The following is a 55909-nucleotide window of genomic DNA, read 5'->3' as shown; positions in this document are numbered from 1 at the left end:
AGCGCCGGCCCGCGGGCGGTACGCTAGAGGCAGATGCCAAGAGCGCTCCACCAGACTGCACCCGCACCCGACCGCGCCATCCTCGTCGCCGCCGACGTCCCCGGCGCCCTCCTGCCTGCCGACGAATCGCTCAATGAGCTCGCCGAGCTCGCCCGGACCGCCGGCGCCGAGGTCGTCGCCCGCTTCACCCAGCGGCTCGACCATCCCAACCCCGCAACCTACATCGGCAGCGGCAAGGTGCAGGAGATCGTCGAGGCCATCCGCGAACACGGCGCCAATGTGGTCATCTTCGACGACGAACTCTCGCCCTCGCAGCAGCGCAACCTCGAGAAGGCGCTCGGTGTCAAGGTCATCGACCGCACCGCCCTCATCCTCGACATCTTCGCCACCCGGGCGCAGACCCGCGAAGGCCGGCTGCAGGTCGAATTGGCCCAGCACCAGTACCTCCTGCCTCGCCTCGCGGGCCAGTGGTCCCACCTCGAACGCATGGAAGGCGCCATCGGCACCCGCGGCCCCGGCGAAACCCAAATCGAGACTGACCGCCGCCTCATCCGCAACCGCATCGCAAAGATACGCCGCGACCTCGAGGAGGTGCGCACCCAGCGCGAACTCTACCGGCGCCGCCGCGCCCGCAACAACGTTCCCGTCGTCGCGCTTGTCGGCTACACCAACGCCGGCAAGTCCACCCTCATGCGCGCTCTCAGCGGCGCCGACGTCCTCGCTGAGGATAAGCTCTTCGCCACGCTGGACCCGGTCACTCGCCGTATCTCCCTCCCTTCCGGCGAAATCGTCCTCCTGACCGATACCGTCGGGTTCATTCAGAAGCTGCCCACCCAGCTCGTCGCGGCCTTTCGCGCCACGCTCGAAGAGCTCGAAGACGCCGACCTCCTCCTCCACGTCGTCGATATCTCCCACCCCAACGCCTACCAGCACGTGCAAACCGTCGAGTCCACCCTCCGCGACCTCGGCGTCGACCGGAAACCACAGCTCCTCGCCCTCAACAAGGTTGACCTCCTCCGCCACGAGGATGGCCGCCCCGTCGCCGACTACGACGAAGCCCGCGCGATCATCCTCGGGGCCGGGGCACCCCCGCGCAACGTCGCCATCATCTCGGCCGCGAACCGCTGGGGCCTCGACCTCCTCCGCGAGCGGATCGAAGAAGGCCTCGAAAGCGGCTTCGAGCACATCGAGCTCGAACTCCCTGCCATGCTCTCCACCGCCGTTTGAACGCCGGCGCAGCACCCGGTAGAACTCGGCTATGAACCCAGAACGGCCGCCTGTTCCGCTCCCTCACCCGTCCGGGCCGCTCGCCGGGTACCGCGTCCTCGACCTCGCCGACGAAAAAGGCCAGCTCGGCGCCCGGCTCCTTGCCGAGCTCGGCGCCGACGTTATCAAGGTCGAGCCCCCGCGCGACGGCGACCCCGGCAGGCAGCACGCACCCTTCTTCCGCAATGAGGCCGGAACCGAAACCAGCCTCTTCTGGTGGACGATGAACGCCGGCAAACGCTCCATCACCCTCCAGCTCAAGCTGGAGGCCGGCCGCGAACTCTTCCACCGCCTCGTTGCCATCTCCGACATCGTCATCGAGACCACCATGCCCGGTGAGGCGGCTGCGCTTGGGCTCGATTACCCGACGATCGAACGCATCAACCCCTCCGCAATCCTCGTCTCCATCACCGGCTTCGGGCAGGATGGCCCCTACGCCCGCTGGCACGCCACCGATATCGTCGGCGCCGCCATGGGCGGCCTCATGTATCTCAATGGCGACCCCGAACGCGGCCCGGTCCGCACCACCGTCCCCCAGGCCTACACCCAGGTCAACGTCCAGGCGATGGTCGGCGCGCTCGTCGCGTTGTACGCCCGCGGCGTCAACGGGGGCATCGGCCAGCACGTCGATGTCTCGATGCAGGAGGCCGTCGCCAACGCAATGGACAATGCGCAGCAGACCTGGGATATCCGCCGCGTCAACGCGTCGGGTCCCGGCCTCTACCGAAACGCCGCCGGCGTCCGCACGGCCCGCTACCTGTTCGAGACCGCCGACGGCTGGGTCGCAGCCCTGCAGGCCGGCGGTCTCATCGGGCCGAACGCCAACGCGATTATCGACTGGCTCGCCGAGCATGGCGAAGCCCGCGGCCTTGATTCCCAGGAATGGCGCACCCGCCTCACCTCTGGCCAGCCGCTCTCGCCCGAAGACCGGAAATACGTTGAAGCCACCATGGCTGCCTTCTGCCGCACGCGAAAGAAAGAGGAGCTGGTCGAAGAAGCGCAGCGCCGGGGTGCCGGATGGGCGCCCGTCCTCAGCCCTCGCGAGATCGTCGAAAACAGGCAGCTCGCAGCCCGGGATTACTGGGTCCGCGTCGCCCACGAGGACATCGGCCAGTCGTTCACCTATCCCGGCCCACCCTTCCGCCTGTCTGCCACCCCTTGGCAGCAGCGCGGCCGCGCCCCGCACCTCGGTGAACATAACGATGAGGTGTACTGCGGGCTCCTCGGGCTCGAACCCCAGGAACTCCGCCGGCTCCGCCTCAGGATGGTGATCTGACCGTGCCCGAACATTCCCAGCCGCCGCTCAAGAAGCCGTTCGAAGGCATCCGCGTCGCCGATTTCGCCTGGGTCGGCGTCGGCCCGCTTGTCTCCAAGTACCTCGCCGACCACGGCGCCGAAGTTATCCGCATCGAAAGCTCCACCTACCCCGAGACCCTCCGGCGCGCCGGTCCCTTCGTCGATGATGTCCCCGACCTCGACGGCTCCGGCTACTTCGCGAACTTCAACAGCTCGAAGCTCGGCGTCACCATCAATTTCAAGCACCCCAGGGGCCCGGACCTTGTGCGGCGCCTGCTCGCCCACTGCGATGTCGTCACCGAGTCGTACACGCCCGGCACCATGGCCCGCTTCGGCTTCGACTACGAATCGGTCCGGCAAATCCGCCCTGACGTCATCATGATCTCCATGCCCCTCTACGGGCAGACCGGCCCGTGGGCGCACTATGCAGGCTACGGACACGTCCTCCAGGCAGCCGCCGGCTTCAACCACTTCACCGGCTGGGAAGATGGCCCGCCCATCGGCACCGGCGTCGCCTACACCGACTTCCTCGTCCCGCATTTCGCCGCCATCGCTCTCATCGCCGCGCTCGACTACCGCCGCCGCACCGGCCAGGGCCAGTACATCGACTTCTCACAGTTCGAAGCCGCCATCCACGGCCTCTGGACGGCCATCCTCGACTGGACTGTCAACGGCCACGAGCAAACCCGCCTGGGCAACCACGACCTCGAGGCGGCCCCCCACAACGCCTACCGCTGTCGCGACGGCCGCTGGGTCGTCATCGCCTGCGAGACCGAAAAGCACTGGGAGGGGCTCAAAGCCGCGCTCGGCCGCCCCGAGTGGTGCGACATGGAGCGCATGCGCCGCCGCTGGCAGCGCATCAACGAGCAGAAGGAAATCGACCGGCATCTCACCTTCTGGTTCGAGGACTTTACCCGGCTTCCCAGCGAGGCCGCCCTCCAGGTCGAAGAGGGCGTCGAAGGCCCGCCGGTCCGCAAGTACACCACGGAAGAAGTCGTCCAGCTCTTCCAGTCATTTGGGGTCCCCTGCGGCATCGTCCAGTCGCCTGAAGAGATGCACGCCGACCCGCAGCTCGCCCACCGCCACCACTACTGGAAGCTTGAGCACCCCCGGATGGGGCTTCGCACCTACGACTCGCCCGCCTTCAAGCTCTCGAAGACGCCCGCCGAACTGACCCGGCCCGCCCCGCTCCTCGGCGAGCACAACGAGTACGTCTTCAAGGAGATTGTCGGCCTCTCCGACGAGGAGTTCGTCGAGCTGATGACCGAAGGCGTCTTTGAGTGATCGTTTGCAGCTGCCGTCGTTCGGCCGAGCCTCGGGGAGGCCCGCGCGCCGGCTCGCAAGGGCGAAGCTGCCAGCAAAAAGAGAGGCCACCGCCCGACGGTGGCCTCTCAATGTTTGGCGCGTGGAAAGGAAACCGGGAGCGCCCTTTAGCCTTCCGGCGCTGGAGAAGCTTCCGGGGTGGCCGGCGGCTCGCCGGTGCCCACCGGGCCTCCCTCCACCACGCGGAAGATGCCGTCCATCTGGTCCGGGTGCAGGTCGCAGACAAAGTAGTACTCGCCGGGGCCTGGCGTAACAAACGTCACCTTCGTCTCCATGCCCCCGTCGATAATGGCGCCCTCGGCGCCGGGCGCCAGCGTTTGTCCGCCCTTCCGGTCATAGAAGTGAATGTTGTGCTTCGCGCGGCCGCGGTTGACCAGCGTAATCGTGATCTCCGCATTCGGACCGGCGACGATCTCTTTCTTGTCAAACTTATTGTCCGTCGCAATCACCCGGAACGGGTTGTCCACAGGGGTCGGGGCAGGCGCTCCACCGCCCGTGCCGGTCGATTCGCTCGCGAAGAGATTCAGGCCGGCGCCCACCATGAATCCGCCGAGCATCAGCCCGGCGATGACCGTGAACGCCGCACCGGTCCCGAACCGGAAGGTAACATCCTTGGTGTCCCGGATGACCTCCATGTCGAAGACCTGCACGGTCCCGGGGACCACTTCGTCCGTGTGCCGGGCGATGATGTCCAGCATCGTCTGGCGAGTCTCCTCGTAGGTTGCCAGACCTTCCCGGTCCGACCACGTCGTTTCGACCAGCACCTGCGACGGCCCCGTTGCCGCCGGCGAGACGATGATCCGGAGGTCCTGGAACCCGTCGAGGTCGCGCAGCTGGTTGTCGCTGCTTTCGAGGTCGTGGATGATGCCGGATTTCCGCGCCTGCTCCAGCTTCCCCTCGGCGAGTGCGAACGTCACGACCTGCGTGTACCGCGTCGGCGCAGCCTGCCCATGGCCGCCCATCGCCGCCTTCTTGCGCATCTGGCCGTCTTCGTATGCCCAGCCGAACACCGCAATGAGCGCCGACACGATGGCCGCGCCGAGCAGCGGACCGGCGAACGTTTTGTCATCGACGCGCGACCAGTAAATCAGCGCAGCGCCGAGGAAGAGCGCGGCGACCCCGACGACGAGTGGCCAGATGCTTGGGTCCGGCAGGTGGACGTCGTGGTGTTCGCCGTGTGCGTTCGCCTGGTGGTCCATTCGGTGCTATCCCCCCTGAATTTCGCGCCTGTCGTCCTAGGGAATGATGTAGAGCGTGGTGAACAGCGCGATCCACACCACGTCGACGAAGTGCCAGTAGAACGAGCACGCCTCGACGGCTTCGTGATTCGCCGCAGTGAACTGCCCGGCGAGCGAGCGCGCCAGGATGATGCCCATGAAGACCACGCCGCCCGCCACATGCAGGCCGTGGAAGCCGGTGAGGGTGTAGAACGTGGTCCCGTAAATCGTGTCGCCCACTCCGAAGTGGAGCTGGCTGTAGTCATACATCTGCATGATGAGGAACACGAGGCCGAGGACGATCGAGACGAACGTCCAGCGGATCAGGCCCGAGCGGTTCCCTCGCTGAATCGAGAAGACCGCGAGCTGGATGGTCACCGAGCTGGTCACAAGGAGAATGGTCGCGATGAACGGGAGCCAGAACTCCACTTCCAGCTTCACGCCGGCCGCCACCTGCTCCGGCGTCAGCAGATATTCCGGCGGCCACTCCCTCGCGTCGGCCCGGGCGATGAAGTAGGCGGCGAACAGCCCGCCGAAGAACATCACCTCCGACGCGAGGAAGAGGATGAAGCCGAGCATCCCATTGCTCAGGCCCTGCTTGTGCTGGGTGGCGACCGCATGCGCTGCCATCGAACTCCTCCAGTCTCCCCTGCTTTGCCCGTGTGAGCGATGGACCTTCGGCCCCGATTAATGGGCCGCCTTGCCGTGGCGCAGGTCCCAGAGCGGCCGCTCGGAGTGGACCTCGGGAAGGTCATCAAAGTTGTGCGCCGGCGGCGGCGAGCTGGTCCACCACTCCAGGGTGTTCGCCTGCCATGGGTCGTTCGGCTGATCTTTCGGCCGCATGAACGCCATCACCACGTTGATGATGAACGGGATCATGGCGACGCCGATGAGGAACGCGCCGATCGTCGAAATCAGGTTGAGCGTCTCCCAGCCGCTGCTCTCGGAGTAGGTCGCGATACGCCGCGGCATCCCGTCCAGGCCGAGCAGGTGCATCGGGAAGAACGCCAGGTTAAACCCGATGAACTGCAGCGCGAAATGGATCCGCGCCAGCCGCTCATCGAGCCGCCGGCCCCAGATCTTCGGGAACCAGTAGTACAGGCCCGCGAATACCGCGAACACCGCCCCGCCGAACAGCACGTAATGGATGTGCGCGACCACGAAATAGGTGTCGTGAATCGCGAAGTCGACCGGCACCGCTGCCGAGAAGGTCCCGTTGATGCCGCCGATGAGGAACATGCTCAGGAAGCCGAGCGCGAACAGCATCGGCGCCTCGAAGGTAATCGAGCCCCGCCAGAGCGTGCCCAGCCAGTTGAACATCTTCACGCCGGTGGGCACGCCGATCATGAAGGTCATGAACCCGAACCACGGCTTCAGCACCGCCCCGGTCGTGAACATGTGGTGCGCCCACACGCTGAAGCCCAGGCCGCCGATGCCCATCGTTGCGAACACGAACGCCTTGTAGCCGAAGAGGGGCTTCCGGGCGAAGACGGGCAGGATTTCCGAGATGATGCCCATGCCCGGCAGGATCATGATGTAAACGGCCGGGTGCGAGTAGAACCAGAAAATGTTCTGCCAGAGAACCGCGTTGCCGCCGCCGTTCGGGTCAAAGAACGAGCCGCCGAAGTTCCGGTCGATGTAGAGCATCGCCAGCGCCGAAGCCAGCACCGGCGTCGCCAGGAGCTGCAGAACAGCCGTCACCAGCATCGTCCAGCAGAAGATCGGCATCCGGAACATCGTCATGCCCGGCGCCCGCATCCGGAACATCGTCACCATGAAGTTCGCAGCGCCGATGGTGGACGAAACGCCGAGGATGATGACCGAGATGATCCAGAGGTCGAGCCCCACGCCGGACCCGCGCGCCAGCGGGCTGTAGGCCGTCCAGCCGGCGTCGGCGGCCCCGCCGAACAGGAAGCCGGCAAACATCAGCAGCCCTGCCGGGGGGATGAGCCAGAAGGAAAGCGCATTAATCCGCGGGAAGGCCATATCGGCCGCACCGATCTGCAGCGGGACGATGTAGTTCCCGAAGCCGGCCCACACCGGGATGATGAACAGGAACAGCATCGCCGACGCGTGCATCGTGAAGATCTGGTTGTACGCGTCGTTGTTCACGAACGTGTTGTCCGCCACGGCCAGCTGTGCGCGCACCAGCAGCGCAAGGATGCCGCCGACGGCGAAGAAGAACATCGTCGTGTAGAGGTACAGGATCCCCAGCTTCTTGTGGTCGACGGTCGTCAACCAGTCGAGGATCCAGGGCCGTTCGGCATACGCCGGTCGTGGGATTGCGATGCTGGTCATGCTTCCTCCCGGGCTTCAATGGCCTCGTCGAACTCTATCTGCCGGTCCTCATCCCGGCCCGCATGCTGGACGGTCACGGCTGGCGGACCGAAGGCCTGGCGCCTGCCTGTTCCGCCACCCACTTGTCGAATTCCTCCCGCTCAACCACCCGCACATGGAACCGCATGAGCGCGTGGTTCAGGCCGCACAGTTCAGCGCACTGGCCGGTGAATTCACCGGTCTCCTTCGCCGTAATGACGAATCGGTTATCGCGCCCGGGAATGACATCAAGCTTGTAGAGGAAATTCGGGATGTAGAACGCGTGGATGACGTCATTCGACTTGAGCCGGAACTCGACCGGTTCGCCAACAGGGATGACAAACGTCGGTTCGTTTGCGGCGGTGCCGATGATGGAGAACTGCCCCTCGGCGTTCGGTTGGGTGTTCTTCCCGAGGTCGTTCAGGTTGTACACGAACTCCCAGGAAAACTGGAATCCGGTCACATCGATAGTGAGCGCATCATCCGATGCCTTCTTCTCTACATCGCGCAGCACGATGAACGAATACGAGAACAGCGCGATGACAATCAGCACAGGGATTGCCGTCCAGACGATCTCGATGGCCGTGCTCCCGTGCGTTTGCTTCGGCAGCTCGTCGCTCTTCTTGCGGAAGCGGATGATGGCATACAGGAGCGCGCTCTCGACCGCGAAGAACACAGCGAGGGCGATGATCAACGTGAAGATCCAGAGGTCCTCAATCCGCTCGGCCTGGTCTGTAATCGGGTCCGGCATCCCCCAGCCGGCTAGTGCGGGGCTGATTGTTGCAATGGCCAGGAGCGCTGCGCTGACGAGGAAGTTGACCCGGCGGATGATTCGCAGTTTCCCGGTTGACGGCATGCTCCTGGCTCCCCCTCCCGACCCGTCGCGTTGGCCCGCGCGGGCACACTCCGCGCAGGAGTTTCGGTTGTGAACGGCGTCGCAAACTGGTTATAGACCCGGCCCCCTGCCCTGTCAAGGAACGGAAACGCGTCCCCCGAGAACGGCCCGAACGGCCATTGTCAGCACGTCGCGAATACCATTCGGAAACGTCGGCAGCTGGCCCGCGCGCCGGCTCCCGGGGCGTTGTCCCGGCCGCCAAACGCCTTCCGCAGCCCCGAAAGGGCCTCTAGAGCGCCGCGTCGACCCCCATCGCCACGAACAGCAGGGCAAGATAAAGCATCGAAATCTTGTAGACCCGAATTGGCGCAATCGATGAGGGGCGGCGCCACAACCGCCACGTCACCCACGCAAACCACGCCCCCAGGATGGCCGCCGCCGACGTGTAGACCCACCCGAGCCCCGCAGCCGGGGCCAGGAGCAGCGTCACCGGCACCAGCAGCACGGCGTACCGGAAAATCTCGACCCGTGTCCGCTCCGGGCCGTCCGTCACCGGCAGCATGGGAACGCCCGCTCGCGAATAGTCGCCTTCGAGCCGGAGGGAGAGCGCCCAGAAGTGCGGCGGCGTCCAGAAGAACACGATGGCGAACATCACCCACGCCGCCAGCGGAGCATCGCCCGTCACCGCGGCCCAGCCGACAACCGGTGGAAACGCGCCGGCGGCCCCGCCGATGACGATGTTCTGCGGCGTCCGCCGCTTCAGCCAGATGGTGTACACGAAGACGTAAAACAGCAGGGCCGTCAGCGCCAGCACGGCCGCCGCAAATGTCGTTGTGGCCCACAGGAAAAAGAACGCCCCCGCGCCGAGGGCGATCCCGAAGGCGAGCGCGTGACCGGGCGGGATGGCCCCCGTCACCGTGGGCCGCTCCCGCGTCCGCCGCATGATGGCGTCGATGTCCCGGTCGTACCAGCAGTTGATGACGTTCGCCCCGGCCGCCGACGTCGCTCCGCCAATCAGCGTCGCAAGCACCAGCCAGGTCCCCGGCCAGCCTCCAGCCGCAACCACCATCGCCGGCACGGTCGTGACCAGCAGCAGCGAAATGACGCGCGGCTTGGTCAGCGTGATGTAGTTGCGGACCGTTGTCGCCACTGACGCCCGCGCCGGGAACACCAGCTCAGCCGTCATGCCGGCGCCTCAGCACGCGGCAGCGGACGGACAGCCGTTGCCCGGTACGGCTGATAGAAACCGAGTGCCGCCCCTGCGGAAAGCACGCCCCAGATGCCGGCCGCAATCGCGGTATGCGCCACCGTCAGCGGGTCCGGGAACGTGTACCAGACGTTCAGCGCCCCGACCAGCACCTGCATCGCGTACAGCCCCCCGAGCGCAACAACGTACGGACGCGCCCACGGGAGCTGCTCCCGTCGCCGCCACGCCGTAACGAGGGCCGGCACCACGAAGAAGACGAACGCCCCCGCGAGGTACCGGTGCAGCATGTGGGTAATCTCCTGGTCGTCTGCGCCCGGCAGCACCCCGCCGTTGCAAAGCGGCCAGCCCGAGCAGGCCGTGCTCGCACCGCTCTCGGCCATGTACCCGCCGACCCAGAACGTTACCGCCAGCCAGCCGAGCCCGGCCAGCGCCCAGGCGCCCGGCACTCTCGCTGCGTCCCGGAACCGGGCGACCGACTCCCGGTGCCGCTCATCCTCCATCCACATCGCCACGGCGACCAGCGTGATGCATGACAGCACCACCATCGCCGTCACCAGGTGCGTCGCGACGATCTCCGGTGGCAGCTCGCGCACCACTGTGATCGCCCCAAGGAGACCCTGGAATCCCACCAGCGGGACGGTCGCGGTCGCCACCCACACGATCAGCGGCACGTGCCGGTAGTACTTCCACGCCGCCGCTGCGACGGCGATAACCAGCAGTCCGACGATCGATGCGATGAACCGGTGCGAGAACTCGATCCAGGCCTCCTTTTCCCCGGGGGGCACGGCCTGCCCGTGGCAGAGCGGCCAGTCGGGGCAACCCAGGCCCGAGCCCGTAGCCCGGACAAAGGCACCAACGGCGATGAGAACCAGCGTGAGAACTGCAGTGAGAATGGCGAGGCGCTGCGCGAGAATCATGCCCTGTCGTCGTGCCTTTCTGGCGGTATCGCCGGCCCCGTGCTCTGCTCCAGCAGGCGGTCCCGCGCCTGCGTTCCCCTTGCCATCAGCGTGCCATCCGCCTCACCGTCCCGCAAGCGTACATCCCACACTACGGTCGTTCGGTCCGCCCAGGGATGGCCGTTCGCCGGACCTAAAACCCCTGTGTCCCGTCCAGCCACCGCAGCCCATCCACCAGCACTCCCGCTACGCTCAGCTCCCAGTGGAGGTGAGGACCGCTCGACAGCCCTGTCGAGCCCACCCGCCCGACGACGTCCCCGCGGCGTACCGTCTGCCCAACTGCAACAGTGCGCTCCGAAAGATGCCCGTAGCACGACAGAATCCCGCCGCCGTGGTCCACCACCACGAGGTTCCCCCGCACCAGCGTCAGCTCCGACATCACGACCGTGCCATGGTTGGTGGTCCGGGCTGGTGTCCCGGGCGGCGCGGCAATGTCCGTCCCGCCGTGGTGGCCGACGCGCGGCCCGCCGTTAAACGACCGCTGCTCGCCAAAATACCCGCTCACCCAGACCTCGCCGCCCAGTTCAATCGGGATGATGAACGGCAGCGTCCACTGCCGCGGGGTGACGGTGGCATAGAGCGCATCGAGCCGCGGCTGCTCCGGCTCCAGCGGCGGCTCCTCCGGCGGCGGCGTGTTCGGGTCCGGCGGCGGCAGCCAGATGTCGTCGGAGGTCCACTGCGTCGCCCGGACGGTAATCGGTTCAACGAACCGGAAGCTGCCCCCGGCGGCGTCTGTGACGATGACCTCCATCGAGGCAGGCCCCGGGGGGTCCAGCACGCCGATCCCGACGAACCCTTCGAGCCCGCCCGGCCCCGGGCTGAGCGGCGACGTTCGCCCGAAAATCCGCGCGCTCCCGGAAACCGCATGCCGGACCTCCAGGTAGATCGCCCCGCCCTGGTACGGCGTTCGGAAGGAGAGCCGAACCTCTGGCCGCGGGCCATCAGTGCCCACCAGGGGCAGCACAACACGATGCGGCAGCGCCGACTGCCGTTCTGCGGCGATGCCGGGCGTCCGCTCGCCGCGCGCAAGCCGGGCCATGGCCGGCAGCGGCAGCGCCAGCCCGACCCCCAGCGCTGCGAGGACCTGCCGTCGGGTTGTCATGCCGAGAGGCTACCTGTCACGCCGCCCCGCGTCATCTTGCTGCGGCAAGCCGGGCGTCAGCGGACCGCATCCGCGGACCCCAGCGAGCGCCGCGCTGCATCCCGCGCCCCGTCCACTACCGCCAGTAATCGCGCCGGCTGCGGAATCCCCGAAAGAACAAAGTTCTGGACTACTCCTGCCGTTTGGCATTGCACGTCGCCAAAGTCGAACACCGTCTCCAGGACACCGTGTCGCTCCACGCGGAGGTCCTCGACGTCGACAAGGTCGGTCGAGGCCATCTGGTGGTGGAACCAGTGCCGCTTCAGCGAATCGACCAGCCGCTGGTTCGTCACCACCCAGATGTCGTTCTGGTACCGGTACCACGTGAAGTAGGCGCGCACTGCCCAGTAGACCGCCCATACAGCGATGACCGCCCCGGCGATACGCCCCGGCAGGCCGTCGAAGCCGAGGGTCATGGCAACGGCGGCGATGCCCAGCGCAGCGCCCCCCAGCCCGGCCAGCACGACACCGGCGATCCGCAGCGAAAAGTACAGCCAGTGCCGCCGAACGAGAGCAAGCACCTGTTCGCCCGGCTGTAGCGTGAACGGGAGCTTCTTCGGGTTCGGCGCGGCGGCCATGCCGCCCGCCATCCTACCCGCTCGCCGGGCGCTTCGGAACCATCACCTTCCGGCGGAAGTAGCACACCTCTTCGCCGCGCTGGTTGAACCCCCGCGTCTCGACCGTCACAATCCCGCGCGTCCCGTCCGAGGTCTCCCGTTTGTCCAGCACGGTCGTCTCCGCCCGGATCGTGTCGCCGTGGAACGTCGGCTTCAGGTGCTTCAGGCTCTCGATCTCGAGGTTCGCGATCGCCTTGCCCGAGACATCGGGCACGCTCATCCCCAGCACCAGCGAGTACACGAGGTTCCCCACCACCACGTTCTGCTTGAACTGCGTCTCCTCCTCCGCATACCACCGGTCGCTGTGCAGCGGGTGGTGGTTCATCGTGATGTCGCAGAAGAGGTGGTCCATCGCCTCCGTGATGGTCTTGCCGGGCCAGTGCTTGTACACGTCCCCGACTTCGAAATCCTCGTAGTAGCGGCCGAACTTGTCCCTGCCATCGTAGACAGTCATTGCACACGCTCCCTCTTGGTCGTCGATACAGCTCATCATCCGGTCTGCAGGTGGGCTAGACCGGGTATTCCTTCACGATGTTCCGGGCGATGACGATCTTCTGGATATCGCTCGTCCCCTCCGCGATCACCATAAGCGGCGCGTCGCGGTAGAACCGCTCCAGCGGAAGCTCCTTGCTGTAGCCCACGCCGCCATGGATGCGCATCGCATCGAGTACGCACTCCTGCGCAATCTCCGTCGCGAACAGCTTCGCCATGCCGGCATCGAGGTCGCTCCGTGCGCCGGAGTCCTTCTTCCGCGCGGCATCCAGCGTCAGCAGCCGCGCCGCCCGGATTTTGGTGATCATCTCCGCCAGCCGCAGCTGCTGCGCCTGGTGCTCGAAGATCGGCTTCCCGAACGCCTCCCGTTTCTGCGCATACCGGATCGCCTCGTCGAAGGCCGCCTGCGCTACCCCGACGCCGCGGGCCGCAACGTTGATGCGCCCGACCTCGAGTGCGCTCATGACGTGCTGGAACCCCTGCCCCTCCTTGCCGCCCAGCACCTGCGTCGCCGGCACCCGCGCGTCGTCGAACGTCAGCTCCGTCGTTTCCACGCCCTTGTAGCCGAGCTTTTCCAGCTTCCGCCCCGGCGTGAACCCGGGCGTACCGGCATCGACGAGAAACGCGGTAATCCCGCGGTGCCGCGGCTGAGCGTCCGGGTCGGTCTTCGTCAGGACCAGGTATACCCCCGCCCGCTGGCCGTTCGTCACCCACATCTTCTGGCCATTAATGATGTAGTCGTCGCCGTCCCGGCGGGCCGTCGTCTTGATCGCCGCCGCGTCCGAACCGGCGTCCGGCTCCGTGATGCTGAGCGCGCAGCGGATGTCCGGCGCCACCATCTTCGGCAGATACTTCTGCTTCTGCTCCTCGGTGCCGTATTCGCTGATCGCGTAACCAACCAGAACGTGCGTGTTGATGATCCCCGCAAGGCTCATCCAGCCCCGCGCCAGCTCGATGCACACACCCGCGTAGCATTCGAAGCTCAGGTCCAGCCCGCCGTACTTCTCCGGTATCTTGATTCCGAAGAGCCCCATATCCGCCATGCCCTTCACGAGCGGCTCCGGGAACTCATCCGCGTGCTCGTACTGGCTGGCGACCGGCTTCACCTCCCGGTCCACCCATACCCCGACGTTGGTGACGATCTCCCGCGCCACCGGGTCCGTGATGTCAGCTGCGTAATCCCTGGCCATGCGACAGTCCTGTTTGAATTCGTGCGTCCGCAGTATCCCCCACCGGACGCCTACGGACGATGCGCGCGCACACCCTCCCGCTGCCGGGCCGTTAGAATACCGCGAATGAACAGGGCACAGGCTCTCGCCCGTCCGGGCCGGCAGGCGGCCCGTGGCTGAGTTCCGGCCGGTCCCCCCGGTGCCGGGGCGTTCGCGCGGCCCTTCGTTCCGCACTGGCCTCGTTGTGTTCCGCAATCGGCACTACCGGCTGCTCTGGCTCTCGTCGCTCTTCTCGTTTACCGGCATGCAGATGCAGATGGTGGCCCGCGCGCTCCTCGCCTGGGAGCTGACCGGCTCGTTTGGCGCCGTCGGCCTCATCTCGCTCTCGTTCGGGCTCCCGATGCTCCTCTTCTCGCTGGTCGGCGGTTCGCTCGCCGACCGCTTCGAAAAGCGGAACCTCACGCTCGCCTCCCAGCTCGCCACCGGCGCCCTGGCCCTCGCCAGCGCCCTCATGCTCATCACCGGGACCATCACCATCGGCTGGCTCTTCGTGCTGGGGCTTGGCGGCGGCACCGCTATGGCCCTCGGTATGCCGGCCCGCATGCCGCTCATGGTCTACCTTGTCGGCCCTCAGAACCTCATGGCCGCTATGGCAATGTCGAACGCAGCCATGAACTTCACCCGCCTCTTCGGTCCTGCCGCCGCCGGGGCGATGGCTGCCGCCTGGAATCTTGAGTCCGTGTACTTCACCCAGGCTGCCCTGTACGCCGTCGCCTGCCTCGCGCTCCTTGGCATCCCGACCGGCCTCGGACACTCGGTAGCTCCCCCGGGAACCTCCCGGCCGGGCATGTGGCGCGAAATCGGTGACGGGCTCCGCTACGTCATGGGCGACCCGCGCCTCCGCACGCTGAACCTCATGATGTTCACGGTCGCCTTCTTCGTGATGCCCTACGTCATGCTGCTCGCCGGCTTCGTCCAGGAGGACCTCGGCAAGGGCGAGCAGGAGTACGGCATCCTCCAGTCAGTCTCAGGAGCCGGGGCCCTCCTCGCATCGCTCGTCATCGCCTCGCTCACGGCCTTCGACCGCAAAGCCCTCCTGCAGTGGGCTTCCGGCATCGTCGGCGGCCTCGGCCTGGTCGGGCTTGCCGTCGGCTCACAGGCGTTCGGCTTCGCTGGCGCGCTGGTCGCAACGCTCATCCTCGGCCTGGCCCTCACCGCCTATCAGACCATCAACGGCACACTTACCATGGAAGCGGCGCGCCCCGAGTTCTACGGCCGCGTCATGAGCATCAACATGCTCAGCTTTAGTGCGATGCCGCTCATGGCCTGGCCGCTCGGACAGCTCGCCGACCTCACCGGCGCCCGCGCCATGTTCACCGGCCAGGGCATCCTCGTCGCCGCATTCATGCTGGTGATGGCCGTTCTCCAGCCTCGCCACATCTTCGGCCGCTCGCCCGTCCTCTCCGCGCAGGATGCCAGCCAGCCGCCCGCCCCGGGCCAGCAGCCCGGCCCGGCCCTGGGCAACTGATGTCCTGACCGCGCACCGCCCCCCGGCCGCCGCGGCGCCGCGCAAACAGTCAGGCCCGGCCGTGAAGACGGCCGGGCCCGGTCAGCGGAGCGATGCCGGACAGCACAGCCCGGCGTCAGGATCCCTTGAGCGTCTTCAAGCCCTCGCGCGGCGCCCCGACCAGGATCGCCATGTTCCCGTCCGGGTGCCGGTTTTCGTACATCAGCTGGTGGCAGAGCCCCGTCTCCTCGAACTTGAACACGCGTGAGAGGCACGGGTCGATCTTGCCGGCCACCACCAGGTCGTTGAACGCGTAGGCCTGCTCGTCATTCGCGAAGTGCGAGCCCTGGAGCCGCTTCTGCCGCATCCACAGGTAGCGCAGGTCGACGTCGGCGTTGTACCCGGTCGTACCGGCGCAGATCACCACCATCCCGCCGGTGTCGCACACGAAGATGGAGGTCGGAACCGTGTCCTGCCCGGGGTGCTCGAAGACGATGCGCGGATTCTTCCGCTCACCGAGGATGTCCCAGATCGCCTTGCCGAAGGCCCGCGCGCCCGCCGTGAACTTCGCCATCGATTCGTTGTCCGTCCAGTCGGGCAGCCGGCCCCAGTGGTCGAAGGCCTTCCGGTTAATGCACCCAACGGCCCCAAGCCGCTTGCAGAAGTCGTACTTCGACTCGCTCGAGACCACTGCGATCGGCTTCGCGCCGACCTGCGCGGCCAGCTGGATCGCCATCGAACCGAGGCCGCCGGCGCCGCCCCACACCAGCACCACATCCCCTTCCTGTACCGTGTGCGGCGGCCAGCCGAAGAGCATCCGGTACGCCGTTGCCCCCACCAGCGTCGGGGCAGCCGCCTCTTCCCACGTGAGGTGCGGCGCTTTCGGCATGCACTGGTGCGCCTGCACCTTCGTGAACTGCGCAAACGAACCCCAGGTCGTCTCGTACCCCCAGATCCGGTAGCTCGGGTGGTACATCGGGTCAAGCCCGGCCTTGATCTCCGGCGCGTGCACGTCCCAGGTGCCGCAGTGGATCACGACCTCGTCGCCAACCTTCCAGTTCGTGACGTTCGACCCGACCTTCCAGATGATGCCGGAGGCATCCGAGCCGCCGATGTGGTGGTCCCACGGCTGGCCCTCCTTCTGCCGGGCCGCAATCACATCGACCGGCACGCCCAGCCCGGCCCAGACGTTGTTGTAGTTCACACCGGCCGCCATCACGTACACCAGCACGTCGTCGGGCCCGATTTCGGGTACGTCGATCACCTCGACCTGGAACGCCTGGGTCGGCTGGCCGAAACGGGACTGCCGAATCACCTGGGCATACATCTTCTTCGGCACGTGGCCGAGCGGGGGCATCTCGCCGATCTCGTAGAGGTCCTTGAGTATTTCGGTCGTCATCTCCATGCTCCTCGGGCGGGCTCCCGGCCCGTCCCTTCGCGGGTCTGGCACCGGTCCACGGGCCGAATGCGGCCATACTATCGGATCGCTATTGGCGGGTAAACGGGCTTCGCCGCTGAGCCATAGGCGCTGCGTATGCCTCAGCGCCCCGGCGAATCCAGCCGCACCTCTCTGCCCTCCCGGGCGCTCCGGTAGCACGCATCGACCACGCGGTGCGCCGCCAGCGCCGTCCGGAAGTCCGGAAACGCAGGCCGCCGCGCCGCCGCGCTCTGCAGGAACGCAACGTCCTCCAGCATCCCCGCGCGGGCCAGCGCCGCCTGCTCCTCGTTCAGACCGGCCAGCGCGACATACCGTTCGAACACCTCGTCGGCGCTCAGTTCGCGCACCGGCCCGCTGCGCCCCTGCACGCGGATCGGGCCGAGAAAGTCGTGTTCGGTCGCGAAGTACCCGCCCTCGAAAAAGACTTCAAGGAACCGTGTCGATGGACGGTCGTCGAGCCCGTGCCACACCGATGTGAGCGTCGTCTGGTGGCCGCCTGCGTGCTGGAATGTCACCAGCGCAACATCCTCCACCCCTGGGTGCCCCGGCGTCGCCTCCCTCGTGTGACAGCGCACCGCCGCAATCTCCCCGAACAGCCAGCGGAACACATCCACGTCATGGATCGAATGCTCGATGAGCGTCCCACCGCCAGCCCGTTCGAAGCTGCCCCGCCAGCTGCTGTTGTAATGCCCGCGGACCGGAAAGAACTGGTCATCCCGCAGGTGGGCCGTCAGGAGCGGCCCGAGCCCGGGGTCGCGCATCAGGTCGGCCAGCACGGTCAGCACCGGGGAGTACCGCAGCACCAGTCCTACCTGGTTGATGACCCCCGCGCCCTCGACCGCCTCCACCATCGCCTCCACCTCCGTCAGCGTCCGGGCGAGCGGCTTTTCGCAGAAGATGTCGAGCCCTCGCCGGGCCGCCTCCGCGACCAGCGCCGGGTGTTCGGCCGTCTCCGTGCAGATGTAGACGGCGGTCAAACCCGGATAGTCGAGCAGCTCCGACGCGTCGTCGGTGACCAGCTCTGCACCCACGATGCCCGCGAACGCCTCCGCCCGGGAGCGGTCGCGGTCGCAGACCGCAACGTATCGCGCATCGACGACGCCCGAGCGGATAGCCCCGCGCAAATTCCGCGAGTGAAACCGGCCGATATGGCCGCAGCCGATGAGCCCGACGACTGGTACGTGCAACGGAGGCCCGCCTTCCGGAGTTTTCCGGCATTTTACGGGTGCCTTGCGCAAATCCGGTGAAGCCCTTGCTTCAGCTCCGTGAAGATGCAGGCGCGGCCGCCGGCAGGAGGATCCACCTGGGGGCGCACGTGACTTCCTGCCGGCAGCCGTCTTCTCGTCCCCGGGGCGGTCGCGCGATGCGAATCACGGCATGAGCCGGTTGCGCGTCCCGCCTCGCCGTCCGAAACTCAACATGATCCCCGGTAGCTCAACGGTAGAGCGCGCGGCTGTTAACCGCTAGGTTCGAGGTTCGAATCCTCGCCGGGGAGCCACCCCTGCGCCGGGTCAGCGCGCCCGTTCTCCCCCGCTCGCGGAGCAAACCGTCGCTCCACCGCAACCGCAACCCCCAAGACCCGTTCCCCGGTAGACGCCGCTGCGGCTGTGCCGCATTGCGCCCGTGATGCGGAAGAGGGCCGGAGCACTCGGTTCGTCATAGGCCCCGGCAAGAGCACAGGCCCGGCGATTTCGCCGGGCCCGTCCATCGTCATGCCTGGTGCTGAGGCTCGGGATCGAACCGAGGACACCGGCATTTTCAGTGCCGTGCTCTACCAACTGAGCTACCTCAGCGCCGTTGCTTCATGCTAGGTTCACGCCCGCCCGCCGGTCAAGGCGCGGCTCACGCCCCGGCGGTATGATTCCCGGCCATGAGCATCCGCCCCTTCGCCATCAGCGTACCCGATGAGGTCCTCGCCGACCTCCGCGAACGGCTCGCCCGGACCCGCTGGCCGGAGCAGCTCCCCGGCGCCGGCTGGGACTACGGCGCCAACCTGGACTACATCCGCGAACTCTGTGACTACTGGGCCAACGGCTACGACTGGCGCCTCCACGAAGGCCACCTCAATCGGTATCCCGGCTTCCTCGCAGAGGTCGATGGCGTCGACCTTCACTTCTGGCATATCACGAGCGGAAACCCATCCGCCATCCCCCTCCTCCTGGTGCACGGCTGGCCCGGCTCCATCTTCGAGTTCTACTTCATCATCGACCGGCTCGTGCACCCCGAAGCCCACGGCAACTCCGCCGCCGATGCCTTCGACCTCGTCATCCCGGCGCTCCCCGGTTTCGGCTTCGGCGGCAAGCCCCGTGAGCGCGGCTGGGGTATCTCCCGCATCGCGGCCGCCTTCCACACCCTTATGACCCGCGAGCTTGGCTACCGTCGCTACGGCGTCCAGGGCGGCGACTGGGGCGGCATCATCTCCGCCAAAATGGCCTCCGCCTATCCCGAAAGCGTCATCGGTGCACACCTGAACTTCCTCTTCGTCCAGCCCCCGCCGAACCCGACCGAAGAAGACCGCAAACACATCGCCGCCCGCGACGCGTTCCAGGCGAACGAAACCGGCTACTCGCTCACCCAGGGAACGAAACCCGATTCCCTCACCCTCGCCCAGTCCGATTCCCCGGCCGGGCTCGCCGCCTGGGTCGTCGAAAAATTCCATACCTGGGGCGATGTCGGCAGCAATATCGAAGACACGTTCTCCAAAGATGTGCTGCTCACGAACCTCATGTTCTACTGGGCGCCGAACAGCGTCGCCTCTTCGGCCCGCATCTACTACGAGGCGCGCCGCGACCCCGCCGGCTTCGTCTACCCGCGGGTCGAAGTGCCCACCGGCGTCGCCGTCTTCCCGCGCGAGCCGTGGAGGGTGCCCCGCCACTGGGCAGAGCAGCGCTTCAACATCGTCCACTGGACCGAAATGCCGCGGGGCGGCCACTTCGCAGCTCTCGAACAGCCGGCCCTCCTCGCCAGCGACATCATCGCCTTCTTCCGCAAGCTCCGGACCGGCTGAGGCTGCTCCGGTCGGCGCCGGTTGAGCCGTGACCTACGGCAGGTTGTGCGTATAGACCTCGTTGAAGCTAATCCGGTCTCCGTCGAGGAGCACAAGGTCGAACCCCCGCAGCCTCCGCGCGGAGCCGTCGGGCAGCGTCACCGTGCAGTACCAGCGCCCGCAGTAGCCGCCCGCGATCGGCCAGACCTCGTCAGGCACGTAAGTCATGGGCGGCGTCGCGGCGAACAGCCCCTCGAGGTACGCCCTCAGCGCCGCATGCCCTTTCACGCCCTGCGGCACCTGGCCGTCCCGGTACTCAACCTCCGGGTGATAGAACGCCAGCAGCCGGGGGACGTCCTTCTCCGTCCATGCCAGCAGCCACTCTGCGTTGAACCGTTCGATGTCCATGGCTCCCCCGGCCGACGAATTCGCCGGCAGCCGGAGTGTACCCCGACGTCCATTCCCGGCGTTACTCCAGTTCGACGATGAGGGTCGCCCGCTCGTTGTCGATTGCGTTGATGGACACCCGCGCCACGCCTTCCAGGTTCGCCAGCCGCTCCTGGAAGTCGAGCAGCTCGCCGAACCCCTTCCCCCGCACGTCTACCTGCACGCGGTGGCCTCGTGGCTCCGGGCTCGTCTCCCCTCCCGGGGCTGGCTCAACCGCGGGCCGCGCGCTCTTCTGGCCTTTCAGCCCTCCGGCGAGCCCCTCGAGCCCCGCCACCACCTGCGCGATGCTCGCCGCCGCCGCGAGGTACTCCTGGCGCAGCTGCAGGAGCGGCGCAGCAATCGCCTCAGAAAGCGCTCCGGCCACCGACGACGAAGAGCTGCTCGCCTGGGCCCGCGTCGCCTCCGCGAGCCGGTCCTCGAGTTCTGCCAGCCGGTCGAGGAGCCGCTCGTAGTCCTGGCGCAACAGGTCGTACCGCCGCCGGAGCTGGCGCACCGTCGCATCCCCCGACGCAGCTTCCTGCAATCGCTCCAGGATCACATCCTCAGGCTCGCTGTCGTGTTCTCCCACGTCAACCTTCCCGGGAGGTACGCGCCCGGGAGCCGTGGGAGCGCGTCAGGCCTGCCGTGCCGGGAGCATCACGCGCTCCCGGCCGCCCTCGAGCCGGTAGCCGAAACCCCGCACCGTCACCAGGTACCGCGGGGCCTGCTCGTCCGGCTCGAGCTTCCGCCGAATCCGGCGGACATAGACCTTGAACACGTCCTGTGCTTCCCGCGGAAGATAGCGGTAATCATCCGAGACGGCGTTCAGGATTTCGTGCGGCCTGAGCACCCGCCCGCTGTTGCGGGCCATGTACTCCACGATCCGGAATTCCGCCGCGGTGAGTGGTACCACCATCCCCCCGCGCTGCACCTCGCATCGATCAACATCGACCACAAGGTCGCCGACCTGAAGGACGCCGCTATTCGCGCCGCTGGCCGCATCATACGCCCCGGCCCGCCGCAGCACGGCGCGCACCTGCGCGACCACCACCCGCGGGTCTGCCCCAAGCTCCAGGCAGGCCTCCGCCCCGGCCGTGAATGCCTCAGCGACCAGCTCCGGGAGCGCTGCTGCGAACACCGCGACCACCGGCCTCCCGCACGCTGCCAGCCGCGCCACATCGACCAGCCCGGAAACTCCGTCGCCTTCGATCGCGCGGCAGACCAGGTCGAATTCCCCCGACTCCGCCATCCGCAGCGCTGCTTCGCCGGGCTCCCGCTCGAGCACCGCCAGTCCCCCGCTGTGCAGCGCACGGACAAAGTGGCGGGTCTCCAGAGCGCCCGGAGCAACCAGCAGGCAGCTGAGGAAGCGGGGAGAAAGGCTGCCGTCCATCGTTACCTGTACGTTCCCGAATCTCCACCGGGGCAGGCCCCGGGCCGGTGGGTGGGATTATATCCACGTTTGTCAAGAGGTAAAGACCCTATTTTTGTCGCCGGTCTCCCTGATGTCGCCGGCGCCCGGGCGCGCCGCCCGCGAAATCGGGCGAATCCCGAATTGTGGCGCCCGCCCGGGCCAGCCGAATCTTTCGATATGGGACAGGCACAGCGCATCCACACCTACGACGACGAACTCCACGAGCGCCGGCGCCGGCTCGCCATCGTGCGCCCCATCGTGGATTTCGAAGAGGAGCGCCTGAAGCGCCTCCGCGAAAAGTCGCGCGATACTCGCGACCCCTGACCGCGGGCCGGCGCGGCGTTTGCCGGGCCGGGCGGGCCGCTCCTATACTTCGGAGACTGCACCGCCGTTCGCCAGAACGCGCCCACGCGTCCCCGGAGTCGCTAGAGCATGCCAATCACCACCAAGCGCGAGTGGCTGCAGGGCCCCTACGCCAAAGCTGTCCAGCGCGCCCCCGAACGTCAGCCTTCCTTCGAAACCACCGGGCGGATGCCCATCGAGCCCATCTACACCCAGGATGACCTCGAAGGCTGGGACCCGGTCACGCAGCTCGGCTTCCCCGGCGAGTTCCCCTTCACCCGCGGCATCCAGCCCACCATGTACCGCGGCCGTCTCTGGACCATGCGCCAGTACGCCGGCTTCGGCACCGCCGAAGAATCAAACCAGCGCTACCGCTACCTCCTGTCCCAGGGCCAGACCGGCCTTTCCGTAGCGTTCGACCTCCCTACCCAGATCGGCTACGACTCAGATGACCCCATGGCCGCCGGCGAAGTCGGCAAGGTCGGCGTTGCCATCGACTCCATCGAAGACATGCTCGTGCTCTTCGATGGCATCCCGCTCGATAAAGTCACCACCTCCATGACTATCAACGCGACGGCCGCCATCCTCCTCGCCCTCTACGTGGCCGTCGGCAAACACCAGGGCGTTTCCCCAGATAGGCTCGGCGGGACGGTCCAGAACGACATCCTCAAGGAATACATCGCCCGCGGGACCTACATCTACCCGCCGAAACCCTCCATGCGGCTCATTACCGACATCTTTGCCTACTGCAAAGACAACGTACCGCAGTGGAACACCATCTCCATCTCCGGCTACCACATGCGCGAGGCGGGCTGTACCGCCGCCCAGGAGATCGCCTTCACCCTCGCCAACGGCATCGCCTACGTCGAAGCCGCTCTCGGCGCCGGTCTCGATGTCGATGAGTTCGCCGGCCGGCTCTCCTTCTTCTTCGCCTGCCACAACAACTTCCTCGAAGAAGTCGCAAAATTCCGCGCCGCCCGCCGCCTCTGGGCCCACATCATGCGCGACCGCTTCGAGGCGAAGAACCCGCGCTCCCAGATGCTCCGCTTCCACACCCAGACCGGCGGCGCCACCCTCACCGCCCAGCAGCCCGAGAACAACATCGTCCGCACCACCGTCCAGGCCCTCGCGGCCGTGCTCGGCGGCACCCAGTCGCTCCATACGAACTCCATGGACGAGGCGCTCGCCCTCCCGACCGAGAAGGCCGTCCAGATCGCCCTCCGCACCCAGCAGATCCTCGCCTACGAAAGCGGCGTCGCCGACGTCATTGACCCCCTCGGCGGCTCCTACTTCGTTGAAGACCTCACCAACCGGCTCGAAGCAGAAGCCCGGGAGTACATCAAAACGATCGACAGCATGGGCGGCGCACTGGCCGCCATCGAAAAGGGCTTCCAGCAGAAGGAGATCCAGGAAGCCGCCTACCGCTACCAGATGCAGGTCGAAAATAAGGAGCGGATCATCGTCGGCGTAAACGAGTTCATCGTCGCTGAGGAGGAGCAACCCGAAATCCTCCGCGTCGACCCCGCCATCGGGCAGCGCCAGGTCGAAAAGCTCCGGAGGCTCCGCGCCACCCGCGATAACGCTGCCGTCGAACGGATGCTCGACCGCATCGAACAGGCCGCCCGCGGCACGGAAAACCTCGTTCCCATCATGATCGAGGCCGTCGAAAACCGGGTCACCCTCGGCGAAATCAGCCACCGCCTTCGCAAGGTGTGGGGCGAACAGCGTGAGCCGGTGTTCATCTGATGAGCGACGACGACATCCGGACCCGCGCCGATGAGCGGCGCCGCCTCCTCGCCGAGCTCGAACTCGAGCGCAACCAGCTGATCCGGAACGTCGAAACGTGCCGCATCCGCGATATCGAGCGGCCATTCATCGGCGAATGGTCCGTCAAAGATATCGTCGGCCACGTCGCCAGCTGGGAGGCAGAGGTCGTCACCGCCCTGCGCGAGCTCCGTGCCGGCCGGCGCCCCGAGCTCTACGACTTCAACCGCAGCCGCCTGGACGCCTGGAACCAGGAGCACGTCGAGCGCAAGCGCAGCCTCGATTTCTTCAGCGTCCTCCAGCAGCTCAAAGACGGCCGCCACCGCCTCCTCGAAGAACTCGCCCATATCCCGGATGAGGACCTCGTCGACGAAGGGTCCGGCTACCGCAAGCTCGTCCAGGCCGTCATCGACCACGACCGCGAACACTGGCACGCCATCGCCGCGCGCCTCGCCGGCATGGAGGGAGCACGGCGAACCGGCGCCCAGTCCATCATCGAAGAAGCCACATCCTGAGGGGGTTCCGCACCAGCATGCTCACCAAAATCCACCACGTCGGCATCGTCGTGCACTCCGCCGACGAAGCCCTCAAGTTCTACCGCGATGCACTCGGCCTCCCGGTTACCGCGGACCGCGTCGTCGAAGACCAGGGCGTTCGCGGCGTCCTCCTCAAGATCGGCGAATCCGAAATCGAACTCCTCGAGCCGACCCGCGACGACACCGGCGTTGCCCGCTTCCTCGCCAACCGCGGCGAGGGCATGCACCACATCTGCTTCGAATCTGACGACGTCGCAAAGGAACTCGAAGCCGCACGCGAAAAGGGCATCGAACTCATCGATCAGGCGCCCCGCCTCGGCCTCGCCGGCATGATTGCGTTCCTTCACCCCCGGGCCAACCACGGCGTCCTCGTCGAATTCGCCACGCCCATCGAGGGGCAGCACGACCACTAAATGACCGGCATCGGCGCCACCCACATCGACCACATCGTCATCTCCTCGAACAACAGCGAGGTGGTCGCCGAGACGTTCCATCGCAACCTCGGCATTGAGATTCGGCGCACCATGAGCCGCCCGGGCACCGGCGCAAAGCTTGCCTTCGCAAAGCTCGGCGAGGTCGTTCTCGAATTCGCGGGGCCGCCCGAGCCCGACCCTGCAGCCGAGGTCAAAGCACGGCTCTGGGGTCTCGTCCTCGCCGTCGCCGATATCGCCGCCGCCGTCCAACGGCTGCGCGGCCTCGGCTACAACGTCGGTGACCCGAAGCCCGCCGTCCAGCCCGGCGCCCTCATCGCCACCGTGAAATCCGGCACGAGCGGCGTCCCTTTCGCACTCATTCAGTACAACGCCATTCCCAACGAATCTCCCGCTGGAGCAGCACCGTGAAAGCAAAGCGCATCGACCACGTCGGCATCGTCGTCAAGAACCTCGAGGAGGCAACCGCCACCTACGCCCGCAACTTCGGGCTCCAGGTCGATCCCTCCCGCGGCGGCGAAGTGCCCGCACTGGGCATCAAAAACGCATTCATGCCCATCGGCGACAGCGACCTCGAGTTCATCCAGCCCACCACCGACCAGGGCCCCGTTGCCCAGTTCGCCAAAGAGCGCGGCGAGGGCCAGTTTCTCCTCTCGATCGAAGTCGACGACGTTGCCGCCGCCGTTGAACACCTGCGCAGCCTCGGCTTTCGCGTCGGCGACCCGAACAACGGTGTTGCCTTCGTGTCGCCGAAGTCCTCGCACGGCGTCAACCTCCAGCTGATTCAGCGCCAGGGACGCTGACTCGGTACCATAACGACGACAGCATCACCAACGCCCCGGGGGAAGCCATGTCGACAGCAACCGCCACCGACAAGATCCGTGTCCTCATCGCCAAGCCCGGCCTCGACGGCCACGACCGCGGCGCGAAGGTCGTCGCCCGCGCCCTCCGCGATGGCGGCTGCGAAGTCATCTACACCGGCATCCGCCAGACCCCAGAAATGATCGCCGAAGCCGCCCTCCAGGAAGACGTCGATGTCGTCGGCCTCTCCATCCTCTCCGGTGCGCACCTCGAGCTCTTTCCCCGCGTCGTCGAGGAGTTGAAGAAGCGCGGCCTCGACGACGTCCTCCTCTTCTGCGGGGGCATCATCCCCGAAGAAGACACCGAGGCCCTCCAGAAGCTCGGCTTCAAGGCGATCTTCCGGCCCGGTACCAACACCCAGGACATCGTCAAGTTCGTCTACGACAACGTGAAGAAGAAGTAACGTGGACGAACTGGTCCAGCGCTTCCTCGCGGGCGACCGCCGCGCGCTCGCCCGCATCATCACCCGCGTTGAAAACGGCACCCTCGAAGGGCGCGACTACGTCCGTGCCCTCTTCCCCCACTCCGGGCGCGCCCACATCGTCGGCATCACCGGCGGCGCAGGCTCCGGCAAGAGCACACTGACCGGCGCGCTCACCGCCGAACTCCGCCGGCGGGGGCGCACCGTCGCGATCATCGCCGTCGACCCCTCCAGCCCGTTCACCCACGGCGCCCTGCTCGGCGACCGCATCCGCATGCAGGACGTCACCATGGACCCGGGCGTCTACATGCGCTCCATGGCCGGCCGCGGCGCCCTCGGCGGTCTCGCCCCGGCCATCGCCGATGTTGTCGCCGTCGTCGACGCCTTCGGGTTCGACTACATCATCGTCGAGACCATCGGCGCCGGCCAGGACGAGGTCGAAATCGCCGGCACCGCCATGACAACGGTCCTCGTCAACAACCCGGGCACCGGCGACGACATCCAGGCGCTCAAAGCCGGCATCATCGAAATCGCCGACATCCTCGTCGTCAACAAGGCCGACCACCCCGGTGCCGATATCCTCGTCAGCCAGCTCCAGGCCCTCCTCGCCCTCTCCCCCGCTGACCAGCGGCGGCCGCCCATCCTCAAAACCATCGCCACCCGCGGTGAAGGGATGGCGCAGCTCGCCGACGCCATCGATGAGCATCGCGCCTACCTCGAGCAGACCGGCCAGCTCGCGGCCCACCGCTCCGAAGATGCCCGCCATCAGCTCCTCGCCATCACGCAGCAGCTGATCCTCGACGAGATCCGGCGCGCTGCCCCCGAGGCCGTCATCGAAACGCTCACCGGCCGCATCGCAAGCCGCGAACTCGACCCCCACACCGCCGCCGAAGAGCTCGCCGCCCTCGTCCTCCCCCGCGGGTGAGCAGTCCGCCCGTGCTACCATCGGCGGTGTGAGCAGTCAGCAGCGCATCCGCACCTGGTTCCGCAAAGGCGAGCGCGTCCGCTACATCTCCCACCTCGACGTCCTGCGCTTTTGGGAGCGCGCCATCCGTCGCGCCGGTCTCCCGCTCTCCTACTCACAGGGCTTTACGCCCCATCCCAAACTGGCATTCGCCTCGCCGCTGCCCCTTGGCTTCACCGCCGAGCGCGAAGTCATGGATGTCCACCTCGACGAGCGCGTCGACCCCGCCGAGTTCCACGCGCGCCTTGCCGCCCAGGCTACCGGCGACCTCGCCGTCGTCGCCGTCCGCGAGGTTCCCCTCGCGGCGCCCCAGCCCCAGGCCGCGATGCTCTGGTCCGATTACCGCGCGGCAGTGCCCGGCCTTGACCCCGCCGAGGCCCGCGCCCGCATCGAGGCGTTCCTCGCCCTGCCCGCCTTCGAATGGCGCGAGGAGCGTGGCGAACGCGAGCGCACCTACGACCTCCGCGCCGCCACCGCCTGGCTCACCGCCCGCCCGATCGACGGCGGCGCCGAGCTCGCCATGCGCCTGCGTACCGACCAGAACATAACCGCCCGCCCGGAGGCTATACTGGCGGCGCTCTTCCCCGGCTTCGAGCCGCAGAGCTACGTGCGCACCGGCATCATCCTCGATGAACGGTCGCCAGCGAGGGAGCTATGGCGTCGCTACGGCCAGTACCTCTGACCACCTGCGAAATCCGGCCGGCAACGCCCGCCGATGCCCCTGAGCTCTATCTGCTCTGGCAGCGCGTCCGCGAACATAATGCCCGGCTCGACCCCCGCGTCGTGCTCGCTCCCGTCGCGCCCGACCAGTTCGCCACCGCGCTCGAACGCCAGCTCAACCGCGGCGCAGCCACCGTGTTCGTCGCTGCCGACCGCACCCGGCTCGCTGGTTTCGTCTCCGGCGCCATCGAAACCGCCAGCGCTGACCGTCTCCCCGAGCGGCACGCCACGATTGGCTACCTCTGGGTCGAGCCTGGTTACCGGCGGCGCGGCCTCGGCCGCGCACTCGTGGATGCCGTGGCGCGCTGGGCCGCCGGGTACGACGGGGTCCGCCACTTCGAAATGCCGGTTCTTGCCGCAGATGCGGAGGCTGCCCGCTTCTGGGAAGCGCTCGGCTTCCGTCCGTTCATTACGCGCCTGTGGGCGCCGCTGGCGCGCGAACCGGATGACGGCGGTGCGCCATGAGCCTCGTCTATCTCGTCCGCCACGGCGAAACCGACCACAACGCCCAGGAACGCGGCCTTGGGCGCGCCGATGTCCCCCTCTCCGAACGCGGCCTGGAGCAGGCGAAGCTCATCGCTGCCCGGTTCGCACGCGTGCCCCTCGATGCCGTCCTCAGCAGCCCCCTCCAGCGCGCGCTGGTCATCGCGCGGGCCATTGCCGAACAGCACGCCCTCGCCGTCGATATCCGCCCGGAGCTTACGGAGCTGGACGTCGGCGAAACTGAGGGCCTGGCTTACGCCGAAATCCGCGCCCGCTTTCCCGACTTCTACGCCGCCTGGACTGGTGACGACCCGGTCCACGTTCCCATGCCCGGCGGCGAGTCCATCGCCGCGCTGGCGGAGCGCCTCGCGCCGCTCGCTCGCGACCTCCTCGATGGTCCCGACCGCGTCATCGTGGTCGTTTCGCACAATTTCACCCTGCGCGTCCTGGTCTGCCTCCTGCTCAGCATCCACATCGCCAGCTTCCGGAACTTCCGGCTCGACCTCGGCTCCATCACGACTATCTCCATCCAGCATGGCCGGGCCGCTATCCAGGCGCTCAACGACGTCTGCCATCTCGACGCCTTGAACCTTTCGCCGGCCGCGCGTAGCGTCTCCAGCTGAGCTTATGCCGCCGCTCATCTTCCTCAGCCGCTCCCGCCTCATCATCGTGGCCAGTCTGCTTATCGGGAGCTACTTCGTCTACACCGCCGCGCTGGGCGCCTACCGCGCTCAGCAGCTCGGCGAGGCCCGCGCCCAGGCTGAGCGCCAGCTGCGCGAACTCGAAGAGCAAAAAGCCTACCTCGAAGCGGTCCGGGCCTACGTCGCCTCCGATGTCTACGTCGAACAGGAGGCCCGCCGCCGCTACGGTTACATCCGCGAAGGAGAAATCCCGTTTGTCGTCATCAGCCCGCCGGCCGCCGAAGAAGAGCAGCCCGCCGGCCCCTGGTGGCAGCGGCTCTTCCCGCGCTGACGAACCCCCCGCCGGCGCCTGGTCCCCCTTCCCGGGCGCTGCTGCCCCACGACACAACGCTGATGGGCCCCCGCCCGGCGTCCGCCGTGTCCTCCGCACGGTCGAACGGTTTGCCCGCGATGAGCGCCTCTTCCGCGGCCGTCGCCGCCTCCTCGTCGCCGTCTCCGGTGGCCCCGATTCCGTCGCCTGCCTCCACCTTCTGCTCGCCCTCCGCGAAACCTTCGGCCTCGAACTGAAAGTCGCTCACTTTGACCACCAGCTGCGTCCCGGCTCCTCCGAGGACCTCCAGTTCGTTCGCGCCCATGCTGCCGCCCTCGGCCTCGAGGCGATTACCGGCGAAGGTCCCGTCCGCGAGGTCGCTGCCCGCCAGCGCCGCGGCATTGAAGAGGCCGCGCGGCTCATGCGCTACCAGTTCCTCGCCTTCGCCGCCGAAAAAGAAGGGTGCGACGCTGTCGTTACCGGCCACACCGCTGATGACCAGGCCGAAACCGTCCTCCTCCACCTGCTTCGCGGGAGCGGCGTCCGCGGCATCCGCGGCATGCTCCCCGCTGCCCCCATCCCGGGCGCCCCTGGCCGCATGCTCCTCCGTCCCCTGCTCTGCCTCCGTCGTGAAGACACCGCTGCAGTCTGCCGTGAACTCGGCCTCGAACCGCGCCTCGACGAATCGAACCGCGACCCTGCCCACACCCGGAACCGCATCCGCACAGAACTCCTCCCGGCGGCAGCCCGGTTCAACCCGTCCATCGCCGACGCCCTCCTCGGCCTTGCCGAGAGCGCCCGGGAAGCCTTCGAGCTGCTCGAAAGGCGCTCGTTCGAGGCCCGCGCCGCCGCGCGGGCGCCCGTCGGGGCTATCTATGACCTCGCCGCGCTGGCCGACCTCCCCGCCGAATCCCTCCTCCTCGTCATCGAGCGCGAGGCCGCCTTCTTCCACCTCGAGCCCGAGGTCAACCGCACTCGCGTCCGCAATCTCCGCGATGTCCTCCGGCGCGGCTCCGGCCAGGTTGCCTTCGGCGACACGGTCGTGGAGGTTTCAGCCGGCCGCGTGCGCATCGGTCCCCGCCTCGAACCGGTTGAACCGATCGCGCCGGTCATTCTCGACGTCCCGGGGAGCCGCCGCGTCGGCCCCTGGCGTGTCGATGTCCTGACGTCGCCCCCCGTCGCAGACCCCGCCGCCGCGGTCGCGCCGCTCTCCACCGGGGTGCTGCGCGGCGCGCTCCGTGCACGCACCCTGGCTCCCGGCGACACACTCACCTGGCGCGGGCTCCGACGCAAACTCTCTGACCTGCTCATCAACGAGAAGGTTCCCGCGTGGGAGCGTCCCGGGTCGGTTGTTATCGCCGACGCCGAAGGCCCGGTCGCCGTGTTCACAGCCAGCCAGGTCTTCGTCCGCGATGCCCCCGGCCCGCCTGACCTCTGGGTCAGGCTCGCGGCCCTGCCGCGGCCGGCCGCGCCGTAGCGAACCGCGGCACCACCTCTTCGAGCATCCGCGTCGTCTGAGCCATCAGGTCGGCGTCATCCGACGCAATCGGCCGCACCACAAACTTCGAAATGCCGGCTGCGATGAACTCCTCGACTCGCCGCGCGATGTCGTCGGCCGACCCAACGGCTACCAGCCCCGCCGGGTCCACGACGCCCGGCAGGCGCGCCAGCCCCGCAAGCTGCCGCTGCACCGGCGGGTCATCCGGCGAACCGAACCGGTAGGAAAAGCCGGCGCCGTAGTGGTCCTCATCAATCGCCCGGCCGTACTCAGCGGCCTTCTCCCGGATCGCCCGGACGATAGGGGCAACCTGTGCCGGGGTCTGCAGCCCTGCCAGCCAGCCGGTGCCGATCCGCGCCGTCCGCCGGATCGCCGCTTCCGAGCTGCCGCCAATCCACAGCGGTAACGGCTGCTGCACCGGCCGCGGACTGATGGCGGCGTCAACGTACCGGTAGTGCTTCCCTTCGAAGGTCACCCGTTCCTCGCTCCACAGCCGCGCCATCAGCTCGAGCGCCTCGTCGGCCTGTTCGCCCCGGCCGCGGGGGTCCCGCCCCGTGGCGCGCCACTCCGGCGCCCGCTCGTCGCCCGCCCCGAAGACCGGCAGCAACCGCCCCCCGCTGAGGAAGTCCAGCGTGGCGCACTCTTTCGCCAGCACCAGTGGGTCGCGGAACGGAACGATGACGGCGTTCATCCCCGCTTTCAGCCGCTTCGTTCTGCCGAGCGCCATCCCGATGGCGGCCATCGGCTCAAGTGTCGGGGTGTGCGAGACCAGCCGCTCGCTGAACCACACCGAGTCCGCGCCCTGCTCCTCCAGAAGGTCAATCCACGCGTGATATGCCCCCACCGACGAAAACGGGAACCCGGCCACTCCGAAGCCGATGCCGATGCCCATGTCTGCCTCCCTCGCAACGCCTTACTCTCGCACGAACTGCGCGAAGAAGCGGGTCAGCCGCGCGTGCAGCCCCGGCTCGGCAGCCAGGAGCCCGCGCACGACCGGCCGCGGCTGATTGAACGTCAGCGGGTCGCCGAGGACCCCGGTGACGCGCAGCCCCGCCGCCCGGCACAGCGCAACGCCCGCCGCGACATCCCATTCCGCCCGCCCGAATCCCGTGAGCGTTGCATTCCCCTCTCCCCGGGCGAGCAGCGCCAGGCGGTAGGCCACGCTCCCCACGGGGCGCACAAGCGTTCCCTCCGGGAGCGGCGGCAGGTCGTCCCACGCGTGCTCGCCCCGGCCAACGAGCGCCTCGAACGGCTGCCCGGTCGGCTCCGTCGGCGGGCGCTCTTCCGCTCCGCAGCAGGCCGCCGCGAACAGCTCACCCGTGGCCGGGTTGTGCACCACGCCCAGCACTGGCTCGCTGCCGACGACCAGCGCGATGGACACCGCAAACTCCGGAATGCCCTGCAGGAACTCCCGCGTGCCGTCGATCGGGTCCACGACCCACGTTCGCGCGGCCCGGAGCCGGGCTGGCGAATCCCGGTGCTCCTCGCTCAGCCATCCGTCGCCCGGGAACGCGCCGAGCAGCCGCCGCTCGAGCAGCGCCGCCGCCTCGAGGTCTGCCTCGGAGACGAGTTCGCGGCCCGCCTTCCGGCCGTACCGGACCCCCGACCGGCGCAGCCGTTCGATGACTGCCCCTGCCTCCAGCGCTGCCTCCCGGGCTGCCTCCAGCTCGCGCTCGTACACACCGTCCATTCTAGGGACGGCCGCGGCCGCAGGCTCAGGCGAAGGCAGCGAACAGTTCCTCGAACGCCTTCACCTGCCCGCCCTTCGTCGACGAAGGGACGACAATCGGCGTCTTCACCCCGGCTGCGTACCACTGCTCCAGCCCCTCGAACACCTGCTTCCGTGTGCCGAACAGCGTGCAGTCTGCAAGCCAGCGGTCGCTCATAAGGCCGGGCAGCGCTTCCCGGTCGCCGCGCGCCAGCGCTGCCTCTATCGCCTCCATCTCCTCAACGTAGCCCGCTTCCTTCCAGTAGTTCCGGTAGTTCGGGAGCATCACATAGCCTGTCAGAACCCGCCTCATCACGTTCGCCGCCGCTGCCGGGTCCTCGTCGTCGATGCACATCGGGATCATGTCGCCGATGAAGAAGTCGCCCTCTCGCTTCTCCTGCGGGATGTGGGAGAGCGACTCCGGCATATGCGAACGGGCAGCGTTCGCCCACACCGCGCCCTCCGCGATCTCCACCGCGAGCTCAACCATCTTCTTCCGCAGCGTCGCCAGCACAATCGGCGGGAGCGGCCCTACCTGCGGCGCAGCGGCCCGCATCGCCTCCACGTACCGGCGCATATCGCTCAGCGGCTTCCCGGTCTTCACGCCGATGCGCTGGTTGGCCGGCTCGTGGCTCACCCCGATGCCGAGATAGAACCGACCGTCGCCGATTTCGTGGATGTACGCTGCCGACTGCGCAAGGTCGAACGGCACGCGGTAGTAGATCGGGATAATTGAAGTTCCGAATTTGATCGTCGACGTGGCGTGGGCGATCGAGAGGCACAGCCCCATCCCGTCTCCAAAGCTGGCGCAGTAAATCCCCGCGAACCCGGCAGCTTCGAGCTGCTTTGCGGTCTCGACGGTCCATTTGCGGCGGCCGACCGCCGCGGCAAGCGCTACCGCTGGCTTCTGCATATGTCTCTGCTCCTCAACAACGAAGTCGTGCCCGCGACTATACGGAACGCCGGCCTTACCGGCCTGCCGCCGTCAGGCTTCCCGCCGGTAGCGCAGCATCCGCCCCGCACCCGCGCCGGTGTGCACGCCATCCTCGTACGCCACCTGCCCGTTCACCACCACCATGCGAATCCCTTGAGGCTCCTGTTTTGGCGCCGCATAGGTAGCCCGGTCTTCGATGGTGGCCGCGTCGAAGAGCACAAGGTCGGCGAACCACCCCTCGGCAACCCGGCCTCGCCCGGCGATGCCGAACCGCTCGCACGGCGCCGAGGTCATCTTCCGGACCGCCTCCTCGAGCGGCACCACACCCCGTTCCCGGACATACCTGGCGAGCACCCGGGGCATCGTCCCGAACAGCCGGGGGTGCGGGTTCCCCTTCAGCACCGGGATGCCGTCCGAGCCGATGAACACCCGCGGGTGGCGGAGGTTCGTCTCGATGTCCGCCTCATCGATGATGAAGTGGATGCAGATGACTTCCCGGCCCCGCGGGCTCGTGAGAATTTCCCGCACCGCTTCTTCGACCGTCCACCCGCGCCCGGCCGCGATCTCCGGCACCATCCGCCCCTCGAACTCCGGGTAGTCGGGGCAGGTCGCAATCATCACGCCCTCTGCCCACTCCCGGTCGATAGCCGACAGGTTCACGTACTGCCACATCGGCCCGCTTCCTGCCGTGTACGGGTAGACGTCCAGCGTCACGCTCGTCCCCGACGCGTGGGCCGCATCAGCCTTCGCCAGCGACGCGGCCACCCGGCCCCAGTTTCGCCGCCCCGCTGCCTTGTGATGGGAAATGTGCAGCCCGACCCCGGCCTCCCGCGCGATAGCAATCGCCTCGTCGACTGCCTCGAGCAGCCGGTCGCCCTCGTTCCGCATATGCGTCACGTAGAGGCCGCCGTACGGCGCTGCCTCCGCGGCGAGCGCAACGATCTCCTCCGTTGCTGCATATCTCCCCGGTTCGTAAATCAGCCCGGTGGAAAGGCCGGCTGCTCCCTGCTCCATCGCCCGCGCGACGTGACCCCGCATCTTGGCCAGCTCGTCAGCGGTAGGCGCCCGCCGCTCCAACCCCATGACATGGGCCCGCACCCGGTTGTGCCCGACCAGCATCAGGTTGTTGATCGCCGGCCGCTTCGCCATGCATGCGGCGAAGTAGCTTTCGAGGTCCGTCCAGCTCGACCCCGGCCCCGAGATGTCGCCCGGCATGTACTCCCGGCCCGGCTCGTTCGGCACGGTACTGAAGCCGCAGTTACCGCTGACGTCGGTGGTCACGCCCTGCGCCACCTTGAACGCCATATCCGGGTGGCGGAGAAATGCCCCGTCGTCGTGCGAGTGCGTGTCGATGAACCCCGGGCAGAGCACCAGACCCCGCGCGTCGACCTCGCGGGCCCCGGGCGGAGCACCTCCCACCGCGGCAATCCGGTCGCCCTCCACAGCCACGTCGGCAACAAAGCCCGGCGCGCCGCTTCCGTCGATGACCGTCGCCTCCCGGAACACCAGTTCAGCCATGCGCGGCATTCTGCCCCGCCGGCGTTCCCCTGTCGACAGCGCGCCGCGCCCCAATCCTGTACCGTGGAGCTATGCCGAATCGCCTCGCCAACGAAAGCAGCCCCTACCTCCGTCAGCACGCCGACAACCCCGTCGATTGGTACCCGTGGGGCAGCGAGGCGTTCGAACGCGCCCGCGCCGAAGACAAGCCGATCCTGCTCTCCGTCGGGTACAGCTCCTGCCACTGGTGCCACGTGATGGCGCACGAGTCGTTCGAGAACCCCGCCATCGCGGAGCTGATGAACCGCTACTTCGTCAACATCAAGGTCGACCGGGAAGAGCGTCCCGACATCGATGCGGTCTACATGGCTGCGGTCCAGGCCATCTCCGGCCAGGGCGGCTGGCCCATGACCGTCTTCCTTACACCCGATGGCCAGCCCTTCTACGCCGGCACCTACTTCCCGCCCGAGGATGCCCACGGCCGGCCCGGGTTTCCCCGCGTCCTCCAGTTCCTCGCCGAAAAGTGGCAGACCGACCGCCAGCGCATCCTCGAATCCGCAGCCGGCCTGACCGAGCACCTCCGCGCTGCAGCCGCCCGCAGGGCCGGGCCCGGCGACGGCATCGCCCCGTCGACCACAGCCCGCGCCGTCGAAGCCTTCGCCGAAAGCTTCGACACCACCTGGGGCGGCTTCGGCTCGGCCCCGAAGTTCCCCTCCCCCTCCAACCTCGAATTCCTCCTTGCGTACGCCGTCGCCCACCCCGAGACCGAACAGGGCCGGGCCGCCGGCGCCATGGCCCTCCACACCCTCCGCGCCATGGCCACCGGCGGCATGTACGACCAGGTCAGCGGCGGCTTCGCCCGTTACAGCGTTGACGACCGCTGGGTGGTGCCGCACTTCGAGAAGATGCTCTACGACAACGCCCAGCTGGCGCGCGTCTACCTCCACGGCTACCAGCTCACCGGCGATGGCGGTTTCGCCCGCGTCGTCCACGAGACACTGGAGTTCCTCCTCCACGAGATGCAGGACCCTGAAGGTGGCTTCTACGCCGCGCTCGATGCCGACAGCGAAGGTATCGAGGGCAAGTACTACCTCTGGACCGTCGCCGAACTGGAACAGGTGCTCGGCGACGACGCACCGCTCGCTATCGCCTGGTACGGCGTCACCCCCGAGGGCAACTTCTTCGACCCGCACCACCCCGAGCTGACGGGCCGAAACGTCCTCACCGCCCGCCCTGACATCGAAGACCTCGAGCGGCGCTTCGGTCTCAGCCAGGACGAGATCCTCGACCGTATCGAAACCATCCAGGAGCGCCTCTTCTACGCGCGCCAGGAGCGGGTGCCGCCGGGCCTCGACGACAAGGTGCTCACGAACTGGAACGGCCTCGCGCTCGCCGCGTTCGCAGAGGCAGCGCGCGTACTCGGCGAACCCGCATACGGTATCGCCGCCACCCGCCTCGCTGAGTTCCTTCACCGCAACGCCTGGCGCGACGGCGTCCTCTATCACACCTGGAAAGCCGGCGAAGCCCGCGTCCCCGGCCTCCTCGAAGACTACGTCTACCTCGGCCTCGGCCTCGTCGAGCTGTTCAAAACGACCGGCGAGCTGCGCTGGCTCGACTGGTCACGCGAGCTCTGGGAGGCGGCCCTCGCCCGCTTCCGCGACGCGGAGACGGGCACATTCTTTGACACCGCCAGCGACGCCGAGCAGCTCATCGTCCGCCAGCGCAGCTTCTTCGATGCTGCGACGCCCTCTGGCAACGGCGCCGCAGCCCTCCTTGGGCTCTGGCTCGGCCGCTACTTCGGCCCGGCCGAATGGGAGCGCGTCGTCGAGGACGTCGCCGCCGCCGTCGCCGACCATCTCCTCCGGGCGGTCCCCGGTTTTGGCACCATCCTCCACGCCATTGAGTTCGCCCTGGCGCCGCACCGCGAAGTCGTCATCGTCGGCGAGCCGGCAGCCCGCACGCCCTTCGAGGAGGTCGTCGCTGCCCGCTACCTCCCGTTCACGGTCATCGCCCCGACCTCCGACGCCCTCGGGCTGCCGCTGTTCGAAGGCCGCGAGCCGACCGGGCAGCCCCTCGCCTACGTCTGCGAAAACATGGCCTGCCTTGCCCCGGCGCGCACTCCGGCCGAGCTTGAAGCGCAACTCGGGCCCGCACCCGCCTTCGACTGATGCGCCGCGGCTAGAACCGCTCGACCGCCGCCAGCGGCGGCTTCGCCGGGTCGACCAGGTATCGCAGTTCCGGCATCGCCACATCGGCCACCGCGAGCGACGCGCTCACCGGCCAGTACGGCTCCGCGCCCGGCAGTGCGAACGCCTCGGCGTCGAAGGCCAGCAGCTCCGGCATCCCACGGTCCGCGCTGTGGAACTGGTACTCCGGGTCCACCTGGATGAGCCGCGGCACCGCCTGGCCGCCCCGTTCGACCCGCGCCGTGTTGAGCGTGGCCAGGTACTGGATGTCGCTCCCGCTGATCGCCTCGGGATCAACGAGGTGTGCCTCCAGCACCGTCCGCTCCCCGATGCGCACCGTTCCCCACGACCGGTCGTACCGCTTCGCCAGCACCACTTCGGCAGGGTGGACCGGGTAGCCCCAGCGCGCGGCCAGCGCCTCGCAGGCCGCCGGCGAGTCGCAGTAAGCGCGCACGGAGAGCGCCCGCGGCCGCGCGCCCGACCGGCATCCCACCTTGGCTTCGGCGAGGGTAAACGGGCCGACCGGGCTCTCCGGCGCCCGCATCACCGTAACGACCAGCGTCGGCGGGATGGTCGGGTGCAGCGCCGGCGGGAGGAGGCTCGTCATCGCCCCCTGCTCAATCTCGTACATCACCTGCAGAATCATCGCCCTTGGCAGGACCCACGGCTCCCCGCCGGGTTGGCTGAGCAGCGGCCCATGCTCGAAGTCGGTTGTCGGCCGGGTTCCAACAAGCGGCATCAGTTCCCTCCCCCGACGGCCGCCGGAGAAGCAGCCGGCTTCTCAGCAAACTTCGGCATGACCTCCTTCGCGAACAGCCGCAGGCTGGCCAGCACCTCCTCCTGCGGCACCGTCTCAATCGCGTTGAGCAGGAAGTTGATGCGGTCGACGCCCACCGACTCCCACTTCTTGATGACCTCGATGATTCGGTCCGGGTTGCCGATGCAGAGTCCCTCGGGAATCTGCCCCTCCGGCGCGCTCGTGGCCTCCCGCCGGAGCGCGGGCAGCAGCCCGAGGTTCGGGTACGAGCGGGTCGGGTAGGCCTGTCGCGCCGCCAGCAGCTGCTCGGCCAGGTAGTTGAACGTCCCGGCCAGCCGCTGCCCCGTCTTCGCCCCGTACTCGTTGTCCTCGTGACAGAACAGGAAATTCACTGTGTTCACCTGCTCGTTCACAAACGAACCCACCGGGTCGCAGTACTTGATGCGCCTCCGGTACTCGGCAATCTTCTTCTCCTGCTCGGCGAAGCCCCCGAACGTCAGCCCGAGGCTCCCCATCCCGCGGTCGGCGGCATCGAGCTCGGTGCCGGGGCTCGTCACGGCCACCCACATCGGCGGATGCGGCTTCTGCAGCGGCTTCGGCAGCACCGCCCGCTGCGGCATGCTGAACGCCCGGCCCTGGTAGCCGAACCGCTCCTCGGTCCACATCTTCGGGATGATCCGCACCCACTCGTCCCAGGTCTTCTTCGTCTCGTCGGGGTCGGCGCCCATCCCGCCCAGCTCCGTCCACGTCGCCGAGCGGCCTGTCCCGAACTCCAGCCGCCCGCCAGAAACGATGTCCATCGTCGCGGCAACCTCTGCCGCCTTGATCGGGTTATTGAACTCGGGCACACAGACGACAATCCCCCGCCCGATACGGATGTTCTTCGTGACCATCGCGCACGCCGTCAGGAATACCTCCGGCGCCGAGCAGTGCGAATACTCCTCCAGGAAGTGGTGCTCAACGGCCCACACCTGGTCGAACCCCAGCTCATCCGCGAGCTTCACCTGCTCGAGGCAGTTCTGGTACACCTCGTATTCGGTGGTCGGTCCCCACGGCCGGGGCACCGAAATCTCGTAGAAGATGCCGAACTTCATTTCCTGGGCTCCCTTCTCCTGCTGGCTGCCCGCCCTGGCGGGCGGAATCTAGCACACCGGCGCCTGCCCTGCGCGCCGCACATGCCCTATCCGATCAGCACCGGCGCGGGCACCGCAGCCGGCCCGACCCGAAGCACACCCTCCACCGCGCACGCCGAGATCGGCAGCAGCGAGCGGAGCTGCCGCCACGGGCTCGACCGGTCGGCTGATGGCCCCGGTGCGAACGTCGCCCCTTTCGAGAGACGTGCCGCCGTGGCCCGCACCTCCACCAGCGCCTCGGCCAGGGCCGTTCCTCCGTTGTTCGGCGCATACACGACCCAGCCGTCCCACCGGAGCATCGCCGGCTCGATTGCGTATGGCGCAGGGAGGCGCGCCTCGGCGAGGACGCCCTCGGCTGTCGTCACCGCGATCACCAGCCCGCCGCTCTCAGCGTCCATGCGCACGTCGCCGGCCCGGGCTGGCCCTGCCAGCGCCGGCAGCGCCGACCCATCCGCGGTTACCGCCTCGACCAGGACATTCCGCGGCATCATCCGGAACCTCCCGCCCAGCGCGAGCGCTGCGAACCGCAGCGGCCGGCCCCCGCTCGTGCCCTCCACGGCGAGCAGCCGCCCGTAACACGGGATCGGCCGTGTCACGTCCGTCGGCATCCACCGCATCGCCGCATCCCGGTCGACCTCGAACGTCACCTGCACCCACCGTCCGGCGATTTCCAGTGGCCCTGCCTCGAACGGCATCGGTGCAAGTCCATCAATAGCGCGCAGTCCGCGGTCAGGCATCTCAGTCCCCTCCTGCGCCCGCCGGCGCAACCCCAATGGCGACCGCCCCAGGCCCGACGACCGCCCCAATCGCCATCGAAAGCTCCGTCACAATCAGCCGCTCCACCCGGTGCTCCCGCCGGAGCCGGTCGGCCGCCTCCTCGGCGATGCCCGGCGCGGCCGCATGCGCCACCACGGCATGGAGCGGCACCCCGCCGGACCGCTGGCCCACCCGGCGCACCGCCTCGGCCAGCGCTTCTTCGTGGCACCCGCCGCGGGCAATCCCGGTCACCCGCGTGCCGACCCGCAGCACCGGGATATCCTCGTCGAGGTCGCCAAGTTTCTCCTCGACCAGCGCCAGCCGCCCCGATTCCGCGAGCCACCGGGTGCTCTCAGGCACGACCAGCGCATCCGCCAGCGGCTCCAGCGCTTCAGCCAGCCCGAGGAGCGCATCGAGGTCCGCCGCCGCAGCTGCCTGCTCCGCGAGGGCCACGAGCAACGCGCCAAGCCCGGCATGGCCGACGCCCGGGTTCGAGATCTTGATGCGCGCTGACGGCAGGTCGTCCTGCACCGTCAGCATCGCCGCCGAGGCCGTCGTGAAGCTCGGGCTCACATCGAACGGGGTCACAAGGCAGAGAATTGACGCCCCGGCCGCTGCGGCTGGTCGAAATACCTCGAGGTAGGCCGCCTCGGGCGGCGCGAACGTCCGCGGCAGCCGGGCGCCTGCACGGATGTGCTCATACGCCTCGCGCCATGCACGCTCGTCGTCAACATGTCGCTCGTCCTGGAACGCGAAGCTTCCACGCGCCACCGCGATGCCCAGCTCCGCCGCGGCCTCGTCCCCGAGGCAGGCCGCGGAGTCGGTGACCAGCTGAACCCTTGCCACAGGCACCCCCGTCGCGGACTGGCAGAATGCTAGCAGAATCGTTAGCCTTCGGCTCACGACCTTGCCGGGTGGGTGCCCCATGAAATTCGGGATCTTCTACGAACACTCTGTCCTCAAGCCCTGGGACGACCGCTCGGAATACCGCGTCCTCCAGCAGGCGGTGGAGCAGGTCGTGCTCGCCGACCAGCTCGGCTTCGACCAGGTCTGGGAGGTCGAACACCACTTCCTCGAGGAGTACTCCCACTCCTCCGCGCCCGAGGTCTTTCTTTCGTACTGCGCGGCGAAGACGACGAACATCCGCTTCGGGCACGGCATCGCCCTCATGCTCCCGCCAATCAACCACCCGGCCCGCGTGGCTGAGCGCGCTGCGACCCTGGACCTCCTCAGCGGCGGCCGCCTTGAATTCGGGACCGGCCGCTCCGCTACCTGGACTGAGCTGGCGGCCTTCGGCTGCGAGCCCGACCTCACCAAAGAGATGTGGGACGAGTGCACCCGCGCCGTCGTGAAAATGTGGACGACCGACAACTTTTCCTGGAACGGCCGCCACTTCAAAATGCCCCAGCGAAACGTCATCCCCAAGCCCCTCCAGAAACCCCATCCGCCTCTCTGGGTCGCTGTCCAGTCGCCCGAGACCGCCGTCCAGGCCGGCGAACGGGGCATGGGCATGCTCGGCGTCACGCTCGGCGCACCACTCGACTACCAGCAGATGGTGAGGGATTACCGACGCGCGGTCCGCACCTGCGAGCCCATTGGCGAAACTGTCAACGAACAGGTTAACGGCGTCGCCTTCATGTACTGCGACGAAGATGATGCCCGGGCGAAGGCGATCGGCGGCATGGCGGCGCTCCAGTTCGGCGTCCGGGCGGCGCACCTCGTCGGCGTCGGCGGCATCTACCCGTCGCCCGCCTACCACGCCCACGCGAGCGCCGCACCGCTCCGCAACCGCCCCGGCGATGTGGTCGGGCCGGTGCGTGAAGGCACCCCCATCGGCGACCCGAAGGCCTGCATCGAAGCACTCAAGTGGTGGGAAGAGGTGGGCGTCGACCGGATGGTCTTCCTCATCAACACGGGCGAGACCATCCCGCAGGAGCAGGTGCTCAACAGCCTCCGCCTCTTTGCCCGGGAGGTCATGCCCGAGTTCACCCGCCGGGAACGCGCCGAAGCACAGAAGGCGGCCGAGGCGGCTGCCCGCGAAGCAGCGCTCCGGGCCGCCGCCGGCGTCCCCCCTTCCGGCGGGCCGGGCTCATGATCGCCCGCTGTTATACCTCGAGCCCTTCGGTTTTCACGAGGACGCGCAGCATCACCTCGTCGGCTCCACCGCCGATGCCGAGGAGCCGGCTGTCCCGGAAGTAGCGGCTGGTCCACATCTCCTCCATGTAGCCCGCCCCGCCATGGAACTGCAGGCAGGTATCCGCCACCCGCCGCACCAGCCGGCCTGCCTTGAACTTCGCCATCGTCGCCAGCCGGGTCACATTCTCCCCTGCGACCACGCCCTCGGCCGCCGCGTAGGCCAGCTGCCGCAGCGATTCAATCTCTACCTGCAACTCAGCGAGGGTGTACTGGATGTACTGCATCCCCAGCAGCGGCCCGCCGAACGCCTTCCGCTCCCGGAGATACGCGGCCGTCCGCTCCATCGCCCGCTGCAGCCCGCCCAGCGCCGTGTACACCGCAATCAGCCGCTCCTTCTGGAACTGCTCCATCTGCAGGTAGAACCCCTGACCTTCTTCGCCGATTCGGTTGGTGACCGGTACGCGGACGTCGTCGAAGACCAGCTCGGCCGTGTCCGACGAATGGTTGCCCAGCTTCCGCAGCTTCCGTGCCACGCGGAAACCGGGGCGGTCGGTCGGCACAATGATGAGCGACATTCCCCGGTATCCCGCCTCCGGCGACGTACGCGCCAGAAGTGTCAGGAAGTCGGCCTGCGTTCCGTTCGTGATGTAGATCTTGCTGCCGCTGATGACGTACTCGTCGCCGTCACGGCGTGCTGTTGTCTTGATGCTCGCCACGTCGGAGCCGGCGTCCGGCTCCGTCACCGCAATCGAAGCCACCAGCTCGCCCCGCAGCGCCGGCTCCAGGTACGCCTTCTTCAGTTCGTGCGAACCGTGCTTCGCCAGCGCGGGCGTCGCCATGTCGGTTTGCACGTTGATCGCCATCGGCACGCCACCGCAGTCAGCCCTCCCGAGCTCCTCACCGAGCACCACCGTGTACCAGTGGTCGGCGCCGCCGCCGCCGTAGGCCGGGTCATACTCCACTCCAAGCAATCCAAGGCTCCCGGCCTTCCGGAACAGCTCATGAGCGGGGAATGTCCCGGCCGCCTCCCACTCATCGGCGTACGGGTTGATCTCCTTCTCGACGAACTCGCGGACCGTCTGGCGGAATAACTGGTGTTCGGCGGTGAAGCGCGCCATCGCAGGTGGACCTCCTCCGATTTTCGAAGCGTGTGTCAGGCGTTCCGGCTGGCTGCCGGCTCGGGGACGTCGGCGAGCAGCCGCGCCGGCAGCTCCACCACCCGAGCGCGCAGATACTCGCCGAGGCTCTTCGCCTGCGGGTCCTGCCGCGTCGATGCCGCGACCCCCTCCCCGAGCAGCCCGTGAATCACGAAATTTATCGCCCGCAGGTTCGGTAGCAGTACGCGGGTGACCCGGAGCGGCCGCGCCTCCGGAATCAGGTCGCGCAGCCGGTCCTCCGTCAGGAACTCCGCCAGCCACGCGTAGCCGGCGTCGCTGCGCGCCCATACCCCGACGTTCGCATTTCCGCCCTTGTCCCCCGACCGCGCGCCGAAGACGAGCCCCAGCGGCACCCGCACGGTCGGGCCGCGCGGAGCGCGCACCGGCGCCGGCGCCCCAACCAGGGCGGACGCTTCCCCTGAAGGGGGCTGCGTCACCGGGATGGTGCGCCCGTCGTCGGTCACCACCACCTCCTGTACCTCCGAGCGCGGGACGAGCGCCGGCCAGTACACCCCGTAGGCATCTTCGGATCCCGGCGGCGCGGTGACATAAAAGCCGGGATAGTTCGCCAGCGCCAGCTCGATCGCCGCGTTCGAAAACGCCCGCCCCACCTTTGCCGGGTCGCGGTCCTTCACCGTCACCCGCAGCATCGCGCTGGCAAGCTCGTTCGATGGCGGGTCGGGCCGGTCCGTGCGGACCAGCTGGACATCCACCTGTTCGAACGCCTCGCGCCCGCCGATGCCCGCAAAGAGCGACCGCAGCGCAAGGTCCGCTTTCTCCTCGATGTCCAGTCCCGTCAGCACAAACGTGACCGAGTTCCGGTACCCTCCGACGTAGTTGATGCAGACCTTGGTGGTCGCCGGCGCGGGTTCGCCCCGGGTCCCCCACACCCGTACGCGGTCACGTCCTTCCTGCTCCAGCCGGATCGTGTCGAAGCGGGTCACGACATCCGGGTTCAGGTACCGTGCCTCGCCGATTTCGTAGAGGAGCTGCGCCGTAACGGTCCCAACGGAGACCAGCCCTCCGGTGCCCGGGTGCTTCGTGATCACGCTCGACCCGTCCTCGGCCACCTCGGCAATGGGGAAGCCCGGGTGCTCGAGCCCCGGCACCTCCTGGAAGAAGGCGTAGTTGCCGCCCGTCGCCTGCGCCCCGCACTCGATGATGTGCCCCGCCGCGACGGCTCCCGCCAGGCGGTCCCAGTCGTCCCGCTTCCAGCCGTACCACCAGGCCGCCGGCCCAACCACGAGCGAAGCATCGGTCACCCGCGGGCAAATGACGATGTCGGCGCCCGCCTCCAGCGCCTCAACAATGCCCCAGGCGCCCAGGTACGCGTTGGCGGCCACTGGCTGAATCCCCGCCTCGCGCAGCGGCTGCCCCGTATCCATGTGCGCGAGCGGCTCCCGCTCCAGCAGCGACGGCAGACGCGGCAGAAGGTCGTCCCCCTCGATGTGCATGACCCTTGCCTGCAGCCCCAGCCGGTCGCAGATTTGCCGGACCCGCATCGCCATGCCCGCCGGGTTCAGCCCGCCGGCGTTCGTAACGATCCGGATGCCCCGTTCGAGGCAGGTCCCAAGCACCTCCTCCAGCTGCCGGAGAAAGGTCGCGGCGTACCCCGCGTTCGGGTCCTTCTGCCGCGCCTTCCAGAGGATAAGGAGCGTCAGCTCCGCAAGGTAGTCGCCCGTCAGGAAATCGATCGGGCCGCCCTCGACCATCTCCCGGGCCGCCGACAGCCGGTCTCCGTAGAACCCGGAACAGTTCGCGATACGAGCCGGTGCTTCCCCACGTTGCCGCATACGTCACTCCGCCTGCCAGCGCGGTTTGCGCTTCTCCAGGAATGCTGCCATGCCCTCGCGGGCATCCTCGCCCTGGAACAGCCGCGCCGAAAACGCCGCTGCCCAGTCCAGCGCCTCCTCGAACGTCATCGCCGGGACCGTGCGGATGAGCTCCTTGCACGCGGCAAGCGCGGCCGGGCTCGCAAGCCGGAGCGCCCCAACACACTCCTCCACTGCGCCGTCGAGCTCCTCGGCCGGCACCGCCCGGGCGATCAGTCCGATCGACGCCGCCGTCGTCCCGTCGAACTGGCGTCCCGTGAGAAACAGGTCGCTCGCCGCCGTCCGTCCCACCCGCTCCATGATCGGCACCGCGATGATCGCCGGCACCACCCCGATGCGAACCTCGCTGAACGCGAAGGTCGCCGTCTCGGGCGCGATTGCGATGTCCGCCGCCGCGATCAGCCCGATGCCCCCGGCCCGCGCGTGCCCGTTCACCCGCGCCACCACCGGCTTCGGCCCGGAACGGATCATCCGGATAATCGCCGGCAGTCCCCCGCCCCCCGGGCCAGCCGCCTCGTTGGCGGCTAGCTGCTCCCGCAGGTCTGCGCCGCTGCAGAACACGCTCCCGCTCCCGGTCAGCACAATGGCCCGCACCGTCTCGACCGCAAACGCCCGTTCCAGTGCGACCGCCAGCTGGCCCACCAGGGCCGTCGAGAGGGCGTTCCGGTTTTCGGGCGAATCAAGCGTGACCGTCGCGATCCCCCGGTCTTCGGCATAGCGGACGAGGTCGGCCATTATCCCTCCTTCCGGAATTCGCCCGGCTGCCGTCCCGGCCCGGGCGGCCCGGCGAACGCCTGTGCAATCTCCATCCACTCCAGCGCCGCCGCGCCCGAAACCTCCAGGTTCGTATCCGCCAGGTGGCGGCGCTGCGTCACCACCCGGCAGAAGTCGGTGGCGCTCCCACGGATGACATCCGTTGCCTCCGCCGGGCCGAACGCCCAGCGGGCGCCGCCCGGGCTCACCAGCTCGACCCGGACCGGTGCCTCCGGCGGCGTTCGGCCGCGCACCGCATACGAGTACGCCCGGGTGCGCACACCCAGCTCGGCCACATGCCGGAGCCGTTCTGTGTCCGGCCGCTCGAACGGCACCACGTCCACGACGTCGAGCCCGTGCGACCACGTTTCCATCAGCCGGGCCGTGACGAACGAGGCGGCACCCATGCTCGGCCCGAACCACGGCAGCCGTTCGCTCCCGGTCAGCCGCGCGGCCGCCTCCGCCAATTTTCGGCTGCTCTCGCGCCACCACTGGTACAGTCCCGTTGGCGTCATGGCGCGTCCGCGGGCGAGGTACTCCTGTTCGAACGCCGGCCCGCGAGCGTTCGCTGCCTCCCGCACCGTCTCGAATGCGGCGGGGTCCTCGATCGCGAGCCGAGCCTGGTCATCGAAAAAGGCCAGGTGCGCTACCTGGTCGCGCACGGCCCACCCCGGCGCGTGCGTGGGTAGCTCCCAGTGCTCCGGCGCCAGCCGCGCCAGCACCTGGTCGAGGTCATCCTGCTCTGCCGCCAGGTCCGCGACCACCGCGCTGTAGTCGATGCTCACGCCGTCGCTCCTTCCTCGTCGATGACGGCAATCACGTCCCCGAGCGCGACCTGCGCGCCCGGCTCAACGCGGACCTCCCGGACGGTCCCGGCGGCCCCGGCGAACAGCCGATGCTCCATTTTCATCGCCTCCAGGATGGCCACAACGTCACCGGCCTCCACGTGCTGCCCCGGCTCCACGGTCACCGCGACGACCTTCCCCGGCATCGGCGCCGTCAGCCCGCCGGCGATGCTCTCCCGGCCGCCGCGTTCGGGCAGCCGCGGGCGCTCCGTCAGCTCGACCTGGTGCTCGCCGAGGTGCAGCCACCACGACATGCCCTCGTGGTGCCAGCGCGCCGTCACCCGGAGCCCATCCAGCTCCGCTGTGACCATGTCCCCGGCGACCTCAAATCCCCGTACCTCGCGGGGTACGCCCTGGCCGACGGCCACCCGCCACGACCCGTCACGCCGCGGTGCGTACCGCACCTCCAGGGGCCGTTCGCCCGCCGTGAAGTCGGTACGCTGGTCCTGCGATGGGTTGTTGCGCCAGCCCGGCGGGATGGTCGCCTGGACACGTGCTGCCCGCCGCCTCAACCACATGCCTGTCAGCGCCGCCAGGGCTGCGGCCTGCGCCAGCACCTCGTCCGGCGGTCCGCCCGGCGCGATGGCGTGCGTTTCGAGGAACCGCGTCGTCGTTTCGCCCTCGAGGAACTTCGGGTGGCGCAGCACCGCGCGCAGGAAGTCCCTGTTCGTCGGCGGGCCGAACACCGTCAGCCGGTCGAGCGCTGCCGCCAGCCGGGCTGCCGCCTCGTCCCGGGTCTGGCCGTGCGCGACCACCTTCGCAACCATCGGGTCGAAGTACGGCGAGATTTCGCTCCCCGATGCAATCCCGGCATCCACCCGCAGCCACGGCGCTTCCGGCGCCGAGAACAGGCGCACCCGCCCGGCCTGCGGCAAAAACCCCGCCGCCGGGTCCTCCGCGTACAGCCGCACTTCGATCGCATGCCCGCTCATCCGCAGCTCCTCCTGCCGTATTGAGAGCGGGAGCCCCTGCGCGATCCGGAGCTGCTCCCGGACGAGGTCGACACCCGTGATCAGCTCCGTGACCGGGTGCTCCACCTGCAGGCGCGTATTCATCTCCATGAACGAAAAGCGCCCGTCGCCCCGCCACAGGAACTCGATGGTGCCGGCGTTGCGATAGCCGATAGCCCGCGCGGCAACAATAGCCGCCGCGATCAGCCGCTCCCGGGCCTCGGCGCTGACCGCCGGTGACGGCGCCTCCTCGACAATCTTCTGGTGCCGCCGCTGAATGGAGCACTCCCGCTCGAACAGCACCGCCACATTGCCGTGGTTGTCGGCCAGCACCTGCACCTCGATGTGCCGCGCGTCGATCACGTACGGCTCGGCAAACAGGCGCCCATCCCCAAAGGCTCCGATCGCCTCGCGGCGTGCGGCGGCGACCGCTGCCTCCAGCTCGGCCGGGTCGGTGACGATGCGCATCCCGCGCCCGCCGCCGCCGGCGGCCGCCTTCACCATCAGCGGGAATCCCACCACCGCCGCCTGCGCGGCCAGCCCGCCTGCGTCCTCGCCATCCAGCAGCGTGCGGGGCAGCACCGGGACGCCCGCAGCCTCCATCGCTGCCAGCGCGGCGACCTTGTCGCCCATTTGCGCAATCACCCCCGGGGGCGGGCCGACCCAGGCCAGTCCGGCCTCCTCGACCTGTCGCGCGAACTCCGCGTTCTCCGAAAGGAACCCGTAGCCCGGGTGTACCGCATCGGCGCCCAGCCGCCGGGCAGCTTCGAGGATGCGCGCCCTGTCGAGGTAGGTCTCGCCCGGGGTCGTGCCCCGCAGTTCCACCGCCGCGTCGAGCTCCCGCACGTACGGGAGCCCGCGGTCCGGCTCCGCAAAGACGCCGACCGGCTCGATCCCCATCGCCCGGGCGGTTCGGGCGACCCGGCTGACAATCTCGCCACGGTTCGCAATCAGCAAACGACGGATTCGCCGTTCCATGGCTCACATCCTGAACACGCCGAACGAGTCCGTCCCGCGGACGACGTTCGAATGGATGGCCGACAGCGCAATGCCAAGGACGGTCCGGGTATCCCGTGGGTCGATGATCCCGTCGTCCCAGAGCTGCCCCGTGGCGAACAGCGCCGTCGACTCCCGTTCGATCTGCGCTTCGATGGCTGCCCGCATGGCTGCGTCCCGCTCTTCGTCAATCGGGATGCCGGCCGCCATCGCAGCCTGCCGCTGGACGATCGACATCACCCCGGCCAGCTGCTTCGGGCCCATCACGGCAATCCGGTGGTTCGGCCACGTGAAGACGAACCGCGGGTCGTAGGCCCGCCCGGCCATCCCGTAGTTCCCGGCACCGTACGATGCGCCCATCATCAGCGTGATGTGCGGCACCTTCGAATTCGTGACCGCGTTGATCATCTTCGCCCCGTCTTTGATGATCCCCCGCTGCTCATAGACCGTCCCGACCATGTAGCCCGTGACGTTCTGCATGAACAGCAGCGGGATATCCAGCTTGTTGCAGAGCTGGATAAACTGTGCGGCCTTCTCCGATTCCTCAGAGAAAAGGATGCCGTTGTTCGCGAGAATGCCGATCCGGTAGCCGTGCAGCGACGCCCACCCCGTGATGAGCTGCTCGCCGTACAGCGGCTTGAACTCGTGGAAGCGGGAGCCATCGACCACGCGTGCGATCACCTCCCGGGCATCGAACGGCACCCGCAGGTCCACCGAAGCTATCCCGAGCAGCTCCTCCGGGTCGTACACGGGGTCATCGGGCGGCTCCGTCGGCGCAGGTCCCAGCTTCCGCCAGCTCCAGCTCTCGACGAGGTCGCGCGTGATGCCGATCGCCTCGTACTCGTCCTCCGCGAGGAAATCGGCCAGGCCGGAGACCCGTGCATGCATCTCCCCGCCGCCCAGCGCCTCCTCCTCGGCATCCTCACCGGTGGCCATCTTCACCAGCGGCGGCCCCCCGAGGAACGCATGCGACTGCCCCCGGATGAACACCGTGTAGTCCGACATCCCCGGTACATAGGCGCCGCCTGCCGTGGCGTTCCCGAACACGATCGACACCGTCGGGATACGCTCGCCCGAAAGCCGGGTGATTTCGAAAAACGTCCGCCCGCCCGGTACGAAGATCTCTGCCTGCCGCGGCAGGTCGGCACCGCCTGATTCCGTCAGCTGAATGACCGGGAGCCGGTTCGCCCGCGCGATCTCGAAGGAGCGGAGCGTCTTCTTCACGGTGTACGGATTGGACGTCCCGCCGCGCACCGTCGGGTCGCTCGCCTGGATCAAGCACTCGACGCCCGAAATCACGCCGATCCCGGTGACGATGCTCCCGCCCACCGTGTACTCGCTGCCCCACCCTGCCAGCGGTGAAAGCTCGAGGAACGCCGAATCCTGGTCAATCAGCAGCTCAATCCGCTCCCGCGGCAGGAGCCGCCCCCGCGCCCGGTGCCGGGCGACGTATTTCTCGCCCCCGCCGGCCCGCGCAATCGCCAGCTGCTGCTCAATCTCCGCCAGCAGCCCGAGCATCTGCTCACGGTTCTGCTGGAATGCCGGTTGCCTGGTGTCGATGCGTGACCTGAGTACCTGCATGGTGCTGTCTCGCGGCAGTGTACCGTCTCCCGGGCCCGGCTGGCCGGCCGGATGGCCCACGCGGCGGCGTCCGGTCAGCCCTGGCCCGTCTCGCGATACTCGGCCGCCAGCGCCGGGTTCGAGACCTCCAGCTTGTCCAGCGTCACCCGTCGCAGATGGCTGAGCACGGCCAGCCGCCAGGGCCCCTCGTCGGCCTCGCCCTTCCGGATGCGTTCGCAGAGCACCTCGTTCCGCCGGACCAGCGCATCGCGAACGGCTGCCAGTTTCGGCGGCATCGGCTCGACACCGAGCAGGTGGTCCAGGCCGTCCCACTCCCGCGCCAGGTGCTCCTCCATCGTCGCCAGCTCCCGACGAAGCATCTCAATCACGTTCATCGAGACCCGCGCGTGGAAGCTCAGCCGGCCCTGCGTGTTCGGCATGACGTCGTCCCGGAGGTACCCCGCGACCGCCTCCAGCAGCTCGTCGATCGTCGGCCGGTCCTGCATCAGTCCCACCTTCCTTCCAGCAGCTCGAGCAGGACAATCTCCGTCTCAGCGGTCCGCCGCCCGATGGCCGCAAGTTCGACGCTCCGGTTTCGGCCCGTCAGGTAGGTGGCAGCCTGCGTCATCGTGATGACGCCCCACTTGAGGTTCCCGAACATCTCATACCAAAGGAAGTGCTGCCGGTTCACCTTCCGGCCGCCGGCTGCCTCGTACGCCTCGATGAACGCCTCCCGCGTGCCGACCCCGGCCATCGGCAGCCTGCCGCCGAACCGCCACGACTTCACTGCCAGCCACCCGAGGTCCTCCATCGGGTCGCCCCAGTGCGCCAGCTCCCAGTCGAGGATCCCCTTCACCCCGGTCTCGTCGAAGATGAAGTTCCCCAGCCGAAAGTCGCCGTGGACCAGCACCAGCTCCGACGGCGGCGGCAGGTGCTGCCGCAGCCAGCGGATGGCCAGCTCGAACACCGGGTGCGGGTCGAGTTCAGCCGTCCGGTAGCTCGTCTCGTAGTAGTCGAGCTGCGCCTCCGCCGACGTTTTGCCCGCCGGGGGCCGTTCGAGCCCGGCCAGCTCCGGGTGGTCGGCTTCGCGGATCGCGTGGATCCGCGCGAGGTCCCGCGCCAGCTGGTATGGCACAACCTCCCGCGCCTTCGCGTACTGCTCGCCCCGGATGAGCCGCGCACCCAGCGTCTCCCCGGGCACCCGTCGCATCACGAAGAACTTCACCGGGAACGTGTCATCCCCGTCCCAGAGCGGCTCGGGCACCGTGACCCCGGCATCCCATGCGGCCTTAATGAGGTGGTACTCCAGCTCCCTGCCGGGGATGGTCGGCGCGCCCGGCACCGGGTCTGCCCGGAGGATGCCCTCGATACGCCCCTGCGGCGTGTCCGCATCGAACGACCACGTCTCCCGGGAGGCGCCGCCCGAAAGGCGCGCCAGGTTCGACACCGTCACCGAGCCGCCCGTGCGCGCGGCAATGAACCGCTCCAGCCCCTGCTGGACCTCCTCCTTCTGCACGGCCCTATTCGACCTGGTCGAGGTACTCGCTCAGGCCGTAGCCCTTGCGCTCGCCGTCGAGGAGGTACTCCGTCATCCCCTCGCCGATGTGGGTGAACTTCCCGGCCCGGCGGTTCCGCAGGGGAATAAACCCGCGGACGGTGCCCTCCACCCGGTGGGTTTCGCCGTTCGCCAGCGTTACCGTCGCCCGCAGCGCCTTGTGGTAGTTCGTGTTCTCCTCGTACTCCGTCTCGAGGTCGATCTGCTTCACCGGGATGATGGTGTCCGGGCCCTTATGAAACACCCCGCCGACCCGGTCGCCGACGATCGAGAGGACCATGCCGAGGTCATCGCCGAAGTTCCCCGTAATCCACCGGTAGCTCGGCGTCGATTGCCAGTACCGCGGCCCCCACGAATGGTCCCGCAGCCCGTGCCCGGTAATCTGGAGCACCGGTCCGTCCTCGACCTGCAGCGTCCCGGTAACCCGCATGTGCTGCTCATAGTGCGCCCGCGCGAACTCGTTCTGTGCGCCGGCGCCCCCCGGCTCGGCCACGTGCCCGTAGATCGGCCCAACGCCCTCGTGCACCAGGTCCAGCCGGATGCGCTTGTGCGGGTTCTCCTTGAACGCCACGCTCGGCTCCCGCATCTCCCGCGGGTCCTTCAGGTAGACCACCGAACCCTCGTAGGTCGTCCGCAGCCGCTCGCCCGGCACCAGCACCTCCACCTTCAGCCCGCCGGCGTTCCACTCGTCGTTACTCGAAATCTGGGGCCGCTTGTAGTTGAACAGCGCCGAACCGTCGGGCTGGTACACGATGACGGTGACCTCGGCGTAGCCCTCGTTGGCGCGATTGCCGATGCGCAGGAACCCGCCCATCTGCTGCCGGCGGTCGAAAAAGTTGAAGTAAACCGACTCGTTGAAGTTCTCCTCGGGGCCGAGGGGATGGGTGTAGTCGTCTTCTGGCTTGACGTTGCCGACGATGGTGACCATGCGATTCCTCCAGCCGGTGCTGTCTCCCGGCAACGGCGGATCATACCGGAGCGCCGGCCGGCTCGCCCGCTACTCGGTCACCGGCGCCAGCGTCCGCAGGTAGTTCACGAGGTGCCAAATCTCCTCGTCGGTCAGCCCCTGCTCCTGCCATGCCGGCATCGCCGTACCGGGAATGCCGTCCGCGATGAACCGGTAGAGCTGTCCGTCCGGGTGCTGGGGCACGTGCACCGTCAGGTCGAGCGGGTACGGGTTCAGGTCGAGCCCCGGGGGCGGGACCCCTGTCCGTCCGTGGCAGGCGATGCAGTTCGCCTCGTACAGCGCTCGTCCCTTCGCAATCGAGTCGGCATCGGGAAAGATCGGATTCGTCGGCAGGCCGGCCTGCGGCTCGTGGGCATGCACGCCGAACAGCAGCAGCACCCCCAGCCCGAAGCCGGCCAGCGTGCCCGTGCTGGCCGCCCGGCCGGCAATCCGGTGCAGCCGGCGCGCCTCGCCCCGGGCCAGCGCGGCCCCCAGCCCCGCCAGCAGCAGCACGAGCCCGCCGAACTGGTTCCAGCTCAGCCCCGCCGTCGGCAGCGCCCACCGGCCGCCCGTCTGGGCGCTGCCGACGGCAAACGCCCCGGCCGGCCGGACGTCGAAGAACGTCCGAGCATCGTCCGCATTCGCCCGCCGTACCTCGACCTCCACCCGCCACCGGCCCTCAAGCGGGAGGTACGGCCCCTGGCCTATGAACTCGCCGGTACCCGTTGGCGCCAGCACCAGCGTCGACGGGCCGAGTGACTGGTCCTCCTGGTACCGGAACGTCAGCCGCACGAACTGCGCCGCTGCGGGTGCTCCGGCGGCGTCCGCGAGCCGCACGCGGAACGTGTTCAGCCCGGTCTGGTTCGGGTCGACCGAGAGGGTAACCCGGAGGTCGTTCGCCGGCGCGGTCATCTCGAACGGCCGGCGCTCGGGCTCGATGACAATCGAGCGGCTGGTCGTGGTCTGGCTCATTAGAGCAGCGGCCGCCACCACCGCCAGCCCGACGGCGAGCTCCGCCGCCGCAGTCAGCATGAACCGCCGCGGCTCACCCCGCCGCTCCTCCATCAGCCGCATGCGTCCACGCCGCGCGTTGTACAGCGCGACCCCGAGAAGTGGGATGACCAACGCCAGTTTCGCCAGCAGCACGAGCCCGTAGCGCGTCTCCGTAAGCTTCGAAACGCTATCGATGTGGACCAGCGCCCCGAGGAGGCCGGTCGCCAGCAGCAGGAACACCATCACCGAGGCCAGCCGGGTAAACCGCCGCATCAGCGGCCGCCACGGGGCATGCCGCCGCCCGAAGCGCGCGGCCACCACCGCCCCGCAGACCGCTCCCAGCCACGCAATGGCCGCACCGGCGTGCGCTACGTCGATCGCCATCGCCCAGGCGCTGCCCGGGACCGCGGCCGCATGGCTCGTCGCTGTGAACGTCCAGAGCGACCCGCCGACGGCGCCCAGCACCGCCCACGAGGCTGCCCGCGGAGCCCGGGAATACAGCGCCGCAGCTGCCCCCGCGGCTGCCGCCAGCGCGGCCCGTGCAAGCCAGTACCGCCCGAAGCGGGTGTCGAAGATCGCCTCGGTCGCCGGCAGGCTGCTGTACGTGTCCCGCAGAAGGGCCAGGCCGAGGCCAGCCGCGCCGATGGCCGCTCCCGCCCCGAGCAGGGCCGCAGCGCGGAGCCCCCGCCGGGCGCCGGCCGGCGCTTCGGGCCAGAGCAGCGTCACCGTCGCCGCCCCGGCCAGGAGAATCAGTCCGAGCAGCGCCAGGGACCGCACCGCCGTTCCGTCGGCCCGGCCCAGCCGGTCGGCGCTCGAACTCCCGCCGCCGACCAGGTTCGCGCCCGCCGGCACCGAGCCGTCCGGGTTGAGCACGGTGAACGGGTACGACCCGGAAAGCGCGTGCCCGTCAACCAGTGACACGTTGTTCCAGACGACGTTATAGATGCCCGGCTCGAGCGTTGGCAGCGCCGCCCGCATCCGATTCCCGGTCACGATTGCCTGCGCGATGGGGAGCGACTGGCCCGTGGCGTCGAGGAGCCGGATGCCGCTCGCCCGCCCGTCGACTGGCTCCGTGAAGTTCAGGATGATTTCCTTCGGGGGCTGCCGGAGAAAGGCGTTCGCGGCCGGCTCGGAGGAGCGCAGCGCCGCATGGGCTGCAGCCGGCTGCCCGCCCGGCGGCCAGGGCACGCCGGCCGCCAGCATCACCAGGAGCAAGGCCAGCGCTCTCCGCCTCATGTATCCCGCCTGCTGAACACGACCCCCGCCCCGAGGCCAAACACAAACAGCACCGCCCCGACTGCTGCCACCAGCACCCAGCCTACCTCGCCGGCCCCTCCGGTTACCGCGGGTGGGGGCACCGCCGCTGGCGTCGGCCCGCCCCCCAGCATGCTCTCCTTCAGCAGTTCTCTCCCTCGCTCTGGCGCCGCGGACGGGTCAACCCGGAAGCGGAGTTCGCCGGTCGCCGTGTCCCCGTCCTCTGCGCTCAGCGTCTTCCACCGTACGACGTACTCGCCCGGGGGCAGGTCCGCAGGCAGCCGCACGCTGAGCCGGCGCCGGTCCGCCGGGTCGATGACCGCCGGCTCACGTGTCACCTCGTTCCCCTGGGCATCGAGCACATCGATGTCGTTTGCCCCGGCCTGGCGGGCCATCTCCTGCGTCATGACCAGCACAATTTCACCCGGCGGCGTGTTCAGTACCGCCCCATCGCCCGGCGTCGCCCGCTCCGGCTCCGCGTGCGCGAATGCCGCGGCGAACCACCCCAGGGCGGCCAGCCCGCCAGCCGCGGCCGCAAGCCATCGCATAGCCACCAGTCTAGGCAGGCGGCACCGCTGCACAAGCGAACCGGCCGACACCCGCGCCGGTCTTCACCCGCCCCGAACGAACCAGCCCGGCGTGGTCGCCGGGCTGGTAGAAGGCGAAGCGCGTGATGCGCCGGTCAGCCGCGCGGCAGGCCCAGCCCGCGGGTCGCGATGATGTTCCGCTGGATTTCGCTCGTCCCGCCCGCGATGGTCGACGACACCGTTTGCAGGTAGCTCCCCGGGGCCCGGCCCTTCATCGGCGCCTCCCGACCGGTCAGCAGTGCCGAGGTCCCGAGCAGTTTCATCGCGGTCCGCGCAATCCGCTGGCTCAGCTCGGTGTTGAACAGCTTTGCGATTGAGGCCTCGTGGTTCGGCACCCGGCCCGCCGCCTGGATACTGATCACCCGGTAGCTCAGCATCTTCGCCGTCGCGGCTTCAATCCAGCGGTCCGCGAACTCGGATGCGAAAGCAGCGCTCGCGCTCGCCGTCACCGGCTGACCGCGGTGTTCTTTCCAGAATCGCAGGTAGTACTCCAGCGTCTGGCGCTGGCCCACCGCGTTCCCGATCGACGAACGCTCGAAGTCGAGCGTCGTTGTCCCGATGTACCACCCGCGGTTGACTTCCCCCACCACGTTGCGGGCGGGCACCCGCACGTCCTCGAAGAACACCTCGTTGAACTGGTGTCCGCCCGCCATGTTGATCAGCGGCCGCACGGTGATCCCCGGGCTCTTCATATCAACGAGGAAATAGGTAATCCCGCGGTGCTTCGGGGCGTCCGGGTCCGTCCGGGCGAGCATGAACATCCAGTCCGCGTTATGCGCCCCGGAGGTCCAGATCTTCTG

At 68.3% G+C, this 55909-nt stretch carries 55 protein-coding genes and 2 tRNA genes (1 of these 57 only partly in view); 21 read left to right on the top strand and 36 right to left on the bottom strand.

The genetic code is table 11. The features are described from left to right. Positions 1-33 precede the first annotated feature (33 nt). The 3 genes from hflX to A9A59_RS10905 are packed head-to-tail and all read left to right on the top strand — an operon-like array spanning position 34 to position 3846. Positions 34-1227: a GTPase HflX gene (gene hflX / locus A9A59_RS10915; protein WP_098504298.1), complete on the top strand. Its 1194-nt coding sequence runs from the start codon at positions 34-36 to the stop codon at positions 1225-1227. A 31-nt stretch (positions 1228-1258) separates the two neighbouring features. Further along, positions 1259-2542, top strand: a complete 1284-nt coding sequence (locus tag A9A59_RS10910) for a CaiB/BaiF CoA transferase family protein (RefSeq protein ID WP_098504297.1) — start codon at positions 1259-1261, stop codon at positions 2540-2542. Between the two features lie 2 nt (positions 2543-2544). After that, a complete protein-coding gene (locus A9A59_RS10905) occupies positions 2545-3846 on the top strand; it encodes a CaiB/BaiF CoA transferase family protein (RefSeq protein ID WP_165772675.1) in 1302 nt (433 codons plus the stop codon). Between the two features lie 146 nt (positions 3847-3992). Here the strand turns inward: A9A59_RS10905 and A9A59_RS10900 are convergent, their stop codons facing one another. The 10 genes from A9A59_RS10900 to A9A59_RS10855 all read right to left on the bottom strand — a co-directional run bounded on the left by A9A59_RS10900 (position 3993) and on the right by A9A59_RS10855 (position 13856). After that, positions 3993-5084, bottom strand: coding sequence for a cupredoxin domain-containing protein (locus tag A9A59_RS10900; protein WP_098504295.1), 1092 nt, complete (start codon positions 5082-5084; stop codon positions 3993-3995). Positions 5085-5120: 36 nt separating this feature from the next. Continuing rightward, positions 5121-5732, bottom strand: a complete 612-nt coding sequence (locus tag A9A59_RS10895) for a cytochrome c oxidase subunit 3 (protein WP_098504294.1) — start codon at positions 5730-5732, stop codon at positions 5121-5123. A gap of 57 nt (positions 5733-5789) precedes the next feature. Further along, positions 5790-7400, bottom strand: a complete 1611-nt coding sequence (ctaD, locus tag A9A59_RS10890) for a cytochrome c oxidase subunit I (protein WP_098504293.1) — start codon at positions 7398-7400, stop codon at positions 5790-5792. Between the two features lie 73 nt (positions 7401-7473). After that, positions 7474-8274, bottom strand: a complete 801-nt coding sequence (gene coxB / locus A9A59_RS10885; RefSeq protein ID WP_098504292.1) for a cytochrome c oxidase subunit II — start codon at positions 8272-8274, stop codon at positions 7474-7476. Positions 8275-8542: 268 nt separating this feature from the next. After that, positions 8543-9439: a heme o synthase gene (locus A9A59_RS10880; RefSeq protein WP_098504291.1), complete on the bottom strand. Its 897-nt coding sequence runs from the start codon at positions 9437-9439 to the stop codon at positions 8543-8545. Further along, positions 9436-10377, bottom strand: coding sequence for a COX15/CtaA family protein (locus A9A59_RS10875; RefSeq protein WP_098504290.1), 942 nt, complete (start codon positions 10375-10377; stop codon positions 9436-9438). The genes A9A59_RS10880 and A9A59_RS10875 overlap by 4 nt, the downstream gene beginning before the upstream one ends. Before the next feature lie 172 nt (positions 10378-10549). Further along, a complete protein-coding gene (locus A9A59_RS13775) occupies positions 10550-11518 on the bottom strand; it encodes a M23 family metallopeptidase (RefSeq protein WP_098504289.1) in 969 nt (322 codons plus the stop codon). 56 nt (positions 11519-11574) lie between these two features. After that, the gene (locus tag A9A59_RS10865; protein WP_098504288.1) at positions 11575-12135 is read right to left on the bottom strand and encodes a YdbT family protein; all 561 of its coding nucleotides are present in this window, start codon (positions 12133-12135) and stop codon (positions 11575-11577) included. 13 nt (positions 12136-12148) lie between these two features. Beyond that, positions 12149-12628 carry a MaoC family dehydratase gene (locus tag A9A59_RS10860; protein ID WP_098504287.1) on the bottom strand — a complete coding sequence of 160 codons (480 nt, stop codon included), beginning with the start codon at positions 12626-12628 and terminating at the stop codon, positions 12149-12151. Positions 12629-12683: 55 nt separating this feature from the next. After that, positions 12684-13856, bottom strand: coding sequence for an acyl-CoA dehydrogenase family protein (locus A9A59_RS10855; RefSeq protein ID WP_098504286.1), 1173 nt, complete (start codon positions 13854-13856; stop codon positions 12684-12686). Positions 13857-14007: 151 nt separating this feature from the next. Between A9A59_RS10855 and A9A59_RS10850 the strand changes: the two genes are divergently transcribed. Beyond that, positions 14008-15363, top strand: coding sequence for an MFS transporter (locus tag A9A59_RS10850; protein WP_098504285.1), 1356 nt, complete (start codon positions 14008-14010; stop codon positions 15361-15363). Positions 15364-15478: 115 nt separating this feature from the next. On the opposite strand, the gene ccrA is transcribed toward A9A59_RS10850, so the two are convergent. Then, on the bottom strand, positions 15479-16741 hold the full coding sequence (ccrA, locus tag A9A59_RS10845; RefSeq protein WP_098504284.1) for a crotonyl-CoA carboxylase/reductase: 1263 nt from the start codon (positions 16739-16741) through the stop codon (positions 15479-15481). A 140-nt stretch (positions 16742-16881) separates the two neighbouring features. After that, positions 16882-17967 (bottom strand): Gfo/Idh/MocA family protein, encoded by a 1086-nt coding sequence (locus tag A9A59_RS10840; protein ID WP_133117602.1) that lies wholly within the window; start codon positions 17965-17967, stop codon positions 16882-16884. A gap of 236 nt (positions 17968-18203) precedes the next feature. Here A9A59_RS10840 and A9A59_RS10835 point away from each other — a divergent pair. After that, positions 18204-18278, top strand: a tRNA-Asn gene (locus A9A59_RS10835). Between the two features lie 219 nt (positions 18279-18497). Here A9A59_RS10835 and A9A59_RS10830 read toward each other — a convergent pair. After that, positions 18498-18573 (bottom strand) — tRNA-Phe (locus A9A59_RS10830). A gap of 77 nt (positions 18574-18650) precedes the next feature. Here A9A59_RS10830 and A9A59_RS10825 point away from each other — a divergent pair. Further along, positions 18651-19787 carry an epoxide hydrolase family protein gene (locus A9A59_RS10825; RefSeq protein ID WP_098504282.1) on the top strand — a complete coding sequence of 379 codons (1137 nt, stop codon included), beginning with the start codon at positions 18651-18653 and terminating at the stop codon, positions 19785-19787. Between the two features lie 33 nt (positions 19788-19820). Here the strand turns inward: A9A59_RS10825 and A9A59_RS10820 are convergent, their stop codons facing one another. The 3 genes from A9A59_RS10820 to A9A59_RS10810 form a co-directional block, all read right to left on the bottom strand. Further along, positions 19821-20174: a YybH family protein gene (locus A9A59_RS10820; RefSeq protein ID WP_098504281.1), complete on the bottom strand. Its 354-nt coding sequence runs from the start codon at positions 20172-20174 to the stop codon at positions 19821-19823. 61 nt (positions 20175-20235) lie between these two features. Beyond that, positions 20236-20781, bottom strand: a complete 546-nt coding sequence (locus A9A59_RS10815; RefSeq protein WP_133117601.1) for a hypothetical protein — start codon at positions 20779-20781, stop codon at positions 20236-20238. A 45-nt stretch (positions 20782-20826) separates the two neighbouring features. Beyond that, positions 20827-21582: a winged helix-turn-helix transcriptional regulator gene (locus tag A9A59_RS10810; RefSeq protein ID WP_098504279.1), complete on the bottom strand. Its 756-nt coding sequence runs from the start codon at positions 21580-21582 to the stop codon at positions 20827-20829. A gap of 198 nt (positions 21583-21780) precedes the next feature. Between A9A59_RS10810 and A9A59_RS14130 the strand changes: the two genes are divergently transcribed. From A9A59_RS14130 to tilS, 13 genes are all read left to right on the top strand, one after another. Beyond that, positions 21781-21927: a hypothetical protein gene (locus A9A59_RS14130; protein WP_165772673.1), complete on the top strand. Its 147-nt coding sequence runs from the start codon at positions 21781-21783 to the stop codon at positions 21925-21927. A gap of 108 nt (positions 21928-22035) precedes the next feature. Beyond that, positions 22036-23691 (top strand): acyl-CoA mutase large subunit family protein, encoded by a 1656-nt coding sequence (locus A9A59_RS10805; protein ID WP_098504278.1) that lies wholly within the window; start codon positions 22036-22038, stop codon positions 23689-23691. Beyond that, positions 23691-24224: a maleylpyruvate isomerase N-terminal domain-containing protein gene (locus A9A59_RS10800; protein ID WP_098504277.1), complete on the top strand. Its 534-nt coding sequence runs from the start codon at positions 23691-23693 to the stop codon at positions 24222-24224. Before A9A59_RS10805 ends, A9A59_RS10800 begins: the two co-directional genes overlap by 1 nt. Before the next feature lie 17 nt (positions 24225-24241). Continuing rightward, on the top strand, positions 24242-24658 hold the full coding sequence (gene mce, locus A9A59_RS10795; protein WP_098504276.1) for a methylmalonyl-CoA epimerase: 417 nt from the start codon (positions 24242-24244) through the stop codon (positions 24656-24658). Further along, the gene (locus A9A59_RS10790; RefSeq protein WP_098504275.1) at positions 24659-25087 is read left to right on the top strand and encodes a VOC family protein; all 429 of its coding nucleotides are present in this window, start codon (positions 24659-24661) and stop codon (positions 25085-25087) included. Beyond that, positions 25084-25479, top strand: a complete 396-nt coding sequence (locus tag A9A59_RS10785; protein WP_165772672.1) for a VOC family protein — start codon at positions 25084-25086, stop codon at positions 25477-25479. Before A9A59_RS10790 ends, A9A59_RS10785 begins: the two co-directional genes overlap by 4 nt. Positions 25480-25526: 47 nt before the next feature. Then, entirely contained in the window at positions 25527-25940 is a 414-nt protein-coding gene (locus A9A59_RS10780; protein WP_098504273.1) for a cobalamin B12-binding domain-containing protein, read from the top strand. A gap of 1 nt (position 25941) precedes the next feature. Beyond that, complete coding sequence (gene meaB / locus A9A59_RS10775; RefSeq protein WP_098504272.1) at positions 25942-26883, top strand: methylmalonyl Co-A mutase-associated GTPase MeaB; 942 nt, start codon at positions 25942-25944, stop codon at positions 26881-26883. A 28-nt stretch (positions 26884-26911) separates the two neighbouring features. Beyond that, positions 26912-27604 (top strand): TIGR03936 family radical SAM-associated protein, encoded by a 693-nt coding sequence (locus tag A9A59_RS10770; protein WP_165772671.1) that lies wholly within the window; start codon positions 26912-26914, stop codon positions 27602-27604. Continuing rightward, entirely contained in the window at positions 27577-28107 is a 531-nt protein-coding gene (locus A9A59_RS10765; RefSeq protein ID WP_098504270.1) for a GNAT family N-acetyltransferase, read from the top strand. The genes A9A59_RS10770 and A9A59_RS10765 overlap by 28 nt, the downstream gene beginning before the upstream one ends. Continuing rightward, complete coding sequence (locus A9A59_RS10760) at positions 28104-28748, top strand: histidine phosphatase family protein (protein WP_098504269.1); 645 nt, start codon at positions 28104-28106, stop codon at positions 28746-28748. Before A9A59_RS10765 ends, A9A59_RS10760 begins: the two co-directional genes overlap by 4 nt. 4 nt (positions 28749-28752) lie before the next feature. Beyond that, positions 28753-29097 carry an FtsB family cell division protein gene (locus A9A59_RS10755; protein ID WP_098504268.1) on the top strand — a complete coding sequence of 115 codons (345 nt, stop codon included), beginning with the start codon at positions 28753-28755 and terminating at the stop codon, positions 29095-29097. Further along, a complete protein-coding gene (tilS, locus tag A9A59_RS10750; RefSeq protein WP_165772670.1) occupies positions 29021-30553 on the top strand; it encodes a tRNA lysidine(34) synthetase TilS in 1533 nt (510 codons plus the stop codon). The genes A9A59_RS10755 and tilS overlap by 77 nt, the downstream gene beginning before the upstream one ends. Here the strand turns inward: tilS and A9A59_RS10745 are convergent. The 4 genes from A9A59_RS10745 to A9A59_RS10730 form a co-directional block, all read right to left on the bottom strand. Continuing rightward, positions 30516-31466 carry an LLM class flavin-dependent oxidoreductase gene (locus A9A59_RS10745; protein WP_098504266.1) on the bottom strand — a complete coding sequence of 317 codons (951 nt, stop codon included), beginning with the start codon at positions 31464-31466 and terminating at the stop codon, positions 30516-30518. The genes tilS and A9A59_RS10745 overlap by 38 nt on opposite strands. Before the next feature lie 21 nt (positions 31467-31487). Next, positions 31488-32255 carry a 3'(2'),5'-bisphosphate nucleotidase CysQ gene (locus A9A59_RS10740; protein ID WP_165772669.1) on the bottom strand — a complete coding sequence of 256 codons (768 nt, stop codon included), beginning with the start codon at positions 32253-32255 and terminating at the stop codon, positions 31488-31490. Positions 32256-32289: 34 nt separating this feature from the next. Then, complete coding sequence (locus A9A59_RS10735; RefSeq protein WP_098504264.1) at positions 32290-33195, bottom strand: LLM class flavin-dependent oxidoreductase; 906 nt, start codon at positions 33193-33195, stop codon at positions 32290-32292. Between the two features lie 72 nt (positions 33196-33267). Further along, entirely contained in the window at positions 33268-34734 is a 1467-nt protein-coding gene (locus A9A59_RS10730; RefSeq protein ID WP_165772668.1) for an N-acyl-D-amino-acid deacylase family protein, read from the bottom strand. Positions 34735-34805: 71 nt separating this feature from the next. Between A9A59_RS10730 and A9A59_RS10725 the strand changes: the two genes are divergently transcribed. Continuing rightward, on the top strand, positions 34806-36881 hold the full coding sequence (locus tag A9A59_RS10725) for a thioredoxin domain-containing protein (RefSeq protein ID WP_098504262.1): 2076 nt from the start codon (positions 34806-34808) through the stop codon (positions 36879-36881). A gap of 10 nt (positions 36882-36891) precedes the next feature. Here A9A59_RS10725 and A9A59_RS10720 read toward each other — a convergent pair whose 3' ends face one another. From A9A59_RS10720 to A9A59_RS10705, 4 genes are all read right to left on the bottom strand, one after another. Continuing rightward, entirely contained in the window at positions 36892-37638 is a 747-nt protein-coding gene (locus A9A59_RS10720; RefSeq protein WP_098504261.1) for an acetoacetate decarboxylase family protein, read from the bottom strand. Then, positions 37638-38750: an LLM class flavin-dependent oxidoreductase gene (locus A9A59_RS10715; RefSeq protein WP_098504260.1), complete on the bottom strand. Its 1113-nt coding sequence runs from the start codon at positions 38748-38750 to the stop codon at positions 37638-37640. Before A9A59_RS10715 ends, A9A59_RS10720 begins: the two co-directional genes overlap by 1 nt. An 86-nt stretch (positions 38751-38836) precedes the next feature. Further along, complete coding sequence (locus tag A9A59_RS10710) at positions 38837-39526, bottom strand: hypothetical protein (protein ID WP_133117600.1); 690 nt, start codon at positions 39524-39526, stop codon at positions 38837-38839. Between the two features lies 1 nt (position 39527). After that, entirely contained in the window at positions 39528-40391 is an 864-nt protein-coding gene (locus A9A59_RS10705) for a DegV family protein (protein WP_165772667.1), read from the bottom strand. 79 nt (positions 40392-40470) lie between these two features. Between A9A59_RS10705 and A9A59_RS10700 the strand changes: the two genes are divergently transcribed. Next, entirely contained in the window at positions 40471-41640 is a 1170-nt protein-coding gene (locus A9A59_RS10700; RefSeq protein WP_098504257.1) for an LLM class flavin-dependent oxidoreductase, read from the top strand. Between the two features lie 10 nt (positions 41641-41650). On the opposite strand, the gene A9A59_RS10695 is transcribed toward A9A59_RS10700, so the two are convergent. The 12 genes from A9A59_RS10695 to A9A59_RS10640 form a co-directional block, all read right to left on the bottom strand. Next, a complete protein-coding gene (locus A9A59_RS10695; RefSeq protein WP_098504256.1) occupies positions 41651-42799 on the bottom strand; it encodes an acyl-CoA dehydrogenase family protein in 1149 nt (382 codons plus the stop codon). Between the two features lie 35 nt (positions 42800-42834). Next, positions 42835-44631 (bottom strand): acyclic terpene utilization AtuA family protein, encoded by a 1797-nt coding sequence (locus A9A59_RS10690; RefSeq protein ID WP_098504255.1) that lies wholly within the window; start codon positions 44629-44631, stop codon positions 42835-42837. A 3-nt stretch (positions 44632-44634) separates the two neighbouring features. Then, positions 44635-45405: an enoyl-CoA hydratase-related protein gene (locus A9A59_RS10685; RefSeq protein ID WP_098504254.1), complete on the bottom strand. Its 771-nt coding sequence runs from the start codon at positions 45403-45405 to the stop codon at positions 44635-44637. Then, on the bottom strand, positions 45405-46208 hold the full coding sequence (locus tag A9A59_RS10680) for a TIGR03084 family metal-binding protein (protein ID WP_278286885.1): 804 nt from the start codon (positions 46206-46208) through the stop codon (positions 45405-45407). The genes A9A59_RS10685 and A9A59_RS10680 overlap by 1 nt, the downstream gene beginning before the upstream one ends. Continuing rightward, entirely contained in the window at positions 46205-48196 is a 1992-nt protein-coding gene (locus A9A59_RS10675; protein WP_098504253.1) for an ATP-binding protein, read from the bottom strand. Before A9A59_RS10675 ends, A9A59_RS10680 begins: the two co-directional genes overlap by 4 nt. A 3-nt stretch (positions 48197-48199) precedes the next feature. Then, positions 48200-49795 (bottom strand): acyl-CoA carboxylase subunit beta, encoded by a 1596-nt coding sequence (locus tag A9A59_RS10670; protein WP_098504252.1) that lies wholly within the window; start codon positions 49793-49795, stop codon positions 48200-48202. A 74-nt stretch (positions 49796-49869) separates the two neighbouring features. Further along, entirely contained in the window at positions 49870-50280 is a 411-nt protein-coding gene (locus tag A9A59_RS10665) for a DUF6285 domain-containing protein (protein WP_098504251.1), read from the bottom strand. After that, on the bottom strand, positions 50280-51290 hold the full coding sequence (locus tag A9A59_RS10660) for a phosphotransferase family protein (RefSeq protein WP_098504250.1): 1011 nt from the start codon (positions 51288-51290) through the stop codon (positions 50280-50282). Before A9A59_RS10660 ends, A9A59_RS10665 begins: the two co-directional genes overlap by 1 nt. Before the next feature lie 4 nt (positions 51291-51294). After that, on the bottom strand, positions 51295-52257 hold the full coding sequence (locus A9A59_RS10655; protein WP_098504249.1) for a DUF7064 domain-containing protein: 963 nt from the start codon (positions 52255-52257) through the stop codon (positions 51295-51297). A 69-nt stretch (positions 52258-52326) separates the two neighbouring features. Then, on the bottom strand, positions 52327-54504 hold the full coding sequence (locus A9A59_RS10650) for a copper resistance protein CopC (RefSeq protein ID WP_098504248.1): 2178 nt from the start codon (positions 54502-54504) through the stop codon (positions 52327-52329). Continuing rightward, positions 54501-55070, bottom strand: coding sequence for a copper resistance CopC family protein (locus A9A59_RS10645; RefSeq protein WP_098504247.1), 570 nt, complete (start codon positions 55068-55070; stop codon positions 54501-54503). The genes A9A59_RS10650 and A9A59_RS10645 overlap by 4 nt, the downstream gene beginning before the upstream one ends. Before the next feature lie 134 nt (positions 55071-55204). After that, positions 55205-55909, bottom strand: partial view of an acyl-CoA dehydrogenase family protein gene (locus A9A59_RS10640; protein ID WP_098504246.1) — the 3' portion only. 468 nt of this gene lie beyond the right edge of the window; the window shows 705 of its 1173 coding nt (coding positions 469-1173); the start codon falls outside the window, past its right edge; the stop codon is at positions 55205-55207.

The sequence above is a fragment of the Tepidiforma thermophila genome, assembly GCF_002563855.1.
Classification (GTDB): Bacteria; Chloroflexota; Dehalococcoidia; order Tepidiformales; family Tepidiformaceae; genus Tepidiforma; species Tepidiforma thermophila.
This window is presented reverse-complemented; position numbering and strand designations above follow the sequence as displayed.

Bases quoted from the DNA above. Each gene is read 5' to 3' on its own strand.
- hflX (WP_098504298.1), top strand. From the start codon at position 34: ATGCCAAGAGCGCTCCACCAGACTGCACCCGCACCCGACCGCGCCATC.
- A9A59_RS10910 (WP_098504297.1), top strand. From the start codon at position 1,259: ATGAACCCAGAACGGCCGCCTGTTCCGCTCCCTCACCCGTCCGGGCCG.
- A9A59_RS10900 (WP_098504295.1), bottom strand. From the start codon at position 5,084: ATGGACCACCAGGCGAACGCACACGGCGAACACCACGACGTCCACCTG.
- A9A59_RS10895 (WP_098504294.1), bottom strand. From the start codon at position 5,732: ATGGCAGCGCATGCGGTCGCCACCCAGCACAAGCAGGGCCTGAGCAAT.
- ctaD (WP_098504293.1), bottom strand. From the start codon at position 7,400: ATGACCAGCATCGCAATCCCACGACCGGCGTATGCCGAACGGCCCTGG.
- coxB (WP_098504292.1), bottom strand. From the start codon at position 8,274: ATGCCGTCAACCGGGAAACTGCGAATCATCCGCCGGGTCAACTTCCTC.
- A9A59_RS10880 (WP_098504291.1), bottom strand. From the start codon at position 9,439: ATGACGGCTGAGCTGGTGTTCCCGGCGCGGGCGTCAGTGGCGACAACG.
- A9A59_RS10875 (WP_098504290.1), bottom strand. From the start codon at position 10,377: ATGATTCTCGCGCAGCGCCTCGCCATTCTCACTGCAGTTCTCACGCTG.
- A9A59_RS13775 (WP_098504289.1), bottom strand. From the start codon at position 11,518: ATGACAACCCGACGGCAGGTCCTCGCAGCGCTGGGGGTCGGGCTGGCG.
- A9A59_RS10865 (WP_098504288.1), bottom strand. From the start codon at position 12,135: ATGGCCGCCGCGCCGAACCCGAAGAAGCTCCCGTTCACGCTACAGCCG.
- A9A59_RS10860 (WP_098504287.1), bottom strand. From the start codon at position 12,628: ATGACTGTCTACGATGGCAGGGACAAGTTCGGCCGCTACTACGAGGAT.
- A9A59_RS10855 (WP_098504286.1), bottom strand. From the start codon at position 13,856: ATGGCCAGGGATTACGCAGCTGACATCACGGACCCGGTGGCGCGGGAG.
- ccrA (WP_098504284.1), bottom strand. From the start codon at position 16,741: ATGACGACCGAAATACTCAAGGACCTCTACGAGATCGGCGAGATGCCC.
- A9A59_RS10825 (WP_098504282.1), top strand. From the start codon at position 18,651: ATGAGCATCCGCCCCTTCGCCATCAGCGTACCCGATGAGGTCCTCGCC.
- A9A59_RS10820 (WP_098504281.1), bottom strand. From the start codon at position 20,174: ATGGACATCGAACGGTTCAACGCAGAGTGGCTGCTGGCATGGACGGAG.
- A9A59_RS10810 (WP_098504279.1), bottom strand. From the start codon at position 21,582: ATGGACGGCAGCCTTTCTCCCCGCTTCCTCAGCTGCCTGCTGGTTGCT.
- A9A59_RS14130 (WP_165772673.1), top strand. From the start codon at position 21,781: ATGGGACAGGCACAGCGCATCCACACCTACGACGACGAACTCCACGAG.
- A9A59_RS10805 (WP_098504278.1), top strand. From the start codon at position 22,036: ATGCCAATCACCACCAAGCGCGAGTGGCTGCAGGGCCCCTACGCCAAA.
- A9A59_RS10800 (WP_098504277.1), top strand. From the start codon at position 23,691: ATGAGCGACGACGACATCCGGACCCGCGCCGATGAGCGGCGCCGCCTC.
- mce (WP_098504276.1), top strand. From the start codon at position 24,242: ATGCTCACCAAAATCCACCACGTCGGCATCGTCGTGCACTCCGCCGAC.
- A9A59_RS10790 (WP_098504275.1), top strand. From the start codon at position 24,659: ATGACCGGCATCGGCGCCACCCACATCGACCACATCGTCATCTCCTCG.
- A9A59_RS10780 (WP_098504273.1), top strand. From the start codon at position 25,527: ATGTCGACAGCAACCGCCACCGACAAGATCCGTGTCCTCATCGCCAAG.
- A9A59_RS10765 (WP_098504270.1), top strand. From the start codon at position 27,577: ATGGCGTCGCTACGGCCAGTACCTCTGACCACCTGCGAAATCCGGCCG.
- A9A59_RS10760 (WP_098504269.1), top strand. From the start codon at position 28,104: ATGAGCCTCGTCTATCTCGTCCGCCACGGCGAAACCGACCACAACGCC.
- A9A59_RS10755 (WP_098504268.1), top strand. From the start codon at position 28,753: ATGCCGCCGCTCATCTTCCTCAGCCGCTCCCGCCTCATCATCGTGGCC.
- A9A59_RS10745 (WP_098504266.1), bottom strand. From the start codon at position 31,466: ATGGGCATCGGCATCGGCTTCGGAGTGGCCGGGTTCCCGTTTTCGTCG.
- A9A59_RS10735 (WP_098504264.1), bottom strand. From the start codon at position 33,195: ATGCAGAAGCCAGCGGTAGCGCTTGCCGCGGCGGTCGGCCGCCGCAAA.
- A9A59_RS10730 (WP_165772668.1), bottom strand. From the start codon at position 34,734: ATGGCTGAACTGGTGTTCCGGGAGGCGACGGTCATCGACGGAAGCGGC.
- A9A59_RS10725 (WP_098504262.1), top strand. From the start codon at position 34,806: ATGCCGAATCGCCTCGCCAACGAAAGCAGCCCCTACCTCCGTCAGCAC.
- A9A59_RS10720 (WP_098504261.1), bottom strand. From the start codon at position 37,638: ATGCCGCTTGTTGGAACCCGGCCGACAACCGACTTCGAGCATGGGCCG.
- A9A59_RS10715 (WP_098504260.1), bottom strand. From the start codon at position 38,750: ATGAAGTTCGGCATCTTCTACGAGATTTCGGTGCCCCGGCCGTGGGGA.
- A9A59_RS10710 (WP_133117600.1), bottom strand. From the start codon at position 39,526: ATGCCTGACCGCGGACTGCGCGCTATTGATGGACTTGCACCGATGCCG.
- A9A59_RS10700 (WP_098504257.1), top strand. From the start codon at position 40,471: ATGAAATTCGGGATCTTCTACGAACACTCTGTCCTCAAGCCCTGGGAC.
- A9A59_RS10695 (WP_098504256.1), bottom strand. From the start codon at position 42,799: ATGGCGCGCTTCACCGCCGAACACCAGTTATTCCGCCAGACGGTCCGC.
- A9A59_RS10690 (WP_098504255.1), bottom strand. From the start codon at position 44,631: ATGCGGCAACGTGGGGAAGCACCGGCTCGTATCGCGAACTGTTCCGGG.
- A9A59_RS10685 (WP_098504254.1), bottom strand. From the start codon at position 45,405: ATGGCCGACCTCGTCCGCTATGCCGAAGACCGGGGGATCGCGACGGTC.
- A9A59_RS10675 (WP_098504253.1), bottom strand. From the start codon at position 48,196: ATGGAACGGCGAATCCGTCGTTTGCTGATTGCGAACCGTGGCGAGATT.
- A9A59_RS10670 (WP_098504252.1), bottom strand. From the start codon at position 49,795: ATGCAGGTACTCAGGTCACGCATCGACACCAGGCAACCGGCATTCCAG.
- A9A59_RS10665 (WP_098504251.1), bottom strand. From the start codon at position 50,280: ATGCAGGACCGGCCGACGATCGACGAGCTGCTGGAGGCGGTCGCGGGG.
- A9A59_RS10655 (WP_098504249.1), bottom strand. From the start codon at position 52,257: ATGGTCACCATCGTCGGCAACGTCAAGCCAGAAGACGACTACACCCAT.
- A9A59_RS10650 (WP_098504248.1), bottom strand. From the start codon at position 54,504: ATGAGGCGGAGAGCGCTGGCCTTGCTCCTGGTGATGCTGGCGGCCGGC.
- A9A59_RS10645 (WP_098504247.1), bottom strand. From the start codon at position 55,070: ATGCGATGGCTTGCGGCCGCGGCTGGCGGGCTGGCCGCCCTGGGGTGG.